General features: G+C 70.5%; 37 protein-coding genes (1 of these 37 running past the window's edge). 21 read left to right on the top strand and 16 right to left on the bottom strand.

All coding sequences use genetic code 11. From position 1 onward, the window contains the following. From ACGFX9_RS31660 to ACGFX9_RS31645, 4 genes are all read left to right on the top strand, one after another. Nucleotides 1-2375: the 3' portion of a polynucleotide kinase-phosphatase gene (locus ACGFX9_RS31660; protein ID WP_393480642.1), read on the top strand. 241 nt of this gene lie to the left of the window's left edge; 2375 of the gene's 2616 nt are visible here — the last part of the coding sequence; its start codon lies off the left edge, out of view; its stop codon occupies nucleotides 2373-2375. Between the two features lie 61 nt (nucleotides 2376-2436). Continuing rightward, the gene (locus ACGFX9_RS31655; RefSeq protein WP_393480637.1) at nucleotides 2437-3663 is read left to right on the top strand and encodes an arginine deiminase; all 1227 of its coding nucleotides are present in this window, start codon (nucleotides 2437-2439) and stop codon (nucleotides 3661-3663) included. A gap of 83 nt (nucleotides 3664-3746) precedes the next feature. Then, the gene (gene argF, locus ACGFX9_RS31650) at nucleotides 3747-4745 is read left to right on the top strand and encodes an ornithine carbamoyltransferase (protein WP_393480632.1); all 999 of its coding nucleotides are present in this window, start codon (nucleotides 3747-3749) and stop codon (nucleotides 4743-4745) included. Between the two features lie 103 nt (nucleotides 4746-4848). Continuing rightward, nucleotides 4849-6294 (top strand): amino acid permease, encoded by a 1446-nt coding sequence (locus ACGFX9_RS31645; RefSeq protein ID WP_393480630.1) that lies wholly within the window; start codon nucleotides 4849-4851, stop codon nucleotides 6292-6294. On the opposite strand, the gene ACGFX9_RS31640 is transcribed toward ACGFX9_RS31645, so the two are convergent. Then, the gene (locus ACGFX9_RS31640) at nucleotides 6275-6706 is read right to left on the bottom strand and encodes an ATP-binding protein (protein WP_393481318.1); all 432 of its coding nucleotides are present in this window, start codon (nucleotides 6704-6706) and stop codon (nucleotides 6275-6277) included. The two genes, ACGFX9_RS31645 and ACGFX9_RS31640, sit on opposite strands and share 20 nt — an antisense overlap. A 195-nt stretch (nucleotides 6707-6901) precedes the next feature. Between ACGFX9_RS31640 and ACGFX9_RS31635 the strand changes: the two genes are divergently transcribed. Then, a complete protein-coding gene (locus ACGFX9_RS31635) occupies nucleotides 6902-7729 on the top strand; it encodes an enoyl-CoA hydratase family protein (RefSeq protein WP_393480627.1) in 828 nt (275 codons plus the stop codon). A 2-nt stretch (nucleotides 7730-7731) separates the two neighbouring features. Further along, nucleotides 7732-10035, top strand: a complete 2304-nt coding sequence (locus tag ACGFX9_RS31630; protein WP_393481311.1) for a bifunctional salicylyl-CoA 5-hydroxylase/oxidoreductase — start codon at nucleotides 7732-7734, stop codon at nucleotides 10033-10035. On the opposite strand, the gene ACGFX9_RS31625 is transcribed toward ACGFX9_RS31630, so the two are convergent. Both ACGFX9_RS31625 and ACGFX9_RS31620 read right to left on the bottom strand, forming a co-directional pair. Next, nucleotides 10019-10846: a PaaX family transcriptional regulator C-terminal domain-containing protein gene (locus ACGFX9_RS31625; RefSeq protein ID WP_393480624.1), complete on the bottom strand. Its 828-nt coding sequence runs from the start codon at nucleotides 10844-10846 to the stop codon at nucleotides 10019-10021. The genes ACGFX9_RS31630 and ACGFX9_RS31625 overlap by 17 nt on opposite strands. A gap of 4 nt (nucleotides 10847-10850) precedes the next feature. Continuing rightward, entirely contained in the window at nucleotides 10851-12491 is a 1641-nt protein-coding gene (locus tag ACGFX9_RS31620) for an AMP-binding protein (protein ID WP_393480620.1), read from the bottom strand. A 103-nt stretch (nucleotides 12492-12594) separates the two neighbouring features. Here ACGFX9_RS31620 and ACGFX9_RS31615 point away from each other — a divergent pair, with 103 nt between their 5' ends. From ACGFX9_RS31615 to ACGFX9_RS31605, 3 genes are read left to right on the top strand one after another with little or no spacing between them, the layout of a single operon-like run. After that, nucleotides 12595-13833 (top strand): acyl-CoA dehydrogenase family protein, encoded by a 1239-nt coding sequence (locus tag ACGFX9_RS31615; RefSeq protein WP_393480614.1) that lies wholly within the window; start codon nucleotides 12595-12597, stop codon nucleotides 13831-13833. Continuing rightward, complete coding sequence (locus ACGFX9_RS31610; protein ID WP_393480610.1) at nucleotides 13830-14228, top strand: RidA family protein; 399 nt, start codon at nucleotides 13830-13832, stop codon at nucleotides 14226-14228. The genes ACGFX9_RS31615 and ACGFX9_RS31610 overlap by 4 nt, the downstream gene beginning before the upstream one ends. 46 nt (nucleotides 14229-14274) lie before the next feature. Then, nucleotides 14275-15111 (top strand): alpha/beta fold hydrolase, encoded by an 837-nt coding sequence (locus ACGFX9_RS31605; protein WP_393480606.1) that lies wholly within the window; start codon nucleotides 14275-14277, stop codon nucleotides 15109-15111. Nucleotides 15112-15159: 48 nt separating this feature from the next. Here ACGFX9_RS31605 and ACGFX9_RS31600 read toward each other — a convergent pair whose 3' ends face one another. Beyond that, complete coding sequence (locus tag ACGFX9_RS31600; RefSeq protein ID WP_393480601.1) at nucleotides 15160-16689, bottom strand: helix-turn-helix domain-containing protein; 1530 nt, start codon at nucleotides 16687-16689, stop codon at nucleotides 15160-15162. 141 nt (nucleotides 16690-16830) lie between these two features. Further along, nucleotides 16831-18720 (bottom strand): amidohydrolase, encoded by a 1890-nt coding sequence (locus ACGFX9_RS31595; RefSeq protein WP_393480597.1) that lies wholly within the window; start codon nucleotides 18718-18720, stop codon nucleotides 16831-16833. Between the two features lie 195 nt (nucleotides 18721-18915). Between ACGFX9_RS31595 and ACGFX9_RS31590 the strand changes: the two genes are divergently transcribed. Beyond that, the gene (locus ACGFX9_RS31590) at nucleotides 18916-19911 is read left to right on the top strand and encodes a LacI family DNA-binding transcriptional regulator (protein WP_393480593.1); all 996 of its coding nucleotides are present in this window, start codon (nucleotides 18916-18918) and stop codon (nucleotides 19909-19911) included. On the opposite strand, the gene ACGFX9_RS31585 is transcribed toward ACGFX9_RS31590, so the two are convergent. After that, on the bottom strand, nucleotides 19878-21002 hold the full coding sequence (locus tag ACGFX9_RS31585) for an alkene reductase (protein ID WP_393480588.1): 1125 nt from the start codon (nucleotides 21000-21002) through the stop codon (nucleotides 19878-19880). The two genes, ACGFX9_RS31590 and ACGFX9_RS31585, sit on opposite strands and share 34 nt — an antisense overlap. A gap of 87 nt (nucleotides 21003-21089) precedes the next feature. Here ACGFX9_RS31585 and ACGFX9_RS31580 point away from each other — a divergent pair, with 87 nt between their 5' ends. From ACGFX9_RS31580 to ACGFX9_RS31560, 5 genes are all read left to right on the top strand, one after another. Beyond that, nucleotides 21090-21983 carry a sigma-70 family RNA polymerase sigma factor gene (locus tag ACGFX9_RS31580; RefSeq protein WP_393480583.1) on the top strand — a complete coding sequence of 298 codons (894 nt, stop codon included), beginning with the start codon at nucleotides 21090-21092 and terminating at the stop codon, nucleotides 21981-21983. Nucleotides 21984-22139: 156 nt separating this feature from the next. Continuing rightward, on the top strand, nucleotides 22140-24854 hold the full coding sequence (acnA, locus tag ACGFX9_RS31575; RefSeq protein WP_393480578.1) for an aconitate hydratase AcnA: 2715 nt from the start codon (nucleotides 22140-22142) through the stop codon (nucleotides 24852-24854). A gap of 114 nt (nucleotides 24855-24968) precedes the next feature. After that, nucleotides 24969-28163 carry an NACHT domain-containing protein gene (locus tag ACGFX9_RS31570; RefSeq protein ID WP_393480573.1) on the top strand — a complete coding sequence of 1065 codons (3195 nt, stop codon included), beginning with the start codon at nucleotides 24969-24971 and terminating at the stop codon, nucleotides 28161-28163. A gap of 188 nt (nucleotides 28164-28351) precedes the next feature. Further along, complete coding sequence (locus tag ACGFX9_RS31565; RefSeq protein WP_393480568.1) at nucleotides 28352-30541, top strand: ATP-binding protein; 2190 nt, start codon at nucleotides 28352-28354, stop codon at nucleotides 30539-30541. After that, on the top strand, nucleotides 30538-32112 hold the full coding sequence (locus ACGFX9_RS31560) for an ABC transporter substrate-binding protein (protein ID WP_393480563.1): 1575 nt from the start codon (nucleotides 30538-30540) through the stop codon (nucleotides 32110-32112). Before ACGFX9_RS31565 ends, ACGFX9_RS31560 begins: the two co-directional genes overlap by 4 nt. A gap of 26 nt (nucleotides 32113-32138) precedes the next feature. Here the strand turns inward: ACGFX9_RS31560 and ACGFX9_RS31555 are convergent, their stop codons facing one another. Then, nucleotides 32139-32528: a VOC family protein gene (locus ACGFX9_RS31555; protein WP_393480558.1), complete on the bottom strand. Its 390-nt coding sequence runs from the start codon at nucleotides 32526-32528 to the stop codon at nucleotides 32139-32141. A 144-nt stretch (nucleotides 32529-32672) separates the two neighbouring features. Next, complete coding sequence (locus ACGFX9_RS31550; RefSeq protein WP_393480555.1) at nucleotides 32673-33020, bottom strand: hypothetical protein; 348 nt, start codon at nucleotides 33018-33020, stop codon at nucleotides 32673-32675. Nucleotides 33021-33166: 146 nt separating this feature from the next. Here ACGFX9_RS31550 and ACGFX9_RS31545 point away from each other — a divergent pair, with 146 nt between their 5' ends. Further along, nucleotides 33167-36043 (top strand): BTAD domain-containing putative transcriptional regulator, encoded by a 2877-nt coding sequence (locus ACGFX9_RS31545; RefSeq protein ID WP_393480552.1) that lies wholly within the window; start codon nucleotides 33167-33169, stop codon nucleotides 36041-36043. Nucleotide 36044: 1 nt separating this feature from the next. Here the strand turns inward: ACGFX9_RS31545 and ACGFX9_RS31540 are convergent, their stop codons facing one another. Further along, nucleotides 36045-36239 (bottom strand): DUF397 domain-containing protein, encoded by a 195-nt coding sequence (locus ACGFX9_RS31540; protein ID WP_393480549.1) that lies wholly within the window; start codon nucleotides 36237-36239, stop codon nucleotides 36045-36047. Between the two features lie 77 nt (nucleotides 36240-36316). On the opposite strand from ACGFX9_RS31540, the gene ACGFX9_RS31535 reads away from it, so the two are divergent. Continuing rightward, complete coding sequence (locus ACGFX9_RS31535) at nucleotides 36317-36481, top strand: ATP-binding protein (RefSeq protein ID WP_393480544.1); 165 nt, start codon at nucleotides 36317-36319, stop codon at nucleotides 36479-36481. 85 nt (nucleotides 36482-36566) lie between these two features. On the opposite strand, the gene ACGFX9_RS31530 is transcribed toward ACGFX9_RS31535, so the two are convergent. Then, nucleotides 36567-40418 carry a GH92 family glycosyl hydrolase gene (locus tag ACGFX9_RS31530; RefSeq protein WP_393480539.1) on the bottom strand — a complete coding sequence of 1284 codons (3852 nt, stop codon included), beginning with the start codon at nucleotides 40416-40418 and terminating at the stop codon, nucleotides 36567-36569. Between the two features lie 248 nt (nucleotides 40419-40666). Between ACGFX9_RS31530 and ACGFX9_RS31525 the strand changes: the two genes are divergently transcribed. Further along, nucleotides 40667-41914, top strand: coding sequence for a cytochrome P450 (locus ACGFX9_RS31525; protein ID WP_393480535.1), 1248 nt, complete (start codon nucleotides 40667-40669; stop codon nucleotides 41912-41914). Nucleotides 41915-41976: 62 nt separating this feature from the next. Here ACGFX9_RS31525 and ACGFX9_RS31520 read toward each other — a convergent pair whose 3' ends face one another. Together ACGFX9_RS31520 and ACGFX9_RS31515 are read right to left on the bottom strand one after the other, a co-directional pair. Next, nucleotides 41977-42369, bottom strand: a complete 393-nt coding sequence (locus ACGFX9_RS31520; protein WP_393480530.1) for a nuclear transport factor 2 family protein — start codon at nucleotides 42367-42369, stop codon at nucleotides 41977-41979. A 123-nt stretch (nucleotides 42370-42492) separates the two neighbouring features. Then, on the bottom strand, nucleotides 42493-45627 hold the full coding sequence (locus tag ACGFX9_RS31515; protein ID WP_393480525.1) for a BTAD domain-containing putative transcriptional regulator: 3135 nt from the start codon (nucleotides 45625-45627) through the stop codon (nucleotides 42493-42495). A gap of 329 nt (nucleotides 45628-45956) precedes the next feature. Between ACGFX9_RS31515 and ACGFX9_RS31510 the strand changes: the two genes are divergently transcribed. Both ACGFX9_RS31510 and ACGFX9_RS31505 read left to right on the top strand, forming a co-directional pair. Continuing rightward, on the top strand, nucleotides 45957-48122 hold the full coding sequence (locus tag ACGFX9_RS31510) for an MMPL family transporter (RefSeq protein WP_393480520.1): 2166 nt from the start codon (nucleotides 45957-45959) through the stop codon (nucleotides 48120-48122). A 102-nt stretch (nucleotides 48123-48224) separates the two neighbouring features. Next, the gene (locus tag ACGFX9_RS31505) at nucleotides 48225-48443 is read left to right on the top strand and encodes a heavy-metal-associated domain-containing protein (protein ID WP_393480515.1); all 219 of its coding nucleotides are present in this window, start codon (nucleotides 48225-48227) and stop codon (nucleotides 48441-48443) included. Nucleotides 48444-48518: 75 nt separating this feature from the next. Here ACGFX9_RS31505 and ACGFX9_RS31500 read toward each other — a convergent pair whose 3' ends face one another. The 4 genes from ACGFX9_RS31500 to ACGFX9_RS31485 all read right to left on the bottom strand — a co-directional run bounded on the left by ACGFX9_RS31500 (nucleotide 48519) and on the right by ACGFX9_RS31485 (nucleotide 55376). Then, nucleotides 48519-52499 carry an amino acid adenylation domain-containing protein gene (locus ACGFX9_RS31500; RefSeq protein WP_393481304.1) on the bottom strand — a complete coding sequence of 1327 codons (3981 nt, stop codon included), beginning with the start codon at nucleotides 52497-52499 and terminating at the stop codon, nucleotides 48519-48521. Between the two features lie 34 nt (nucleotides 52500-52533). Beyond that, a complete protein-coding gene (locus ACGFX9_RS31495) occupies nucleotides 52534-54081 on the bottom strand; it encodes a GMC family oxidoreductase (protein ID WP_393480510.1) in 1548 nt (515 codons plus the stop codon). Between the two features lie 96 nt (nucleotides 54082-54177). After that, complete coding sequence (locus ACGFX9_RS31490) at nucleotides 54178-54888, bottom strand: YcnI family protein (protein ID WP_393480507.1); 711 nt, start codon at nucleotides 54886-54888, stop codon at nucleotides 54178-54180. Between the two features lie 113 nt (nucleotides 54889-55001). Then, the gene (locus ACGFX9_RS31485; protein WP_393480504.1) at nucleotides 55002-55376 is read right to left on the bottom strand and encodes a nuclear transport factor 2 family protein; all 375 of its coding nucleotides are present in this window, start codon (nucleotides 55374-55376) and stop codon (nucleotides 55002-55004) included. A 226-nt stretch (nucleotides 55377-55602) separates the two neighbouring features. Here ACGFX9_RS31485 and ACGFX9_RS31480 point away from each other — a divergent pair. Then, a partial coding sequence (locus ACGFX9_RS31480) for a type I polyketide synthase (protein ID WP_393480501.1) occupies nucleotides 55603-57671 on the top strand: 2069 nt, incomplete at its 3' end.

Genomic DNA, 57671 nt, shown 5'->3' with positions numbered 1-57671 from the left:
ACTACATCGCGGGCAAGCGCCTCGCGGCGGGCCGCCGCACCGTCGTCGACGCGACCAACGTGCAGAGCGACAGCCGGAAGCAGCTGATCGAGCTCGCCAGGCAGTACGACGTGCTGCCCATCGCCATCGTCCTCGACGTACCCGAGGAGGTGTGCGCCCAGCGCAACGCCTCGCGCGCCGACCGGGCGGACATGCCGCGCCGCGTCATCCAGCGCCATCAGCGTGAACTGCGGCGCTCACTGCGGCATTTGGAGCGCGAGGGTTTCAGGAAGGTCCACGTTCTCAGGGGCGTGGAGGAGGTCGACGGCGCCACCATCGTCACGGAGAAGCGCTACAACGACCTCTCCCACCTCACAGGCCCCTTCGACATCATCGGCGACATCCACGGCTGCGCTTCCGAGCTGGAGACCCTGCTCGGCAAGCTCGGCTACGTGGACGGCGCGCACCCCGAAGGGCGTACGGCCGTCTTCGTCGGTGACCTCGTCGACCGCGGTCCCGACACCCCGGGCGTGCTGCGCCGCGTGATGGCGATGGTCGGCGGCGGCAACGCCCTGTGCGTACCGGGCAACCACGAGAACAAGCTCGGCCGCCACCTCAAGGGCCGAAAGGTCCAGCCCACCCACGGACTCGCGGAGACGATCGCGCAGTTGGAGGGAGAGAGCGACGAATTCCGCGCGAGGGTGCGGGAGTTCGTCGACGGTCTCGTCTCGCACTACGTCCTCGACGCGGGCAAGCTCGTCGTCTGCCACGCGGGCCTTCCCGAGAAGTACCACGGGCGCACGTCGGGCCGGGTGCGCTCGCACGCCCTCTACGGCGACACCACCGGCGAGACCGACGAGTTCGGCCTGCCCGTGCGCTACCCCTGGGCGGAGGACTACCGCGGCAGCGCCGCCGTGGTCTACGGCCACACCCCCGTGCCCACGGCGACCTGGCTGAACAACACCATCTGCCTTGACACCGGAGCCGTGTTCGGCGGCAGGCTCACCGCGCTGCGCTGGCCGGAGCGTGAGCTCGTCGACGTACCGGCGGAGCAGGTCTGGTACGAGCCGACGAAGCCGCTGCGCACGGAGGCGCCCGGCGGTCACGACGGGCGGCCGCTCGACCTGAACGACGTGCACGGCCGCCGCGCCGTGGAGACCCTTCCCCTGGCTCTCAACTCCGTTCGAGCAGGGGAGACCCCAACCGCGGGCCGCGTCGCCGTGCGGGAGGAGAACGCGGCGGCGGCCCTTGAGGTGATGAGCCGTTTCGCCGTCGACCCGCGACTGCTTCCCTACCTCCCGCCGACGATGGCGCCCACCGCCACCTCGCAGCGCGAGGGCTACTTGGAACACCCGGCCGAGGCCTTCGCCTCGTACGCCCAGGACGGTGTCGCACGGGTCGTGTGCGAGGAGAAGCACATGGGCTCGCGCGCCGTGGCCCTGGTGTGCCGCGACGCGGACGTGGCCCGCGAGCGCTTCGGCGTGGACGGCCCGACCGGCTCGCTCTGCACCCGCACAGGCCGCCCCTTCTTCAGCGACACGGAGGTCACCGAAGAGATACTCGGCCGGGTGCGCTCCGCCCTCACCGAGGCGAACCTGTGGCAGGAGCTCGACACCGACTGGCTGCTCCTCGACGCGGAGTTGATGCCCTGGTCGCTGAAGGCGTCCGGCCTGCTCCGCACGCAGTACGCAGCCGTGGGCGCCGCCTCCGGAGCGGTCTTCCCCGGCGCGATCGCCGCCCTGGAAGCGGCGAAGGAGCGTGGCGTGGACACCGGGGAACTCCTGGCCAGGCAGCGCGAACGAGCCGTGGACGCGGCCCTGTTCACGGACGCCTACCGCCGCTACTGCTGGCCGACCGACGGCCTGGAGGGCGTGCGCCTCGCGCCGTTCCAGATCCTGGCCGTCCAGGGCCGCAGCCTCGCCGCGCTCCCGCACGACGAGCAGCTCGCCCTGATCGACCGCATGGTGGAGCACGACGGCACGGGCCTGCTGCAGACCACCCGGCGGCTCTACGTCGACACCGGCGACGAGGCGTCGGTCCAGGCGGGCATCGACTGGTGGCTGGAGATGACCAACCGCGGCGGTGAGGGCATGGTCGTCAAGCCGGTCGAGGCGCTGGTCCGCGACGGGAAGGGCCGGATCGTGCAGCCCGGCATCAAGTGCCGCGGACGCGAGTACCTCCGGATCATCTACGGCCCGGAGTACACCCGGCCCGAACACCTGGACAAGCTCCGCGGCCGCTTCCTCGGGCACAAGCGCTCGCTCGCGATCCGTGAGTACGCGCTCGGCCTTGAGTCCCTGGACCGCCTCGCGGCCGGTGAGCCGCTGTGGCGAGTGCACGAGGCGGTGTTCGCGGTCCTCGCCCTGGAGTCGGAGCCGGTGGACCCGCGGCTCTAGCTCCGCACTGGGTGCCGCATTGCACGGGCGTCGGCCGTCCGGCCGGGGAAAGATGGACCCCATGGGATTCCATGTCGACTCCGAGGCCGGGCGGCTGCGCCGCGTGATCCTGCACCGCCCTGATCTGGAGCTCAAGCGGCTCACCCCGAGCAACAAGGACGCGTTGCTCTTCGACGACGTCTTGTGGGTCCGCAGGGCCCGCCAGGAACACGACGGATTCGCCGACGTGCTGCGCGACCGGGGGGTGGCGGTGCACCTCTTCGGCGACCTCCTGACCGAGGCCCTGGACGTGCCGGCCGCCCGTCTCCTCGTCCTCGACCGGGTCTTCGACGAGAAGGAGTACGGGCCGCTGGCGACGGGCCATCTGCGGGCCGCCTTCGAGACGATGCCGTCCGCCGAACTCGCCGAGGCGCTGATAGGCGGGATGACGAAGCGGGAGTTCCTGGAGCGCCACCCCGAGCCGACGTCCGTGCGCTTCCACTGCATGGACCTGGACGACTTCCTGCTCGGCCCGCTGCCCAACCACCTCTTCACGCGCGACACCTCCGCCTGGATCTACGACGGCGTCTCCATCAACGCGATGCGCTGGCCCGCACGGCAGCGCGAGACCGTGCACTTCGAGGCGATCTACCAGCACCACCCGCTGTTCGCGGCCCAGGACTTCCGCGTCTGGTCCCAGGGGCAGGCTGACTATCCCTCGACCATCGAGGGCGGCGACGTCCTGGTCATCGGCAGGGGCGCCGTCCTCATCGGCATGAGCGAGCGCACCACGCCGCAGGCCGTCGAGATGCTCGCGCACAAGCTGTTCGCGGCGGGCTCGGCGCAGACGATCGTGGCCCTGGACATGCCGAAGAGGCGCGCGTTCATGCATCTCGACACGGTGATGACGATGATCGACGGCGACACCTTCACGCAGTACGCGGGCCTTGGCATGCTCCGCTCGTACACCATCGAACCAGGCGTGGACGGGCGGGAGTTGAAGGTCACCGACCATCCGCCCGAGCACATGCACCGGGCGATCGCCGCGGCCCTCGGACTGAGCGGGATCAGGGTCCTCACGGCCACCCAGGACGTGCACGCGGCCGAGCGGGAGCAGTGGGACGACGGCTGCAACGTACTCGCGGTCGAGCCGGGCGTCGTCGTCGCCTACGAACGGAACTCGACGACGAACACGCATCTGCGCAAGGAGGGCATCGAGGTGATCGAGATCCGGGGGAGCGAGCTGGGGCGGGGCCGGGGCGGTCCGCGGTGCATGAGCTGTCCGGTGCAGCGGGACGCCGTCGACTGAGCCGCCCAAGCCGTACCTGTATAGAAATGTGGAGCATCGTATAGACTTCCAGTGTCCCCTTACGTGTACCCCTGGAGCGCCCCATGGCCATCGACCTCACCGGCCGCCATTTCCTCAAGGAGCTGGACTTCACCGCCGAGGAGTTCCGCGGCCTGATCGATCTTGCCGCTGAGCTGAAGGCGGCCAAGAAGGCGGGCACCGAGACGCAGCGGCTGCGCGGCAGGAACATCGCGCTGATCTTCGAGAAGTCCTCCACCCGTACGCGCTGCTCCTTCGAGGTCGCGGCCGCGGACCAGGGCGCTTCCACGACGTACATCGATCCGGCCGGATCGCACATCGGCAGCAAGGAGTCCCCCAAGGACACCGCCCGGGTGCTCGGCCGGATGTTCGACGCCATCGAGTTCCGCGGCGACGCCCAGGCGACGGTCGAGGAGCTGGGCGCTCACGCGGGCGTGCCGGTCTACAACGGCCTGACCGACGACTGGCACCCCACCCAGATGCTCGCCGACGTGCTCACGATGACCGAGCACAGCGCGAAGCCGCTCGGTGAGATCACTTTCGCCTATCTCGGTGACGCCCGTTTCAACATGGGCAACTCCTACCTCGTCACCGCCGCGCTGCTCGGCATGGACGTACGCATCGTCGCCCCGAAGGCCTACTGGCCCGCCGAGGCCATCGTCGCCCAGGCACGCGGGCTCGCCGAGACCAGCGGCGCCCGGATCACGCTCAGCGAGGACATCGCCGAGGGCGTCGCCGGTGCCGACTTCGTCGTGACCGACGTCTGGGTCTCCATGGGCGAGCCCAAGGAGGTCTGGGACGAGCGCATAACCGCGCTCGCGCCGTACGCCGTGACGATGGACGTGCTGCGGGCGACGGGCAACGCGGACGTGAAGTTCCTGCACTGCCTCCCCGCCTTCCACGACCTGGGCACCAAGGTCGGCCGCGAGATTTACGAGCGCCACGGTCTAAGCTCTCTCGAGGTCACCGACGAGGTCTTCGAGTCGGCGCACTCCGTCGTCTTCGACGAGGCCGAGAACCGCCTGCACACGATCAAGGCGATCCTCGTCGCCACCCTGGCCTGACAGAACTCACGTCGGCGGGGCCGGGGAACACCTTCCCCCGGCCCCGCTTTTTTGCGGCATACCCCCGCCGCGACCCCGCACCACCTGAAATGAGAACCACCGCATGCGCCCGACCGGTCCGGCAGGACTCCGCATCAAGTCCCCCGAACTCCTCGTCGCCGAATCGGGCGCCGACCTCGAAGGCCATGGCCTCAAGCGCACCATGGGCCTGTTCCAACTGATCTGCTTCGGCGTCGGCGCGATCGTCGGCACGGGCATCTTCGTCGGCCTCTCCGACAGCGTCGCCGAGGCCGGCCCCGCGGTCGCCGTCTCGTACTTCCTGGCCGCCGTCACCTGCATCTTCACCGCCTTCTCGTTCGCCGAGCTGGGTGGCGCGATCCCGGTCTCCGGCAGCTCGTACTCCTTCGCGTACGCCTCGCTCGGCGAGCGCACCGCGTTCCTCGTCGGCTGGTGCCTGCTCCTGGAGTACGGCGTCTCCGTCTCGGCCGTGGCGGTCGGCTGGAGCCAGTACCTGAACGAGCTGCTCGAAAGTGTCACCGGCCGGCACCTGCCCGACGCGCTCTCCGCGGGACCCGGCGAGGGCGGTGTCGTGAACCTGCCCGCCGTGGTCGTGATCCTGCTGGCCGCGGTGCTGCTCGTACGCGGTATCCGGGAGAGCGCGCGGGCGACGGCCGCGATGGCCGTGCTCAAGATCGGGATCCTGCTGTTCTTCCTGGCGGTCGCGTTCACCGCGTTCAAGGCCGGCCACCTCACCCCCTTCGCGGGCGCCGGTGTCTCCGGCATCACCGCGGGTGCCTCGCTCGCCTTCTTCTCCTTCATCGGCTTCGACGCGATCACCACGGCGGGCGAAGAGGTCAAGAACCCCCGCCGGAACATCCCGATCGCCATCCTGGTCTGCATCGGCGTCGTCACCCTGCTGTACGTCGCCGTCGCCCTCGGGGCGATCGGCGCACTCGGCGCCGACGCGGTCGCCGACAAGCCCGCCGCGCTCTCGCTGGTCGTCAACCAGGTCACGGATTCGACGGTCGGCGGCGGGATCATCGCCCTCGGTGCGGTCGTGGCCATCGCGTCCGTCGTACTCGCCGTGATGTACGGGCAGACCCGCATCCTGATGTCGATGTCCCGCGACGGGCTCATCCCGCGCGTCTTCGAGCGCGTCTCGCCCAAGACCTCGACGCCGGCCGCGGGCACCTGGATCGTCGCTGCGGTCTTCGCCGTCCCCGCCGCCTTCTCGTCGCTCGACGTGGTGGTCAACCTGACGACGATCGGCACTCTGGCGATCATGGTCGTGGTGAACATCGCGGTCCTCGCGCTGCGCCGCTCGGCGCCGGAGCTGAAGCGCACCTTCCGGGTGCCGCTCTACCCGGTGAGCCCCATCCTGGGCGTGGGCTTCTGCCTCTATCTGATCTGGGGCACGGGCTGGACGACGTGGGTGCAGTTCGCCGTGTTCCTCGTCGTGGGCACCTTGGTGTACGCCCTGTACGGGCGCGGGCACTCGCGGCTCGGCAAGGCCGCGGAGACCGATTCCGCTACGCCGCGGGGAGCGTGAACCAGACCGCCTTGCCGGAGCCGGTCGGGCGGTGGCCACAGGACGAGCTGAGGGTGCGGATCAGGAGCAGGCCGCGCCCGTGCTCCTGCCAGGGGTCCGGCTCCTCCATCGGCGCCGGACCGGTGAGATTGCCGGGCGGCAGCGGGTTCGAGTCGTGGACCTCCACCTGGCAGCCGGTGGGCAGCAGCTCGATCACCAGCTCTATGGGGTCGCACCCCGAGGTGTGCTCCACCGCGTTGGCCACCAGCTCCGCCGTAAGCAGCTCGGCGGTGTCGCTGTCGGCGGGCGACTCGATCTCCGCGAGCGCGGTACGCACCAGCGCACGGGCGATCGGTACGGCGGCCGTGGTGTGCGGCAGCGCGATACGCCACGAGGCGGGAGCTGGGGGTTCGTGCAAGGCGGGTCCGTTCAGGGCAGCAGGAGGAGGTCCTGCTTTCAACCGTACGAATCTTAAGCGCTATGTCGACAGGGTCGACGGTCGGGTATGTCCGGGACGTCCGGCCCGGGGACGGCTGCAATATCGCGCGCTCGTGACGACAGTCACGGATGGGTGATAACTTCGAGGAGCAGACCGCCGCCGCCCCGACCGAGGAGGCCGCACGTCGTCATGAGTCCCTTCACCGGCTCCGCCCCCCGCACCCCCGACTGGCAGCACCTCCGTTTCGAGGTGGACGACGGGGTCGCCACGGTCACCCTGGCCCGCCCCGACAAGCTGAACGCGCTCACCTTCGGCGCCTACGCCGACCTGCGCGATCTCCTGGCCGAGCTGTCCCGCGACAAGTCCGTGCGTGCCCTGGTCCTCGGTGGAGAGGGGCGCGGCTTCTGCTCGGGCGGTGACGTCGACGAGATCATCGGCGCGACCCTCGGCATGGACACCGCGCAGCTGCTCGACTTCAACCGCATGACGGGCCAGGTCGTGCGCGCCATCCGCGAGTGCCCCTTCCCGGTGATCACCGCCGTGCACGGAGTGGCCGCGGGTGCCGGCGCGGTGCTCGCCCTCGCCTCGGACTTCCGGGTGGCGGATCCCTCGGCGCGGTTCTCCTTCCTCTTCACGCGGGTCGGCCTGTCCGGCGGCGACATGGGGGCCGCGTATCTGCTGCCTCGCGTCGTCGGCCTCGGCCATGCCACCCGGATCCTGATGCTGGGCGATCCGGTGCGCGCGCCCGAAGCCGAACGGATCGGCCTGATCAGTGAGTTGACCGACGAGGGCAAGGCGCCCGAGGCCGCACAATCCCTGGCCCGCCGCCTCGCCGAAGGACCCGCCCTCGCGTACGCGCAGACCAAGGCGCTGCTGACCTCGGAACTCGACATGCCGCTCGCCGCCTCCGTGGAGCTGGACGCGGCGACGCAGGCCCTCCTGATGACCGGCGAGGACTACAAGGAATTCCACGCGGCGTTCACGGAGAAGCGCCCGCCCAAGTGGCAGGGGCGCTGACGATGACGGCCCCCGGGCACGGCACGGCGCACCGCATCGCCGTCATCGGCGGCGGCCCCGGCGGGCTCTACGCCGCGGCCCTCCTCAAGCGGCTCGACCCGGAGCGCGAGATCACCGTCTGGGAGCGCAACGCCCCCGATGACACCTTCGGCTTCGGCGTGGTCCTCTCGGACGAGACGCTCGGCGGCATCGAGCACGCCGACCCCGTCGTCTACGCCGCGCTGCAGGCGGAGTTCGTGCGCTGGGACGACATCGACATCGTGCACCGGGGCACCCGCCACACCTCCGGCGGCCACGGGTTCGCGGCGCTCGGGCGGCGCAGGCTCCTCGGTATCCTGCACGAGCGGTGCCGGGAGCTCGGCGTCGACCTCCGCTTCCGCTCCGATGCGCCGCCCGCCGCCGAGCTGTCGGCGGCGTACGACCTGGTGATCGCGGCGGACGGCGTGCACAGCCTCACCCGCGCCGCGTACGCGGATGCCTTCGGGCCGAGCGTCGAGGAGCACCGCTGCCGCTACATCTGGCTCGCGGCCGACTTCGCCTTCGACGCCTTCCGTTTCGAGATCGCCGAGACCGAGTACGGCGTGATGCAGCTGCACGGCTATCCGTTCTCCACGGCGGGAACGGGCGAGTCCACCGTCATCGTCGAGATGCGCGAAGAGGTGTGGGAGGCGGCCGGGTTCGCGGAGCTCGACGAGGCGGGGTCGACCGAACGCTGCGCCAAGATCTTCGCCGACGCGCTCGGCGGCCGGGCTCTGCGCGGCAACAAGTCCGCCTGGATCAACTTCCGCACGGTCGTCAACAAGCGCTGGTCGCACGGCAATACGGTCCTCCTGGGCGACGCGGCCCATACCGCCCACTTCTCCATCGGCTCCGGCACCAAGCTCGCCGTCGAGGACGCGCTCGCACTGGCCGCCTGCCTGGAGGAGCAGCCGGACACCGCGCAAGCTCTCATCGCGTACGAGACGGAGCGCCGCCCGGTCGTCGAGTCCACGCAGCGCGCGGCCCGCGCAAGCCTGGAGTGGTTCGAACGGCTGCCGGACTATCTGGGCCAGCCCTCGCGCCAGTTCGCGTTCAACCTGCTCACCCGCAGCCGCCGCGTCACCCACGACAACCTCCGTCTGCGCGACGCCCACTTCACCGAATCCGTCGAGCGCGAATTCGGCTGCCCCCAGGGCACACCGCCGATGTTCACGCCCTTCCGGCTGCGCGGTCTCACCCTGCGCAACCGCGTGGTCGTGTCCCCCATGGACATGTACTCCGCGCGGGACGGCGTCCCCGGTGACTTCCACCTCGTCCACCTGGGCGCACGGGCACTCGGCGGCGCCGGCCTGGTCATGACGGAGATGGTGTGCGTCAGCGAGCGGGGCCGCATCACGCCGGGCTGCGCCGGGCTCTACACCGACGGTCAGGCCGAAGCCTGGCGCCGGATCACCGACTTCGCGCACACGCAGGCGCCGGGCACCGCGATCGGCGTCCAGCTCGGGCACTCGGGCCGCAAGGGCTCGACGAAGCTGATGTGGGAGGGCATCGACGAACCCCTCGACGAGGGCAACTGGCCGCTGGTGGCGCCGTCGTCGCTCCCGTACAAGGCCAACAGCCGGCGCCCGCACGAGCTGGGCCGGGCCGGACTCGACGCGATCCGCGAGGAGTTCACCACCGCGGCCCTGCGAGCCGAGCGCGCGGGCTTCGACCTCCTCGAACTGCACTGCGCCCACGGCTACTTGCTGTCCGGTTTCCTCTCGCCGCTGACCAACCACCGGACCGACGCCTACGGCGGGACGCTGGAGAACCGGCTGCGCTTCCCCCTGGAAGTCTTCGACGCGATACGGGAGTTGTGGCCGGACGGCAAACCCATGACGGTCCGTATCTCGGCCACCGACTGGGCCGACGGCGGCACCACGGCGGACGACGCCGTCGCGATCGCCCGCGCCTTCGCCGCGCACGGGGCCGACGCCATCGACGTGTCGACGGGCCAGGTCGTCTCCGACGAGCGCCCCGCGTACGGCCGCTCCTACCAGACGCCGTTCGCCGACCGCATCCGCAACGAGACCGGCATCCCCGTCCTCACGGTCGGCGCGATCTCCTCCTGGGACGACGTCAACTCGCTGATCCTGGCCGGACGTACGGACCTGTGCGCGCTCGCGCGCCCGCATCTGTACGACCCGCACTGGACGCTGCACGCGGCGGCCGAGCAGGGCTACGAGGGACCGGGCGTCAGCTGGCCCCCGCAGTACGGCGCGGGCAGCCGCCGCCCGCAGACCGGCCGCACGGACGCACCCAAACCCCGGCTCACGCTGGGGGGTTGACCGGCGGCTCCGCGAACCGCGCCCCCGCGTCCCGCAGCCGCCCGTCGAGCGCCGAGAACACCTCGGCGGACCGGTCACCGGGCCACCCGTCAGGGAGGAGTTCCCCGGGCAGCCCCGGATCGGCGTACGGCAGCCTGCGCCAGGAGTCCAGGGCGAGGAGATAGTCCCGGTACGCCTCGTCCGACGGGGTGTCCGTGCGCCCTTGCCAGGACCGGAGCACCGGCTCGTGCCGGTCGAGGAACGCCTCGTGCTGCTTGGCGATCGCGGACAGGTCCCACCACCGGCCCACCGCCTCCGCCGTCGCCGCGAAACCCAGGTGCTCGCCCCGGAACAGGTCGACGTACGAGGCGAGTTGGAGGCGCTCCAGGGTGTGCCGGGTCTCTTCGTAGAGGTGCGCCGGGGCGATCCACACCCCCGGAGCTGCCGTACCGAAGCCGAGCCCGGCGAGCCGGGAGCGCAGCACGTGCCGCTTCTGGCGTTCCGACTCCGGTACGGAGAAGACGGCGAGCACCCAGCCGCCGCCGCGCCGCCCGGCCGGGGGAGCCGCGTAGATGCGCCGGTCGCCGTCGTCCAGGAGCTGCCGCGCGTCCGGCGACAGGGCGTAACCCGCCGCGCCCGCCGCCGTCCGCGCGGGGACAAGCAGCCCGCGCCGCTTGAGCCGGGACACGGACGAGCGCACGGCCGGGGCGTCCACGCCGAGCGGGGCGAGGAGCCTGACCAGCTCGGCGACGGGCACCGGGCCGGGGGCCGCGCGCCCGTAGGCGCCGTAGAAGGTGACGATCAGGGACCGTGGAGTGTGCTGCTCGGACACGTGATCACTCTACGGGCCCCGGCTCCCGCAGCCGGAACCGTTGCAGCTTGCCTGTCGCGGTGCGCGGCAGCGCGTCCAGGTAGATGATCTCGCGCGGGCACTTGTACGGGACCAGCTCGCCCTTCACGAACTCGCGCAGCCGTTCGGGGTCCCGCTGCGTGCCCGCGCGCGGGACGACGTAGGCGACGACCGTCTGACCGCGCAGCTCGTCGGCCCGCCCCACCACGGCCGTCTCCAGGACGTCGGGGTGGCGCAGGAGCGCCTCCTCGACCTCCGGGCCCGCGATGTTGTACCCGGCCGAGATGATCATGTCGTCGGCGCGGGCCACGTAGCTGAAGTAGCCGTCCGCGTCACGGACGTAGGTGTCGCCGGTGATGTTCCAGCCGTGGCGTACGTACTGGAGCTGCCGTTCGTCGCCCAGATACCGGCAGCCGACAGGACCACGTACAGCGAGCAGTCCCGGCTCCCCGTCCGGCACCGGAGCCCCCGAACCGTCGACCACGCGCGCGTGCCAGCCGGGGACGGGGCGGCCCGTGGTGCCGGGCCGGATCGCCTCGTCCGCCGCGGAGATGAAGATGTGCAGGAGTTCGGTCGCGCCGATGCCGTTGATGACGCGGATCCCGGTGCGCTCGTGCCAGGCCCGCCAGGTGGCGGCGGGCAGGTTCTCGCCCGCGGAGACGCACCGGCGCAGCGTGGAGACGTCAGGGGCGCCCGGCTTGCGCAGCTCGTCCAGCATCGTGCGGTAGGCGGTCGGCGCCGTGAAGAGCACCGTCACACCGTGCTCGGCGATCGCGGGCAACAGCTGCTTGGGACCCGCCTGTTCGAGCAGCAGGGATGAGGCTCCGGCCCGCAGCGGGAAGATGACGAGGCCGCCGAGCCCGAAGGTGAAACCGAGCGGGGGGCTGCCGGCGAACACGTCGTCGGGGGTCGGCCTCAGGATGTGGCGGGCGAAGGTGTCGGCGATGGCGAGCACGTCACGGTGGAAGTGCATGCAGCCCTTGGGGCGCCCGGTGGTGCCGGAGGTGAAGGCGATGAGGGCGACGTCGTCGGCGGCGGTGTCCACGGCCTCGTACACGTCCGGCCGGGTAGCGGCGCGCGCGAGCAGGTCGTCCTCGCCGTCCCCGCCGAAGGTGGTGACGCTCAGCCCCGGAATCCCGGCCTTGACCAGGTCGTCCACCACGCGGTCGTCGCACAGCGCGTGGCTGACCTCCGCTATCTCGCACATCGTGGCCAGCTCGTGCGAGCGCTGCTGGGCCAGCACGGTGACCGCGACCGCGCCCGCCTTCATCACCGCCAGCCAGCAGGCCGCGAGCCAGGGCGTGGTGGGCCCGCGCAGCAGGACGCGCTGGCCTGGCAGGACATCGAGTTCGCCGGTCAGGACGTGCGCGATGTGATTGACGTGCCGCTGCAGCTCGCCGTACGTCCACACCTCCCCGGAGCCCGCGCGGAACGCGGGCCGCTCGGTGCCGAGCCGCTCGACCGTCCGGTCGAGGAGTTCGGCACCGCAGTTGAGGCGGTCGGCGTAGTGCAGTTCGGGCCGGTCGTGGACGAACGCGGGCCACTGCTCCGGCGGCGGGAGATGATCCCGGGCGAAGGTGTCGACGTGAGCCGATGGGTGGAGTCGCAGTGCACTCTTGGCGTCCACAGCGGGTCGCCCCCTTGCCGTTCGGGCTTGTGGTGAGCTCGCGCAACGAGCGTATCGTGATGGTGACGACAGTCAACGGTGCGCGATAAAGGAGGGGCCCGGCATGACGGCATTCTCTCTCAACCCCGAACAAATCGCCTGGTGTGCGGAGCTACGCGACCTCGCCGATGTGCGGCTGCGCCCGCTGGCGGAAAAGGGTGAGCCGGGCCGCGTGAACCGCCCTCTCGTGGAGGCCCTGGGGGAACTGTGCCTGCTCGAACCCCTCTTCGCGGGGGAGGGATCCGCCTCCAGGGGACCCTCCTCCAGGGCTCCGCGCCCCGCCTCCGGCGCCCTGGGCCTCTGCCTCCTGCGTGAGTCCCTCGCCTACGCCTGCACGGAGGCCGAGACCGCGCTCGCCCTCCAGGGCCTCGGGGCGCACCCCGTCGCCGCGTACGGCTCCGTGCGGCAGCGCGAGCAGTGGCTCGGCCCCGCCCGCGCGGGGCGCGCCGTCGCCGCCTTCGCGCTCTCCGAGCCCGGGGCGGGCTCGGACGCCGCCGCGCTTGCTCTGGAGGCCGCTTCGGACGGCCCCTCCTCCTGGCGGCTCACCGGCGAGAAGTGCTGGATCTCGAACGCCCCCGAAGCCGACTTCTACACCGTCTTCGCCCGCACGACCCCCCGCGCGGGGGCCCGAGGCGTCACCGCCTTCCTCGTCCCGGCCGACCGCGCGGGCCTCGTCGGAACCCCCCTGGACATGCTCTCCCCGCACCCGATCGGCGCCCTCGCCTTCGACGACGTACGCGTCACCGGCGACGACGTGCTCGGCGAGGTCGACCGCGGCTTCCGCGTCGCGATGACCACCCTCAACCGTTTCCGCCCCAGCGTCGGCGCCTTCGCGGTCGGCATGGCGAGCGCGGCCCTGGACGCGACGCTCGCGCACACCGCCGAACGGGACGCGTTCGGCGGCAAGTTGAAGGACCTCCAGGCGGTGGCGCACCAGGTCGCGGAGATGGCGACGCGGACCGAGGCGGCGCGGCTCATGGTCTACGCGGCAGCCGCCGCGTACGACCGCGGCGAACCGGACATCGCCCAACGGGCCGCCATGGCAAAGCTGTTGGCGACCGAGAACGCGCAGTACGTCGTCGACGCGGCGGTCCAGTTGCACGGGGCGCGGGCGTTGCAGCGGGGCCATGTCCTTGAGCACCTCTACCGCGAGGTCCGGGCGCCGCGCATCTACGAGGGGGCGAGCGAGGTCCAACGGACCATCATCGCCAAGGAGTTGTACGCGGCGCACACCGCGGCGCAGTCCGGAGCCCAGCCCGGAGCAGAGGCACGGCCCGCCACCCCTGAGGAGCCCACCGCATGAGCATCGAACGCCTCAACCCCGTCGAACTCTCCCCGCCCACCGGCTTCTCGCACGCCGTCACCGCGACCGGCGGCCGTCTCGTCTTCCTCGCGGGGCAGACCGCCCTTGACGCGGACGGGAAGGTCACCGGCACCACGCTGCCCGAGCAGTTCGAGAAGGCCCTGACCAACCTCCTCACCGCCCTGCGTCACGCGGGCGGCACCCCCGCGGACCTGGCCCGCGTCACGATCTACGCCACGGACGTCGCCGACTACCGCCGACAGGCGCCCCAACTGGGCAGGATCTGGAAGGAGTTGGCGGGGCGCGACTACCCGGCCATGGCGGTGATCGGGGCGGTCCGGCTCTGGGACGAGGAGTGCCTGGTGGAGCTGGACGGGGTGGCGGTACTCGACTGAGGCACATAGCGTCATGCCGACGATCAGGCGAGGGGACGGGGCGGACATGGCACGGATCGATCTCGGCGTGGGACCCATCGAGTACGAGGACACGGGAGGCACGGGCACCCCGGTCGTCCTCCTGCACGGCCTCGTCCAGGACGGCAGCGTATGGCGCGACGTCGTCGAGCTGCTGGGCGAGGAGTTCCGCTGCCTGGTGCCGACCCTCCCGTACGGCTGCCACCGCATACCGCTGAAGCCGGGCGCCGAGGTGACGCCGACGGGCATGGCGCGCCTGATCGGCGAGTTCGCCGACGCGCTGAAGCTGGGCGACGACGCGGTGTTCGTCGAGAACGACGCCGGACGGCTCCAGCAGCTCGCGGCCGAGCGGCCCGACCGCGTCGGCCGGATGGTCATCGCGGGCTGCGAGGCCTTCGACAACTACCCGCCGCGCGCGGGCGGCAAGATGCTGGACGCCGCCGCGCGCGTCCCCGGAGGCATCGCCTTCCTGGTCCGCACCCTCTCCGTACGCGCCCTGCGCCGCGTCCCGGGCACGGGTTACGCGGTGATGGCGCACCGCCCCGTCCCGCACGACCTCATCGACCGCTGGCTCAAGCCCCTGCGCACCGACCCGGCGGCGAGGGGCGTCCTGGTCCGCTATCTGCGCTCCGCACACAAGTCGGAGATGATGGAAGCGGCGGACGCCCTGCGCACGTACGACCGCCCGGCCCTGGTCGTCTGGGGCAGGCAGGACGCGATGATGCCCCCCGCCCACGGCCGCCGACTGGCCGAACTGCTCCCCAAGGGCCGCCTGGTGGAGCTGGACGAATGCCGCACCCTGATCCCGCTGGACCGCCCCGATGGCCTGGCGGCGGCGATCCGCGAGTTCGTGGCGGCCACCTAGGCGGGTGGGCCCCGGGTGGGAGGGGAAGCCCCCCACCCGGAGCCGCTCTCAGATGTCCCGGAACGTCTCGATCTGGGCGCCCACGGAGTTGAGCCGCTCCGCCAGCTCCTCGTACCCACGGTTGATCACGTACACATTGCGCAGCACTGACGTGCCCTCCGCTGCCATCATCCCGAGCAGCACGACCACGGCGGGACGCAGCGCGGGCGGGCACATCATCTCCGCGGCGCGCCAGCGGGTCGGGCCCTCCACGAGGACCCGGTGCGGGTCGAGGAGCTGGAGGCGCCCGCCGAGGCGGTTCAGGTCGGTCAGATAGATCGCGCGGTTGTCGTAGACCCAGTCGTGGATGAGGGTCTTGCCCTGCGCCGCCGCCGCGATGGCCGCGAAGAAGGGGACGTTGTCGATGTTGAGGCCGGGGAACGGCATCGGGTGGATCTTGTCGATCGGCGCCTCCAGCTTGGAGGGCCGGACGGTGAGGTCGATGAGCCTCGTACGGCCGTTGTCGGCGAAGTACTCCTCCGTGCGGTCGTGGTCGAGCCCCATCTCGTCCAGGACCGCGAGCTCGATCTCGAGGAACTCGATCGGGACGCGCTTGACCGTCAGCTCGGACTCCGTGACGACGGCCGCGGCGAGCAGGCTCATCGCCTCGACCGGGTCCTCGGACGGCGAGTAGTCGACGTCGACGTCGATGCTCGGGACGCCGTGCACGGTAAGGGTCGTCGTACCAATGCCGTCGACCCTTACACCGAGCGCCTCAAGGAAGAAGCACAGGTCCTGGACCATGTAGTTCGACGAGGCGTTGCGGATGACGGTCGTGCACGCGCTGCGCGCCGCGGCAAGCAGCGCGTTCTCCGTCACGGTGTCGCCGCGCTCGGTCAGCACGATCGGGCGGTCCGGTACGACATCACGCGCGACCTCGGCGTGGTAGAGCCCCTCGGTCGCGGCGACGTCGAGCCCGAAGCGGCGCAGCGCGATCATGTGCGGTTCGATCGTGCGGGTGCCGAGGTCGCAACCGCCCGCGTAGGGCAGCTTGAAGCGGTCCATGCGGTGCAGCAGCGGGCCCAGGAACATGATGATCGAGCGGGTCCGGATGGCGGCCTCCGCGTCGATCGCCTCCATGTCGATCTTGGCGGGCGGCACGATCTCCAGGTCGACGCCGTCGTTGATCCAACGGGTGCGGACGCCGATGGAGTTGAGCACTTCGAGGAGGCGGTAGACCTCCTCGATGCGCGCCACACGGCGCAGCACCGTGCGTCCCTTGTTGAGCAGGGACGCGCAGAGCAGCGCCACGCAGGCGTTCTTGCTCGTCTTGACGTCGATGGAGCCGGACAGCCGGCGCCCGCCGACCACACGCAGATGCATCGGCCCGGCATACCCGAGGGAGACGATTTCGCTGTCCAGCGCTTCGCCGATACGGGCGATCATCTCAAGGCTGATGTTCTGGTTGCCGCGCTCGATGCGGTTCACGGCGCTCTGGCTCGTGCTGAGCGCCTCGGCGAGCTGCGTCTGTGTCCAGCCCCGGTGCTGGCGGGCGTCACGGATGAGCTTGCCGATACGTACGAGGTAGTCGTCTGCCATGATGCGCAGGCTATCTCAGATATGAGATGAAGCGCGCGTCGGGGTAGGCCATACGGGAACTGGCCGATTCCACACGGGAAACGACCGATTCCATACGGAAGTTCCCGTACGTCGTTTCCGTACGCCGACTGCCGTGCCCGCTCAGCCGCACCCGCACGAGGCGTGCCGGCTGCCGTGCACCGCGGCCTGCGCGGTGGGCCTGGGCCCTGCCGCCGCGCGCGTCACCCGGGCCGCGGCGGCGCGCCCGGCCGACGAGTCGGCGTCATGCACCACTGTGCCCCCGGTCAACGTCAGACGCACTTCGGAAGAGCTGATATCGGCCACCGGACACCGCGTCACATCGCGGTCGAGGAGCACCAGATCGGCCGACTTTCCCTGTTCGACGGTTCCGGTGAGATGGTCCATACGGAGCTGACGCGCCGTGCCGAGGGTGTGCACGAGCAGGGCGGACGTACGGCTCAGCCCTTCCTGCTCGCGATACAGATCGCCCTCGCCCTCCGCCCCGAACCGGTCGACGGCGGTCCGCACCTGGTTCCACACCTGAAGCGGATCGACCGGCCAGTCCGAGCCACCGGCGAGCCGCGCCCCGTGCCGTTCGAGGCTGCGCGCCGGGTACTGCAAGCGGTGGCGCCCGGCACCGATGTAGGGCAGCAGGGCGTCCATCGTCCAGGTGTTGCGGGTGGCCCACTGGAGCTGCATGCAGGGGACGACGCCGAGCTCGGCGAAGCGCGGCAGGTCGGCCGGGTCGACGAGCTGGAGATGGGCGGTGGTGTTGCGCAGGCCGCGCAGGCCCGTCGTACGCAGTGCGTACGCGTAGCCGTCGAGGGAGGTGCGGACGGCGCGGTCGCCGATGGCGTGCGCGTGCATCTGCCAGCCGTCCTGGTTGAAGGCGGCGGTGAGCCGGCCGTAGTCGGCGCCGGACACATACAGCTCGCCGCGGTGGCCGGTCGGCTTCCCGTCCTTGTCCAGATAGGGCTTGAGCAGCGCGGCGGTCTGGGCCGGGTACTCGATGACTCCGTCGAGGAAGACCTTGACGGTGCCGAAACGCAGTCCTCGTACGCCGCCGAAGTCGTCCCGAAGCCCCCGCGCGTAGGCCACTGCCGCCGCGGGGTCCTTGGCCAGGTCCGAGTCGATCCGCAGGGCGGGCACGATCCGCTGCGGCAGCGCGCCGCGTTCGGCGAGCGCCTGATAGACGCTCAACTCGCCCTTGCCGACGACCGCTTCCATGAAGGTGGTGATCCCGGAGGCGGCCGCCTCGGCGAAGGTCTTCGCGGCGGCGGCGATGAGCTGCTCGCGGTCCGGCTCGGGGATGTGCCGGGTCACCAGGGGCTGCGCGTCGTCCTTGAGTACGCCGCTCGGTTTGCCGTCCGCGTCCTTGACTATCTTCCCGCCGACCGGGTCCGGGGTGCTCGCGGTGATCCCCGCGACGTCGAGGGCCCGCTGATTGACCCAGATGTTGTGCCCGTCACCGCCGACCAGGGCGACGGGCCGCCGGGTCGACAGGGCGTCGAGCATCGAGTGGTGCGGCACGGTCCCGTGGGGCAGGAGGCCCACCGGATTCCAGTCCTCCACCACCAGCCACCCGTCGGGCTCCTGGCCGCCGGAGTCGTCGAGGAACCCGGTGAGGGTCTTCCTCAGCTCCTCCACCGTGTGCTCGGCGCCCGCGAGGGACGGCTTCAACGACCGGTCGGCGGCGCCCATCGGGTGGGCGTGCCCGTCATGGATGCCGCTCATGAGTGTCCCGCCCCGGGCGTTCACCACCTCGGTGTCCCGCCCGATGAACCGCCTGAGCGCGGCATCCCGCCCGACGGCGAGAATCCTCCCGTCCCGGCCCACGGCAACGGCCTGCGCCCGCTCCTGCTCCCGAGTGCCACTGAAGACACGGGCGTTGTGCACGACGAGAGCGGCGGAGCGGCGCGGCGCCGCGGCGGCGGACCCTCCGGCGGCGGTAACGAGCCCTGCGGCTCCGGCGGCGGCGAGGAGACCCCGCCGGGAGAGACGGGAGAGAGGGGAGGGGTGCGGAGAGAACATGGGCGCTCCTGGGTGCGGCCGACCCCCGGGCGCCGACGATGTGTCGCGGGTGGTCGGATGGGCGGGCGGGAGAGATTCGCCGCGAAGCGGGCGGCACAAAGACTCGCCGAGTAACCCGTTAACCAGAAGCGACCGCTCGCAACGGAATTCGTGGCCCCCTGCCCCTGGGCCGGGGGATTCCGTAGGATCCCCCGCGTGCCAGGGCCCACCCTCACCGACATAGCCCGCGCGGCCGAGGTGTCGACCGCGACGGTCTCGCACGCCCTCAACGGCACCGGCAGGATCGGCGACGCCACCCGCCGCAGGGTCCGGGAGACCGCGACGCGACTCGGCTACGGCACGCCGGGACCGCCGCGCAGCCGGACGCTCGGCATCGCCGTCACCACGTTCCCCACCGCCTGGAACTACACGGAGGTCGCCTACTTCTCGCGCGCCGTCACGGCGGCCACTTCGGCGGCCCACGCGCGCGGCTACGCCCTCACCACGCTGCCCGCCGACCGCGCGGGGGACGACTCGTGGCACCGCCTCACCGTCGACGGCATGCTGATCATGGACAGCCCGCGAGGGGACCCGATGGTCCACGCGCTGCGCGCCCGCGGCATCCCGCTCGTCTTCGACGGCGTCCCCGGCGACCCGCGCCCCGGCGACCACTGGGTCGACAACGACCACGAGGCGACCACCCGCGAGGTCCTCGACCACCTCGCCGCTTCCGGCGCCCGCCGCATCGCCCTGCAGTCCGGCAGCGGCGACGAGCACTACGCGCGCGCGGTGACGGCGGCGTACGCCGGATGGTGCGCGGAGCGCGGCGTCGATCCGCTGGTCGTGCCCTTCGACGTGACGGACGGCCAGGGGCGGGCGTTCGACGCGCTGTTGCGGGGCCCGGACCGCGCCGACGCCGTCTACGCGGCGTACGACCCGGGCGGCCGTCAGCTGCTGGCCGCCGCGGCCAGGCTCGGTCTGGGTGTCCCGGACGAGTTGCGTGTGGTGTGCGCGAGCGAGGACCCCGGATACGCGACGACACGGCCGCCCGTGACCACGGTGACTCTCGACCCGGAGCGGACGGCGCGCGCCGCTGTCGGCCTCCTCGTCGACCTGATCGAGGGCGGCGGCAGGACGGCGCCGGGCCCGGTCGTCGTACCGGCGGGCCTCCTTGTGCGCTACTCCTCGCGTGCCCAGCCCGCGGCCGGATAGTCGACGTATCCCGCCGCACCGCCCTGGTAGTACAGGGCGGGATCACCGGCCGCGAGCTCGCGCCCCAGGGCGAACCGGCTGACCAGGTCGGGGTTGGCGACGAAGTGCGTGGCGAAGGAGACGGCGTCGGCGAACCCCGCGTCGACGAGGGCGTTCGCGGACTCCCGGTCGAAGCCGTTGTTCGCGATCAGCGGTCCATCGAACCGCTGCCGGAAGCGCGCGACCGCTCCGAAGTCGGGGGTGTCGCCCGGCCGGGCGAGGTCGGGGCCGCGCAGATGGAGATAGGCCAGGGGCCGGTCGTTCAGCACCGTCACGAGCTCGTCGTGGTCGGCGAGCAGTTCCTCGTCGACGACGAAGCGTTCGGTCGCGGCCATGTACGGCGAGAGGCGCACGCCCACCCGCCGTCCGTCCCACTCGGCGGTGACCGCGTCGACGACCTCGACAAGCAGGCGCCGCCGTCCCGCACGGCCACCGCCGTAGGCGTCGCCGCGGTGGTTGAGGCGGGGGTTGAGGAACTGGGCGAACAGGAACGCGCCGAGGGCGCCGATCTCGACCCCGTCGAACCCGGCGCGCCGCGCGTTGGCAGCCGCCGTGCGGAAGTCGGCGACGGTCGCCTCGATGTCGCCCGCGGTCATCGCGCGCGGCGTGAGAGTCTCCTTGAACCCGCCGGGGGTGAAGGTCCTCGCGCGGGGATCGATCGCCGAGGGCCCCGCCGGCAGCTCGCCACCGAGGTGCTCGGGGTGCGAGGCGGCGCCGGTGTGCCAGAGCTGCTGCACGATGCGGCCGCCGAGAGCGTGGACGACATCGGTGACCCGCCGCCACCCGGCGACCTGCGCCTGGCTGTAGACGCCGGGGACGTTGACGAACCCGATGGCCCGTTCGCTGACCCAGGTCCCTTCGGTGATGATGAGCCCGGCACAGGCCCGCTGCCCGTAGTAGGCGGCGTGCAGTTCGGTGGGGACGAGGCCGGGGTTGTCGGCGCGGGCACGGGTGAGCGGGGCCATCACCACGCGGTTGGGCAGCCGCATCTCGCCCAGGCCGGTGCCGTGCAGGAGCGGCTGGTCGAGGGCGGTGGACAGGGTGGCGGTCATGGCGGTTCTCCTTCGTGGCGTTATGGTCACGGCGGCTCGGCCGCGGGGGACACGAAGGTGACGGCGTACGACGGTGAGAGGTGACCGATGGACGGGCAAGAGGTGCTCGCGGACCGCTTCGAGGCGCACCGGGGCCATCTGCGCGGTGTCGCCTACCGCATGCTCGGCTCGCTCAGTGACGCCGACGACGCCGTCCAGGAGGCCTGGCTGCGTCTCAGCCGCACGGACGCCGACGAGATCGAGAACCTCACCGGCTGGCTCCGCACGGTCGTCTCCCGCCTCTGCCTCGACATGCTGCGCTCGGCCGCGAACCGCCACGAGCAGCCCGCGGGCGAGCACCTTCCCGACCTGATCCCGCAGCCCGGCGAAGGCGCGGGCCCGGAGGACGAGGTCCTCCTCGCCGACTCGGTGGGCCGCGCCCTGCTCGTGGTCCTCGACACGCTGGGCCCCGCCGAGCGTGTCGCCTTTGTGCTGCACGACCTGTTCGCCGTGCCGTTCGACCAGATCGCGCCCGTCGTGGAGCGCACCACGGTCGCCACGAAGAAGCTCGCGAGCCGCGCCCGCCACAAGGTCCAGGGCCCGCCCGAGGCTCTCGCCGCCCCTGAGCTCGCGCAGGACCGGCAGGTCGTCGAGGCCTTCCTCGCGGCCGCCCGCAGCGGTGACCTCGAAGCGCTGCTCACGGTCCTCGCCCCCGATGTCGTACGCACGGCCGACCTCTCCGCGGTGATCCGCGGCGCACGGGCCGTGGCGGAGGAGACGGTGCTCCTGAAGCGCAACGCCCGCTTCGCGGAGCCCGCGCTCATCAACGGCGCGGTGGGCGTCGTCGTGGCCCCGTACGGGCGGCTGCTCCTCGCCCTTCTGATCAGGGTCGAGAGCGAGAAGGTCGCCGCGTACGAGGTGGTCGCGGATCCGGAGCGGCTGCGCGCGCTGGAGGTGTCCGTGCTTCCGTCGGCGGGCGCGCCTCGTCGCGACCCCGGGTGATGTACTAGAGTTATCTCGACATCGAGATATCTGCCGAGGCGCACCGCAAGCCGCCACTCGGTAAGGGTTACCTAACTAAGCCTTACCTTAGCGGATCGACAGGAAGTCGTGGCGGCAGGATGTGATGGAACGCGCACATATATGAAGGAGACTGTCGTGTCGGCGAACAGCTTCGACGCCCGCAGCACGCTGCGCGTGGGCGACGAGTCGTACGAGATCTTCAAGCTGGACAAGGTCGAGGGCTCCGCGCGCCTCCCTTACAGCCTGAAGGTGCTGCTTGAGAACCTGCTCCGCACCGAGGACGGCGCGAACATCACCGCCGACCACATCCGCGCGCTCGGTGGCTGGGACTCCCAGGCGCAGCCGGCGCAGGAGATCCAGTTCACGCCGGCGCGCGTGATCATGCAGGACTTCACCGGCGTGCCCTGCGTCGTGGACCTCGCCACGATGCGTGAGGCCGTCAAGGAGCTCGGCGGTGACGCGGACAAGATCAACCCGCTGGCCCCGGCCGAGCTGGTCATCGACCACTCCGTGATCGCCGACAAGTTCGGCACGGCGGAGGCCTTCGGCCAGAACGTCGAGCTGGAGTACGGCCGCAACAAGGAGCGCTACCAGTTCCTGCGCTGGGGCCAGACCGCCTTCGACGAGTTCAAGGTCGTCCCCCCGGGCACCGGCATCGTCCACCAGGTGAACATCGAGAAGCTGGCCCGTACGGTCATGGTCCGGGGTGGCCAGGCCTACCCCGACACCCTGGTCGGCACCGACTCGCACACCACCATGGTCAACGGCCTCGGCGTGCTCGGCTGGGGCGTCGGCGGCATCGAGGCCGAGGCCGCGATGCTGGGCCAGCCGGTCTCCATGCTCATCCCGCGCGTCGTCGGCTTCAAGCTGACCGGTGAGCTGCCCGCGGGCACCACCGCCACCGACCTCGTCCTCACGATCACCGAGATGCTGCGCAAGCACGGCGTCGTCGGCAAGTTCGTCGAGTTCTACGGAGAGGGCGTCGCCGCCACCTCCCTGGCCAACCGCGCCACCATCGGCAACATGTCGCCGGAGTTCGGCTCCACCGCCGCGATCTTCCCGATCGACGACGAGACGCTGAAGTACCTCCGTCTGACCGGCCGTGACGCCCAGCAGGTCGCGCTCGTCGAGGCGTACGCCAAGGAGCAGGGCCTCTGGCTCGACCCGGCAGCCGAGCCCGACTTCTCCGAGAAGCTGGAGCTCGACCTCTCCACGGTCGTCCCCTCCATCGCGGGCCCGAAGCGTCCGCAGGACCGCATCGTCCTCGCCAACGCCGCGCAGCAGTTCGCGCTCGACGTACGTAACTACGTCGAGGACGACGACGAGGCGGGCAAGGAGTCCTTCCCGGCCTCCGACGCCCCGGCCAGCGCCAACGGAGTCCCGTCGCGTCCGACCACCGTCACCGCCCCCGACGGTTCGACCTACGAGATCGACCACGGCGCCGTCACCGTCGCCGCGATCACCTCCTGCACCAACACCTCGAACCCGTACGTGATGGTCGCCGCCGCGCTCGTCGCGAAGAAGGCCGTCGAGAAGGGCCTGACCCGCAAGCCGTGGGTCAAGACCACCCTCGCGCCCGGCTCCAAGGTCGTCACCGACTACTTCGACAAGGCGGGGCTCACCCCCTACCTCGACAAGGTCGGCTTCAACCTCGTCGGCTACGGCTGCACCACCTGCATCGGCAACTCGGGCCCGCTGCCCGAGGAGGTCTCGAAGGCCGTCAACGACCACGACCTGGCCGTGACGTCCGTCCTCTCCGGTAACCGGAACTTCGAGGGCCGCATCAACCCCGACGTCAAGATGAACTACCTGGCGTCCCCGCCGCTGGTCGTCGCGTACGCCCTCGCCGGTTCGATGAAGGTCGACATCACCAAGGACGCGCTCGGTGTGGACCAGGAGGGCAAGCCCGTCTTCCTCGCCGACATCTGGCCGACCGAGGCCGAGGTGAACGACGTCGTCGCCAACTCCATCGGCGAGGACATGTTCAACAAGTCCTACCAGGACGTCTTCGCGGGCGACGCCCAGTGGCAGGCGCTCTCGATCCCGACCGGCAACACCTTCGAGTGGGACCCGCAGTCGACCTACGTGCGCAAGCCCCCTTACTTCGAGGGCATGACGATGGAGACCTCCCCGGTCTCCGACATCACGGGCGCCCGCGTCCTCGCCAAGCTGGGCGACTCGGTCACCACCGACCACATCTCCCCGGCCGGTGCGATCAAGGCCGACACCCCGGCCGGCAAGTACCTCACGGAGCACGGCGTCGAGCGCCGTGACTTCAACTCCTACGGCTCGCGCCGTGGTAACCACGAGGTCATGATCCGCGGCACGTTCGCCAACATCCGCCTGCGCAACCAGATCGCGCCGGGCACCGAGGGCGGCTTCACCCGCGACTTCACCCAGGCTGACGCGCCGGTGTCGTTCATCTACGACGCCTCGCGCAACTACATCGAGCAGGGCACCCCGCTCGCGATCCTCGCGGGCAAGGAGTACGGCTCGGGCTCGTCCCGTGACTGGGCCGCCAAGGGCACCGCGCTGCTCGGCGTGAAGGCCGTCATCGCCGAGTCGTACGAGCGCATCCACCGCTCGAACCTCATCGGCATGGGCGTCCTGCCGCTGCAGTACCCGGAGGGCCAGTCCGCCGAGAACCTCGGTCTGACCGGCGAGGAGACCTTCTCCTTCACCGGCGTGACCGAGCTCAACGAGGGCCGCACCCCGGCCACCGTGAAGGTCACCACCGACACGGGCGTCGAGTTCGACGCGGTCGTCCGCATCGACACTCCCGGTGAGGCGGACTACTACCGCAACGGCGGCATCATGCAGTACGTACTGCGCTCGCTCATCCGGAAGTAGACACGCCGCAAGTAGGCGTCAGCGCGCCACAGTTGGGCCCGTACCCCCCAGGCAGGGGGGTGCGGGCCCTACGCTTTGCGTGCCAGGGTTCGCAGAGCGGCGACGGGGGTGGCAGTGGACGCCGGAGCAGTGGGCATCAAGGTCGCGTCCGTGGTGGTGGTGCCGTTGCTGAAGCGGCTGCTCCTGCCGCCGCCCAAGGCGCCCGGAGCGGAGTACACCGAACGGCCCGTGCGCATCAAGGGGTTGCTGTCCTTCGCCGGGGACCACCCCACGCTCAGCAAGGACGACATGCACCGGCTCGCCCGGGAGCTGGTGCGCCGCGCGGTGCGGTCGGCGGGCCCCCACCAGCGGCCGATCGCGGACGACGAACACGACGCCGTCGGACAGGCGTTGACCCGTACACTCTTCGCGCTCGGCGAGCTCGACATGGACGACGTACAGGTCTTCGTGCTCGGCCCGGAGAAGCTGGCCAAGGAGCTGTCCCGGCAGGCCGGGCCCGATACACGCAGGCTGCTCACCCGCGACGCGGCGCTCTTCCATGACGTACTCCTGCAGACGGCCTGTGTGCATCTCGTACGGTTCTTCACCCAGCGCCCCGGCTTCGCCGCCCGCGCCCAGCTGGAGGAGTTCCGCGAACTGCGCGAGCAGCGCGACCAGTTGGACGTCATCCTGCGCCGCGTCTCGGGGGACGACTGGCTGGCGGCGGACGCCCGCTTCGAGGAGAACTACGCGCGCTACGTCGTCGAGCGCCACGGCCGCCTCACCATCTACGGCGTCGACCTGCGCGACCCCGGCGGCCAGGAGTGGCCCCTGGACAGCGCCTATCTGAGCCTGCGGGCCGTCGCCACGGCCGCCGTCGAGGACGAACCGGAGGCGGCTCGCGAAGGCAGCGCCGCGGAGGTCGAACAGAGCGTGGAGACCGTGCTCACCAGCCACGGACGCGTCCTGCTCCAGGGCGTCGCCGGTACGGGCAAGACGACGCTCGTGCAGTGGCTGGCCCTGACCACCGCACGGCAGGATTCGGTGCCCGGCCATCTGCCGCAGCTCCTTGGCCGCGTCCCCTTCGTCCTGCCGCTGCGCACCCTCGCCCGCGAGGGCACCGAACTGCCGCTGCCCGACGACTTCCTGCGCCGGGTGGGATGCCCGCTGGCCGGCACCGAACCGGACGGCTGGGCGGCGCGCCTGCTGCAGAACGGGCGCGGCGTGCTGCTCGTCGACGGCCTCGACGAGATCCCCAAGGCCGACCGTGCCCGCGCCCGGGACTGGCTGAGGCGGCTACTCGCCGCCTTCCCCGGCAATCTATGGCTCGTCACCACCCGCCCCTCCGCGCTCGCCCCCGGCTGGCTGGAGCGCGAGGGCTTCCACGAATTCACCCTGAACGCGCTGCGCCCCGACGACCTGCGTCGTTTCATCCAGCGGTGGCACACGGCGTCGGCGGCGCCCGAAGGTCTCGACGACAACCTCATCCAGTCCCTGCGCGCCAGCGCGGAGTTGAGCAGGGTCGCGACCAACCCGCTGATGTGCAGCCTGATCTGCGCCCTGCACGCCGAGCGGCGCGGCGCTCTGCCCCAAGGCCGCGCCGCGCTCTACAAGGCGGCCCTGTCCATGCTCCTTGAGCGGCGTGACACGGAGCGCGGGGTGCCGGGCCCCAAGCTCGGCGAGGAAGCCGCCTCCGAACCCCTCAAGCGCCTCGCGTACTGGCTGATCCGCAACGAGCGCACCCAGATCGAGCGCGCGGACGCCGTGGAGATGGTGCGCAGGCTCCAGCCCCAGGTGCCGAGCCTCCAGGAGCTGGGAGGGCCGGAAGAGGCCCTGCAGTACCTCCTTGAACGTACGGGACTGCTGCGTGAACCCGCGCTGGGCGCCGTGGACTTCATCCATCGCACCTTTCAGGATTATCTCGGGGCCAAGGCGGTGCTCGAAGAGCGGGACTTCGGCATTCTGGTGAAGAACGCACATGTCGACCAGTGGGAGGACGTGGTGCAGATGGCCGTCGCCCAGAGTGATCACAAAGGACGTGCCGATCTGCTCCTGCGGCTCAGCGACCGCGGCAACCGCGAGAAGGACCCGACGGTCCAGGCCAGGCTGCGACTGCTCGCCCTCGCCTCGCTGGAGCAGGCCACGCGCCTCGACCCCGATGTGCGCCTGACCATCGAGACCGAGGCGGCCCGGATGCTCCCGCCGCGCAGTCTGCGCCAGGCAAGGGTCCTCGCACGCACCGGGCCGCTGCTGCTCGGCCTGCTGCCCAGGGCACGGGACCTGGAGGGCGACGAGGAACTGGCGACCGTGCACGCGATCTGCCAGATCGGCGGCGACGCCGCCATCCCGCGCCTGAGGGAGTTCCTCGACACCCGTCAGCCCGTGGTGCGGGCTCAACTCCTCGGCCACTGGGACCGGTTCGACACCCATGTGTACGCCGATGAGATCATCCGGCCGCTCGTCACCGCTGATCCCTCGCAGCCGGTCACCGTACGCTCGCGCACCGAGCTGGACGCCCTCGCGGACATGCCCGGCTGTGAACGCGTGGGAATTCACGGGGACTTCGCGCCCGAGGCCGTACGGGCGGCGCTCGACCCGCGGCGCCTGCGTGAGCTCCGGCTGCGCGGCGCCCTCCAGCTCGACGACCTCGGTCTGCTCGGCGGCTTCCCCGCCCTGGAGAGCCTCACCCTCCAGGGCTGCCGCAACCTCAGGGACCCGGCGCCGCTCACCCGGCTGCCCCGCCTGCACACCCTCGTACTGGAAGACCTCCCGCAGTTCGAGCCGCTGGCGAAGCTCGCGGACTGCCCGAGCCTCGGCGCCCTGCACCTGGGCCCGCAGGTGCCCTGGCGAGGTCTCGCCGATCTGTCCCGCCTCAAGGAACTGCGCGTTCTAGCGCTGCCGTTGGGCACGGTCGAGCTTTCGGAGATCAACAACTTCCGGGCGCTCGCGGAGCTGCGCCTGCACGACGCGGGCGAGCGGCTGCTGCCGGACCGGTGGGGCACCCTGCTCGCCGGCCTGACCGAGCTGCGCACGCTGACCGTCTCCCCTGAGCAGCTGAGTACGCTGCTCTTCGACCCCAAGGGGCAGGTCTCGCAGGTCACACACCTCTATGTGTATGCCAAGCCGGGTGCGCCCGTGTCGCTGCGGCGCATCGCCCGGCGGCTGCCGGGTCTGAAGGAGATCCACCTCACCCAGGGCACCGACATCGATCTCTCGCCCCTGAAGGGGCTTTCCGGGCTGCGGCGGGTGAGGCTCGCGTACCCGGGAGAGATCCGTGGCGTGTCGGAACTTCCCGACTTGGTCGACCTTGAGATCTACCCACAGCCCTGAAGAGAGTAGACCCACGTTCTGACGTGCACCGGGTCTCCCTCGATTCCGCTGGCGGGAGGCCGGATGCACGGGTAAGTTCCACTGTTCTGGAGGGAGTTGTTGCCGTAGTCAGCGGCTGGTGTCCGGGGGAGCGCTGCGACTCGCCCTGATCGCGGCCGAAGACCCCAGCGGAAGCAGGATGTCGTCGGATGGGCAAGCCGCAAGCGCCACTGCTGTACGGTCGCGACCCTTTGGTGGGCTCACTCATCCCCTCGCTCACCGGCCTGGCGTACGACGAACGTGCGCGCAGGAAGAGGGAGTTCGGCGACGATGTGCCCGTGGTCCTGCTCACCGGGCAGCACGGGCTCGGGCGCAGCGCGGTCCTCGACGGGCTCGCACGGAAGTACCACAAGCGGCTGCCGCTCGCCCATGTGCGCGCCGTGCCGCCGGGGACGTCCGCCGCCGGACCCGTCGTCCCCGCACTGCCCGGGAGCGTGCCCGCGGCGCCCGCCGCCGACTTCGTGCAGGTCCTTGAACGGATCGTGTGCGCGCTCGCGCCCGAGCTCGGCCTGTTCCCCGTTCTGCTGCCGGGTCTCTTCGCGGTCTCCGGCTGGTTCCTGGGCGACGTGGACGTGCGGGATGCCGTGTGTGCGCGCCACGCCCGGCTGCTGACCGCCTGCGGCCTTATGGCCGGGGGCGAGCGGGACGTGGCGCGTCAGTGGTCGGAGCGCGTCGAGGCGTCCATCGCCGAGGCCGCGGGAGCGGCGGCCGCCGGAGCCGCACCGGAGGACGACGACGGCTCGCAGCCCGTCACCGCCGCCATCCTGCGGGAGCTGCAGTCCCTGCGCGGCCTCACTCCGGCCCGGAACTGGTACGGGCAGCGGCACACCACGCCGGACGGTGCCACCACGAAACCGGACGCCCTGCTGGAGCTCGGGCGGCGCTTCCACCGGGGCGGCGACTATCAGCACGCCGTCGAGAACATCCTCATGGCCGCGTTCCTGGAGGAAGTGGCCGCCGCCTACGGCCTGCTGCGGCACCTGAACCGTGAGCCGTGGCCGCTGATCCTGCTCGACGAGGCGCACACCCCGGCGGGGCACCGCTTCCTGAACCTGCTTCTCGAACACCGCGCCACCGCGCCGCGGCCCCACCGCGACCGGATCGCCGTCGTCGCCACGCGGCTCGGGGACGTACCGCAGGAGGAGGCACCGCAGGCGGTCCGGCGCGAGCTCGCCGACCTGCTGCCCGCCGCCGGTGGCACGCGGCGCAAGAACGCCGCCGCCATCTGGCAGCGCACCGGGCACGACCCATCGGCGGGGCTGCTCGTCGTGCCGCTCACCCCGTTGGGCAGGGACGACGTCCTTTCGATGCTCGACCGGGCGTCCTCGCGGCTGCTCCATCCCCACCTGGCGTCGGCCCTCCACTCACTGACCGGGGGACACCCGGCGGCCAGTACCGTGCTGTGCGAAGCCGTGGTGCACGCGGCGCGCCAGAACCGCATGGTGGCCCCCAGGGACCTCCTCGATCTGCCCACCGCGCAGGGGCGCCCGGTCACCCAGGTGCTCCTTGAGGATCTGCTGCCGGACCGGCGCCAGCGTGACCGGCTCGTCGTGCTGTGCCTGGCGCGGGACAACGCCGCGGCGGAGGCGCTCGCCGAGAATCTGCGCCTCGACGGTCCTGAGCAGCTGCCCGCGAACGCGGCGGCCCAGTATCTGGTGGAGCGGCACTGGCAGCAACTCATCTTCACCGACGCCCCGTTGGTGGAGAGCAGACTGCTCCAGGCGCTCCTCGTCCACGAGGCACGCCGCACCTCCCCGCCGCCGGACGACCCGTACAGCTGGCACCAGATCCACCGCTACCTCCATCTGCACCACGTGCAGCGCGCCGACACCGAGGAGGCGGACGCGCTGCGGCACAGCCTGGCCACCGGCAACGCGGCCCAGGTGGTGGAGATGCTGGCGGACGAGTTCGGTGCGGAGGAGGCGGAACAGAGCGTCGAGCACTGGCTGCTCTGTCTGCGGCACTGCGCCACCGCCCCGACCCCGCCGGCGGGGGGCGCGGGTTCGGCCCCGAACTCCGAGTACAGCGAAGGAAATTGGGTCGACCACCGGGTGGAGATCGCGCTGGGGGAGCACGCCGCCCGCTACACCCACCTCGACGAGGCGGGCCGCTGCATCAACCGGCTCCTGCACGCCCTGTGGTATCTGTCCGAGCCGTATGCCGACGCGGCGATCGACCCGGACGCCGAAACCCTGTGCCAGGCGGTCGGTGACGAGCTCGGGTTCCTCTCCCGCCGTCACCGTACCTGGTACGCAGCCCTCGGCAGGGCCGCCCGCGACTGGCCGGTGGCCGCCCGCAAGCGGCAGGTCCTGCCCGTCCCCGCCAGTGAGGGGTCATGATGTTCAACCACCCGCCCAAGGAGTGGGGCCCTCTCGAATGGCTCGTGACCGCGGTGGTGGCCCTCGCGCTCGCCCTCTCCGTCATCACCTGGAACAACTCGCGCCCCGGCCCGTGCGGTGACGGCCTGGAGGAAATAGCGGGGGAGTGCATCGGGGTCACCGACCAGGCCTTCGACGCGGACAAGGAGACCGAGGGCCTCATCAAGGCCGTGGCCGACGAGAACGCCCGCGTCGAGCAGGACTGGGAGAACCCGCCGGACGGCAAGTCCCACACCCCCTACGTACGCATCGCCCTGATGATGCCCTTCACGTCGGACGCCTCCAGCGCGATGACCGGCGACATGATCCGGCGCGCCCTCGCGGGCGCCCACGCGGCACAGCTGCAGGCGAACAGCGCCAGCGGGCCGCACTACCAACTGCTCTTCGCCCCCGACGGCAAACACCTCGACAAGTGGGAGCCCGTCGTCGACCGTCTCGCCGAGATGACGCGGGACACCGACGCCCCGTTGGTCGGAGTCACCGGCATCCCGAGCAGTACGACGGAGACGCGCGAGGCGGTCACGGAGCTCACCAAGCGCCGCATTCCCACGGTCGGCCCGGTCATCACGGCCGCCTCCATGAACTTCCGGTACTTCTTCAAGACGTCACCCAACAACGAACAGTTCGTCAAGGCCCTGTCCCACTACGTCGACCGCTATCCGCAGGAGAAGAAGGGCCTGCTGCTCTGGGACAGCCGTGAGGGAGACGTGTACTCGAAGAATCTGCGCGAGATCTTCGACCGGCACTTCGGCAAGACGTACGACCTGAAGAACCACAACTCCCACTACATCGGTTCGTCCGGCGAGGACCAGGGAGTCCCGCAGCGTTTCGCCGACGCCGTCGCGAGGATCTGCCGGGACAAGGCGGACACCGTCTTCTTCGCGGGACGCGACCAGGACCTGCCCGCATTCATCAACCGCCTTGCCAATGAGGGCGGTTGCACCCGCAGCGGCAAGCTGCGGATTCTCAAGGTCGGTATCGGCCTGGAGCCGACGCTCACCTCCGCCGACATCGAACGCAGTCTGCGCAGGGCCAACGCCACGATCGTCGACGCTTCGGCCTACGACCCCGGCTGGTCGAAGGACCCGGGCGGCGCGCCCTCGGGGTTCTCCCCGTTCCAGGCGCGCTTCGACACGATCGACAACGAGCACGACCTGGGGCCCAAGGCCTTGGCGGACGGGTACGCGGCCATGTACTACGACGGCTTCGCCCTCCTCGTGTCCGCCGTCGACCGGACGTACAGCGAGATCAGCGAGGACGGCAAGAAGACCCCCGCGAACCGCCTTCCCTCCACCAAGGACGTGTACAGCACGCTCACTATCTCGACCATCAGCGGCGGGACGTGCACCGGCTGCCTCGTAGGCGCCGGCGGCACCTACGGCTTCACCGGCCCCGGCGAGAACGATCAGTGGGCGGTCTGCAAGCCCGTACCGATCATCGAGTTCCCTCCGGTGTCCCGCTCGGACGAGAAGGAGAAGCTGCCGCTGTACAGGACGTACCGGGGGGACAAGGCGAAGGCCTGCCCGACGTGAGCGCCGGGCAGGCGACTACGCGGGGACTACGCGGGGAAGCCGCCGTACGGCACGGTGATGAGCTCCATGGCGTGCCGCGACGGATCCAGGAAGTACATGCCGCGACCGCCGTCGTTGGTGTTGATCTCACCGGGCTGCTTCTGATGCGGATCGGCCCAGTGCTCGACGCCGAGCGCCTTGATCTTCTCGTACGCCGCGTCGAACTCCGTCTCGGAGACCAGGAACGCGTAGTGCTGCGGGGTGATCTTGTCCGCGGGGACGGTGGCGAAGTCCAGGGTGACTCCGTTGCTCAGGGCCACCGCGATGAACGGGCCCCATTCCGAGGCGATTTCGAGGCCCAGAAGGTCCGAGAAGAACTCGGCGGACTCCCGGTTGTCCCGGGCGTGGATGATCGTGTGGTTCAGTTCGACCGACAAGGAATGCCTCCAGAAGGCATCTCCCGACACCTCCATGCCTCACCCGGCCGGTGACCGACACGCGATGTCGCCGTGGATCTTAGACACGGCGACATCGCGCTGTCGAGGTGTTTCCCGGGGCGATGGTGGCCCGTTACCGGAGGATCACCCTTCTTCCCAGCGCACGCTGCCGACACCTGAGCCGGCGAGGCAGCGGGCGCTCGACACGTCGGACTCACCCGGCTTCAGGGTCTTCCAGTCTCCGTAGGCGTCCGGCCAGCCCCCGCAGACCACCACGACGCGGAAGGCCGTCACGGCATCCGTGTTGTTCGTGCAGTGCGCGTGGCCCCAGTAGCCGTCAGTGTCCGTGCTGCAGCTGAGGGCCTTGACGGCCGCGGCCGGTTCCTGCGGCGCCGCCGCCGCGCTCTGCGTGACGGCGAGCACCGCCAGCGTCGCGGCCACCATGCCCGCGAGCTTGGGGGTGAGCCCGGAAATACGGCGAGTCTTGTTCATACGTGGATCTCCTGTTGAGGCTGCGTCGCGCCGCACCGGATGTGCACCGCTTTCCGCACTGCGGTGATGCTTTCGAGCGGCCCTCTCATGCCGCTCACGCGCTACTCACTCGACACTCACCTCTGGTGATGGGATCATGACGCAGTGTGACTGGAGTGAGGATCGCGGAGTTCGAGTACAGGCTTCTGGGACCGCTTGAAGTGCTGCTCGACGGCGCGCCCGTGGCGATGCGGGCAGCCAAACAGCGGGCCCTTCTGGCGTCGCTCCTGGTGGACGCGAACAAGGTCGTCTCCACCGACACCCTGATCGACAGACTGTGGGAGGAGCCCCCGGACGGCGCCCGCAACGCCCTGCAGAACTACGTCCTGCGGCTGCGCCGCACCCTGGGCGGTCCGTCCGGCGGACCGATCCGCACCTGCGCGGACGGCTATCTCATCGACGTGCCCGAAGAGGCCCTGGACCTGCACCGGTTCGACGCCCTGGTCACCCGGGCCCGGTCCGCCGCGGCGGCGCGGGCGACGGAGCGGGCTTCGGCGCTCCTCGGCGAGGCGCTGGCACTGTGGCGGGGGGAGCCGTTCTCGGACGTTCCGTCGGAGCGGCTGCGCCTTGAGGTCGCGCCCGCGCTGAACGAACGGCGCCTGGGCGCCCTTGAGTTCCGCACCGACGTCGATTTCCAGCTCGGACGGCACGCGGACGTGCTGCCGCGGCTGCGTGAACTCACCGCCGCCCACCCGCTGCAGGAGCGCTTCTGGGCGCAGCGCATGCTGGCCCTCTACCGCTCGGGCCGACAGGGCGAAGCCCTGGACTGCTACCGGACCGTCAGCGCGCTGCTGCTCGACGAGCTGGGCGTCGACCCGGGTGCGGAGCTGTGGCAACTGCACCAGCGGTTGCTCACCGCGGACCCATCGCTGACCGCGCCGGCGTCACCGAACGGCCCACGGACCGAGGGGAATCTGCCCGCCGAGACGACGACGTTCATCGGCCGCGAGAGCATGCTCCGCACCACACGGAAGCTGCTGGACAGCGCACGGCTCGTCACGCTCACCGGCCCTGGCGGAGTCGGCAAGACACGCCTCGCCCTGCGCTCGGCAGCCGAGGCCGCCTGGGCGTTCCCGCACGGGGCATGGCTCGCCGACCTCGCGCCCCTCACCGAGCCGCAGCTCCTGGACCGTGCGGTCGCCGAGGCGTTCGGCATCCCCGACCAGTCCTCACGGGACGGCACGGCGGTGCTCGTCGAGCACCTGCGGGAGCGGCGGCTGCTGCTGGTCCTCGACAACTGCGAGCACGTCGCCGAGGCGGCGGGACACCTCGTCAGTACGCTGCTGCGCTCGGCGCCGGGACTGCGGGTCCTCGCCACGAGCCGCCAGGGACTGGGGGTCCCGGGTGAGTATCTGCAGCCCGTACCGCCGCTGGCCGTCCCCCAGGACCGGGGCGCGGCACCGGCGCTGACGCGCTGTGAGGCGGTGCGGCTGCTCGCCGACCGTGCCGCGGCCTGCGCCCCGCACTTCCGGATCACCGCACGCAACCAGGAAGCGGTGGGCCGCCTGTGCCGTCGCCTCGACGGCATTCCCCTGGCGATCGAACTGGCCGCGGTGCGCCTCGGCACGCTCTCCGCCGAGGAGATCCTGGAGCGCCTGGACGACCGGTTCCGGCTGCTCTCCGGCAGCGGGGCGCGCACCGGACCCCGGCACCAGCGCACCCTGCGCGGCGTCGTCGACTGGAGCCACGACCTGTGCGACGAACGCGAAAGGAGCTTGTGGGCCGGGGTGTCGGTGTTCGCAGGCGGATTCGACCTCGCGGCGGCCGAGGCGGTGTGTCCGGGCGAGGACACCACCCGCGAGGACATCGTGGACGTCCTCGCGGCCCTGGCGCACAAGTCGCTGCTCACCGTCGACACCACCGGCCCCCGAGCGAGGTATCGCATGCTGGAGACCCTGCGCCAGTACGGGCAGGACAGGCTCCGCGAGCGCGGCGGGGACATCTCGCTGCGCGGGCGCCACTGCGCGTACTACGCGGACATGACCGCGAGGGCGGCGGCGCGGTGGTGCGGGCCCGACGAGGTCGCCTGGCTGGCCCGGCTGCGCCTGGAGTCGCCGAACCTACGGGCGGCCCTGGACTTCTGCGTCACGGGAAAGGGCGACGCGACGGCAGGCCTCGCCATCGCCGCCAGCCTCACCCGTACGCGGTACTGGTTCTTCAGCAGCTCGCTGGGCGAGGGCAGGCACTGGCTGACCCGCGCCCTCGACCTCGCCCCGCAGGCCCCCGCCCCGCTGCGGATCGGCTGTCTGACGCTCGCCGCCTGGATCGGCCTGTGCCAGGGGGACCAGCCGGCCGCCGAGCAGTTCCTCGCCGATGCCGTGCGGCTCGGCGAGGGCAGCGCGGACGACGAGGCACTGGGTGTGCTCGCCTACATGGACGGCGTCTTCGCCTTGCTCATCCACAAGGACGTACGGGCCATCCCGCTCCTGGCGCGGGCCAGGGAGGGGTTCCGGGCCGGTGGCCAAGTGGGCGACGCCCATATGGCGACGATGCTCTGGGCCATGGCGACGGCCTTCCTCGGCGAGCGGGAGCCCGCCTTGGCGGCAGGGCGGGAGTACGTGACCGAGGCCGAGGCCCATGGCGCGGGCTGGGCACACTCCTGGGCGCTGTGGGGCATGGGGCTCGCGGAGCTCCGGCACGGCGACCCGCACCGGGCGGCAGGGCTGTTCCGTGACTCCCTGCGCAAGCAGTGGGCCATCGGCGACCGCTGGGGGACCGTGTGGGGCGTGGAGGCCATGGCCTGGGCCGTGTCCGCCACCGGGGACCACGGCCGCGCCGCCAGGCTGATGGGGGCGGCGGCTCGGCTCCTGCGGACGACGGGCGTCGCGCTGACGGGCCTGCGGCCGCTCCACGACGCCCACATCGAGGTCGAGCACCACGTGCGCCGCGCTCTGGGCGAGCGGGCCTACGCGGCGGCCTTCGCGGAAGGGGAGGGAACGCGTGACCCCATGCGGCTGGTGCTGGGCGGGACCGCGGTGCGCTGAGTCAGCGCCGTGCGGCCCGGGAGAGGGACAGGAAGGCGGTCCAGGCGTCCGGGGCCACGGTGAAGTGGGGGCCGTCCGGGTTTTTGGAGTCGCGGATGTGGATGGCGGTGGGGTGGGCGGCGACTTCTAGGCAGGCGCCGCCTTCGCCACTGCTGTAGCTGGACTTGAACCACTCAAGCGCGTTGCTGCCGCTCATTGTTCTCCCAGCAGTCGGTCCAACAGGTCCCGCCCGCGCCTTCACGCGCGCCGCGCTCGGACGTACTCCGCGTCGAAGTGCACGACAGTGGCGGCGGATGGCCCCGGCTCGGCGTCGGCGAGGACGGTGACGCGGAGTCGGGGCGTGGCCTGCTGATCGTGGTGGCCCTTGCCGACAAGTGGGGGGTGGCGGAACGCGACCCCGGCAAGGTGGTGTGGTGCGAATTTGCCGCGCGCCTGTGAGCCAGTTGCAAAAGAGTTCCGCCGATACGCCGTAATCACGGCGTATCGGCGGAACTTCTCTGCAACTCCCTCGCGACGGGGGGGGTCAGCTCAGGAGCTCGACCTCCGCCAGCGTCGCCGAGCCGTCCAGCACGAGGCGGTAGTGCTCGTAGCCGGCCGGGTCGGCGATCGTGAACGCCCGCGTCTGCTTGTCCCAGGCGAAGGACTCGTCGGAACGCTTGTCGAGGTCCGTCCACTTCTCGCCGTCGGCGGAGCCCTGGAGGACCCAGCTGTGCGGCGCCTTCGCCTTGTCGGACGACGACGTCAGCGTGTACTGCACCGCCTTGGTCGAAGCGGCCACCGGCAGCTCAACCGACTCCGAAGTCGCCTCCGTGGCCGAGGTGTTGTCGAAGAGCGCGCCGTCACCCTTGATGGCGTCACCGCGCGGCGACGGCACCTTGTCGTCCTGCGTGACCGACGTCGGCTGGGCATCCTTGCCCGTGCCCCACGACGACGGCTCGGGGCCCATGTCGAACTCCAGGACGCCGCCGCGTGCGATCTCCTTGTGGGGGAGGGCCGTCGAGGTCCACTTCTTGCCGTTGACCCTCAGGCCCTGCACGTACACGTTCTTCGCGCTGTTCTTGGGCGCCTTGACGACCAGGTCGCGGCCGTTGTCCAGGTGCACGGTCATCTTGGTGAACTGCGGCGACCCGATGGCGTACTCGCCGCTGCCCATGACCAGCGGATAGAAGCCGAGCGAGGAGAAGAGGTACCAGGCCGACTGCTCGCCGTTGTCCTCGTCGCCGTGGTAGCCCTGGCCGATCTCGCTGCCGGTGTAGAGGCGGGAGAGGACCTCGCGGACCTTCTCCTGCGTCTTGGACGGCTCACCGGCCGCGTCGTACATGTAGGCGGCGTGGTGGGCGACCTGGTTGGAGTGCCCGTACATGCCCATGCGTACGTCGCGTGCCTCGGTCATCTCGTGGATGACGCCCCCGTAGGAGCCCGCGAACTCGGCGGATCCCGTCTCCGGAGTGGTGAAGTACGAGTCCAGCTTGTCCCCGAGGCCCTTGCGGCCGCCGTAGAGGTTGGCGAGGCCGCGCGAGTCCTGCGGGGCGGTGAAGGCGTAGCCCCAGGCGTTGGTCTCCGTGTAGTCGTGACCCCACACGCGCGGGTCGAACTTGTCGGAGGGGACGCGCCAGTCGCCCTTCTTGTCCTTGCCCTGGAAGAACCCGGCCTTGTCGTCGAAGAGCTTCACGTACTCCTGGGCGCGGTTGAGGAAGTAGGCGGACTCTTCCTTGTAGTGCTTCTTGCCCGTCTTCTTGAAGAGGGCGTCGCCCATGCGCGAGATGCCGTAGTCGTTGAGGTAGCCCTCAAGGCCCCAGGAGAGGCCCTCGTGGGTCTCGCTGGAGGTGTAGCCGAGGAAGGGCGACGTCTCCATGCCCTTGCGGCCGACGCCCGAACTCGGCGGCACCACCGTCGCGTTCTTCAGGGCGGCGTCGTACGCGTCCTCGGCGTCGAAGTCGACACCCTTGACGTACGCGTCGGCGAACGCGACGTCGGAGGAGGTTCCCGTCATCAGGTCCGCGTAGCCCGGCGAGGACCAGCGTGAGGTCCAGCCACCGTCCTTGTACTGCTGGACGAAGCCGTCGACCAGCTCACCCGCCTTCTTCGGCGTGAGGAGCGAGTAGGCGGGCCAGGTCGTGCGATACGTGTCCCAGAAGCCGTTGTTGACGTAGGGCTTTCCGTCGACGATCTTCGCGCCGGTGTGGGTGGGCGTGTCGGGGCCCGTCTGCGGCGAGAAGGGCGAGGCGTACTGGTACTTGGTGCCGCCGTCCGCCTGGGCGACCTTCTCGAAGCCCGAGTTGGGGTAGAGGTAGAGGCGGTACAGGCTGGAGTACAGCGAGGTCCGCTGGCCCTCGCTCGCGCCCTGGACCTCGACCTTGCCGAGTATGTCGTCCCAGCTCTTCTGGGCGCGGTTCTTCACGCGGTCGAAGGAGGTGCCGGACGGGATCTCGCTGTCCAGGTTGGCCTTGGCCTGGTCGAGGCTGATGAGCGAGGTCGCAAGGCGCAGGTTGACCGTGCGGTCCTTGCCCGGCTTGAAGCGGAGGTAGCCGGTGACGTCGCCGCCACCGCCGCCGTCGAGCTTGCCGCCCGCTGCGACGGGCGAGTCGAAGGTCCCGTACACGAAGAGGCGGCTGGCGCCGGCGGAGAGCCCGGACTTCACGTCCGAGAAGCCGCTGACGATGCCCTTCTCCTTGTCGAGGGTCAGGCCGCCCTTCTCCGAGACGTTGTCGAAGATGACGCTCGCGTCGTCACCGGGATAGGTGAACTTCATCATCGCCGCGTGATCGGTCGGCGCCATCTCGGCCTTCAGGCCGTTCTCGAAGGTCACGCCGTAGTAGTGCGGGCGTGCCGTCTCCTTCTCGTGCTTGAAGGGCAGCGCGCGCTTGGTGCGGGACGCGGACGGGGTGTCCTTGTCGACCGACGGCATCATCTGGAAGGTCTGCCGGTCGCCCATCCAGGGGCTCGGCTCATGGCTCGCGCTGAACGCCTGGATCGTCGGCAGGTTGTCCGCGTTGTTGCCGCGCGCGTAGTCATAGAGCCAGCTCAGGGAGCCCGCGTTGGTCACGGGCGTCCAGAAGTTGAAGCCGTGCGGGACGGCCGTCGCGGGGAAGGTGTTGCCGCGCGAGAAGCCCCCGCTCGAGTTGGTGCCGCGGGTGGTCTCCGCGTAGTCCGAAGGGTGGGCCTTCGGCCTCGCGGGAGCCTTCTCCTTCAGGGAGACGTCGTCCACCCAGCCGCGGAACTTCGCCGGGCCCTTGGGGGAGTCGTACGCGACGAGCACACGATCGACGGTCTTGCCGCCCGCGACCTGCCCGATGCGCGAGGCCACGTTGTTCCACTGGTTGACGTAGAGGCCCTTGGAGGCGCCCTGACCGCGCGGATCCAGCGGGAAGCCGTGCTGGTCCATGGCCTTGAGGTCACTCAAATAGGTGCCATCGGTGAAGGCCAGGTCCACGGACACGTTCGTGGCGTCGTAGTCGAGGTCGCCCTCGGCCATCGACGGGAAGATCCGGTAGGAGAGCTCGGTGTCACGCCGCACCGAGACGTTCACATCGAAGACCTTGTTGTACGAGTAGCCGCGGCCGTCCACCTTGTGGGTGCCCGCGTAGCGCAGCGCGTGCTTTCCGGTGAACCCGGCGCCCGACTTCGCGGTCGGGGAGCCGCTGGGGCCGCGGTCCACGAGAGAGAGCATGTCCTCGGGGACGGGCGTCTCGCTGCCGCCGACGGAGAGCTGGACGTCGGAGAGCTGGAGGGCGTCGGACGCGCCGTTGTTCGCGGTGACGTCGAGGCGGTAGTGCGCGTACGCGGTGCCGTTCTCGAACTCGTACTTCTTGGTCTGGTGACGCTTGTCGAACACCTCACCCTTGCGGGTGTCGAGCGTCTTCCAGTCCTCGCCGTCCGTGGAGCCCTGAAGGGTCCAGTCCTTGGGGTCGCGCTCGTCGTGGTCGTTGGCCGAGGTCAGCGCGTACGTCACGGCCTTCGCGGGCTCGTCGAGGTCGAACTCGGCCCAGCCGGTGGGCGCGAAGGTCAGCCACTTGCTGGTGGGCTCGCCGTCGACGAGGTTCTCCTTGACCTCACCGCCGCCCGAGTTCTCCCCGCTGGCCCGCACCTCGGTGACGTGGTCGTTCACACTCCCGGGGATGCCGGAACTGAACGCGCCGTTGACACCGGCGGTCCGCTTCTTGCCGTCGGCCCCCGTGTCCACGGTGTTGAGCCAGTCCGGCTGGGCGTCCCCCTCCTCGAACGAGGAGACGAACTCCCGGGAGGCCCGCGGCGGCTCCTCCGGCTTGGCGACGGCCGCGCCCTGCGCCGTCGCCACGAGAGTGAACGCCGCCGCCCCAAGGACCGCGGCCGAACGGTGGCGTCTAAACCGAGGTCTGCGTGATCTGTCGGGCATCCCCGAGCCCCTCCCTGCGTGTTGGACAACGTTGTCACATCGCTGCGCAAGGTCCAGTAGGGCCGCAAGTTGCCAGTGGTGTCAAGGCTGTTGGAGCGACGGCTGGACCCCCCAGAAGGAGCAATTCAGGAGAACGACCGGAGCTCCTCTCGTACTTACGATGCCGACGTACCCTGGGCGGCCGTGCCATCACGATGGCTGCAGCGGCAGGCCGACAGGCAACCGCTTCTGTCGTGAGGAGTCAGAGAATGAGCCCTGACACAGCCGTGTCCGCCGTGGTGGCACAGCAGCATCTGGAGGCCGAGCAACTGTACTTCCAGTTGCTGATGGCCCCGCCGGACGATCCCTTCCCGGACTACAACCGCCTGCGGGAGATGGCCCCCGCCCTGCTCACCAGCGACGGCAGCACGCTGGTGCTGACCAGGCATCAGGACGGTGACGCCGCCCTGCGCAACCGCAACTTCGGCAAAGGTGACGAATGGCTGCGGCTCCACGTCAAGGACATACCGGAGGCCGAGCTGCGGCCGGTCATGGAGCGCATGCAGCGCAGCATGATCCTGACCAATCCGCCGGACCACACCCGGCTGCGCCGTGTGGTCAGTTCGGCCTTCACGGCCCGGCACGTGGCCGCGCTGCGGCCCTCCATCGAACGCTGGAACAATGAGCTGATGGACCGTCTCGTCGCGGATCCCGGCGGCGACTTCATGACCACCTTCGCCATGCCGCTCCCGGTCCATGTCATCTCCGACCTGCTGGGCGTCCCGGAGGCCGACCGGCCGGTGATCGCCCCGGCCATTCACGACATGGGCCTGCTCATCGAGCCGGCGGCGACGTCCGACGAGATCGTGCAGGGCGCCAGGGCGGAGAACAAGCTCGCCGCGTACTTCTCCGAGCTGCTCGCCGAGAAGCGCAGGAACCCGGGCGACGACATGCTCAGCAGGCTCATCGCCTCCGAGGCCGACGAGGTGCTCGACGAGACGGAGGCCATAGCCACCGCGATCCTGCTCTTCGCGGGCGGGAACAAGCCGACGGCCAACATGCTCGGCAACGGCCTGTACGCGATGCTGCAGACCCCGGGCGCGCTGGAACGGCTGCGGGCGGACCGTGCGCTGATCCCTTCGGCGGTGGAGGAGATGCTGCGCTACGACGCGCCCGCCCATGTCGACATCATCAGTGTCCTGAAGCCGACGACCTTCCTCGGCGCCGACCTCACGGCGGGGCAGAACGTCATCATCATGCTGGGGGCGGCCAACCGCGATCCGGAGGTGTTCGCCGATCCCGACACCTTCGACGTGGGCCGTACCGACAACCCGCATCTGTCGTTCGCGGCGGGGCCGCACTACTGCCTCGGTGGTCCGCTCGCGCGCATCGAGGGCGAGGTCTTCCTGAACCGGCTGCTCGACCGGTTCAGCGGTGTGACCCTGGGGGAGCCCGAGCTCTGCCCGGGTCTGGGGCACCACGGTTTCGAGCGCCTGCCGATCACGCTGCACGCCTGAGGGCGGGGGCGGTCACTCGCCGCCCACGGGGCGGTGCGCGGCGAGTGACCGGACGCGAGGGATCAGGCCTCGTGCGTCCGGGTCAGCTGGTGGATGCGGCGTACCCGCTTCCCGTCGTCGGCGAGTTCGGCGAACACGTAGAAGTCCACGTCCATCGCGCCGCCCGCCCGCGTCACCGCGTGGAAGGTGAGCCGGGCCGCCACCGACGCTCCGTTGTGCACGGCCTCGTGCACCTCGTAGTGCGCCTTCTCGAAGGTCTGCTTGGCGGTGGGGGCGTGCTCGGCGAGTTGCTCCCGGTTCATCTCGGTGCCGTCGGCGATCTGTACGAAGTCCGGCGTGTAAAAGCGGTCAATGCTTTTCTGCGGGTCTTCGCTTCCGAAAACAACCTCCTTCACATACGAATTGAAGAATTCGGAGACCAGGGACTCGGGAGTGCGCTCGCTGTCGACTGTCATGCCGTTCCTTCCGGTCTTGCCCGTCGATGAGTGAATACCCTCCCCAGGTATACACCTCAAGTCTTGGGCAGGCAAAGGGAGTTGGCTGATCCAGCCATTCGGTGAAGTGGTGGGAAAGCCCGGTCAGGCGGGGCTGAAGCCCATGAGCGGAAGCAGACCGGTCCGGTCGAGCTGGGACTCGATCAGAGAGACGGCGTCGTCGCGCTCCAGCGAGCGTCCGTCCTCGTAGGCCGCCGCGTGGGCGGTGTCGCCGAGCTCCGCGGTCAGTGCTTCGGTGAGCCGTGAGACATCGGTGTTGGCGGCATCCGGGGCTCCGCGCAGTACGTGGGCGGCGCCCAGTACGGTCGCCGCCGCCCCTGCGTCCCCGCAGCGGTGCAGAAATTGCGCCACCGCGACACCGACCATGGCCACCAGGAGCATGTCGGCCGCCGTGTGCGCCGCCGCGAGTGCCTTGCGCAGCATGTGCCGAGCGGCCGTCAGGTCACCCTGCGTCAGGGAGATCTGGGCGCTGCCGGTCCAGTAGAGGACGCCGAACGCGGAGTCGTCGAAGGTGTCGGGGGCGGCGACGTCCCTGGCCAGCGCGTACTGCTGCGCGGCTTCGGTCAGTTCGCCGTCGAGTCGGGCCATGTCACCCAGGTTGAGCCTGGCCAGGCGCACATGGCGCGCTGCGGAGGGGCCGGCCACGACGCTCTGCAGCACCTCCCGGGCGGTGTCCGTGTGCCCGGCCTGCCGGTGGGACACGGCGAGCCAGATCCGCTGCGAGTCGTCGCCGCCCAGTTCGCGGGCCGGCACCATCGCCTCCGTCAGCGCGGCCACGGATTCGTCGAACTCGCCCTGCGACATCAGCGCGATCCCCAGATGGGTCAGCGAGGTGGCGAGGCCCCAGCGCTCACCGATGAGCCTGAACTCGCGGGCGCCGGCCCGCAGCGCACGGCACCCCTCCCGCGGATCGCCGCTGTTGAGGGTGAGCATGGAGCGAGTCAGCCAGAGCATCGCCCGGGTCCACGGGTCGGGGGCGGGCGGCAGCGCGTCGATCGCCCGCAGGCCGCCCTCGGAGTCGCCGCTGATCCATGCGAGCAGCGGCGCCAGCAGGGGCAGCGCCGGGTAGGGGCCGGAGGCGGCCTGTGCGGCGAGGCCGTCCCGTGCGTCGAGGCCGTCCCGTGCGTTCGTCGAGTCACCCGAGAAGATGGAGTTCAGTAAGTACCCGGCGGTGGCGACGGCGCGTATCTCCGGGGCGACGTCACCCGGCACGGCCAGCGCGGACTGCATTTGCCGGGACGCCTGTGCGTGCTCGCCGCGCTGGAGCCAGAAGTACCAGAGCGCGGCCCCCAGACGTACGGCGGTGTCGGCGTCCTGGGACTCGCAGGCGAAGTGGAGCGCGGCCACGAGGTTGTCGCGCTCCGTGGCGAGCGTCCGCGCCCAGCGCACCTGACCCGCGCCGCTGCGCAGATGGGGCTCCGCGGACTCGGCGAGCCGCAGGAAGTAGCGCGCGTGGGCACGCCGGGTCCGGTCCACCGAACCGGCTTCGGCCAGCCGCTCCAGACCGTACGCGCGCAGCGTCTCCAGCATCCTGAAGCGGACCTCAGGGCCGTCCACGGCCTGGAGCACCGACTTCTCGACGAGCGAGGCCAGCGTGTCCAGGGTGCGGTCACCGAGTCCGCCCAGGCTCTCCGCGGCCTCCAGCGAGACCGTGTCCGGGAACACCGCGAGCGACTCCGCGATGTGGCGCTCCTCGTCGTCGAGCAGGTCCCAGCCCCAGGCGACCACCGCGCGCAGCGTGCGGTGCGCGGGCCGTGCCGTACGGCTGCCGCCGGTGAGCACCCGGAAACGGTCGTCCAGACGGGCCGCCAACTGCTCGACGGAGAGCGAGCGAAGGCGGGCCGCCGCCAGCTCGATGGCCAGCGGAAGTCCATCGAGCCTGCAGCAGATCTCGGCGACTGTTCCGGCGTTCTCCGCGGTGACCGTGAAGCCGGGGCGGACCCGCGCGGCGCGGTCGGTGAACAGCCGCACCGCCGGGCGGTCGACCACCTCCCGCGAGGGCGCACCGGGCTCCGGGAGGCCGAGGGGCGGCACCGGGAAGAGCGCTTCGCCCAGGATGCCCAGCGGCTCCCGGCTGGTGGCCAGGATGGTCAACTGCGGGCAGTGGGCGAGCAGTTCGTCGGCCAGATGGGCCACGGCGCCGACCACGTGCTCGCAGTTGTCCAGTACGAGCATGGTGCGCACCGCGGACAGCGCCTCGACGAGCTGCCCGGTCACGGCGCCCGGACCGCCCGCGGCCTCGGACAGGCCGACGGCGCGGATGCCGAGGGCGGCGAGCACGGCGGGGGGCACGTCCTCGTCGCTGGTCACCGCCGCCAGCTCGACCAGCCATACGCCACCGGGTGTGCCGTCGACCAGATCACCGGCGACGGCTTTGGCGAGCCGGGTCTTGCCCGTACCGCCCGTGCCGACGAGGGTGATCAGCCTGCTGTCGGAGAGCTGCGTGAAGAGCCCCTCGCGCTCCTGCTCGCGGCCGACGAAGCTGGTCAGTTCCGCGCGCAGGTTGTCCCGCCGGCTGCCCAGGAGCTGCTGCACCGAGCCCTGTTGCCCGCGCAGGACCTCCAGATGGGTTTCCTGCAGCTCCCTCGAGGGGTCGGTGCCGAGCTGGTCGGCGAGCCAGGTCCTGAACTGTTCGTAGGCGCCGAGGGCTTCGGCCGATCTGCCATCCGCGTGCAGAGCGCGCACCAGCAGCGACCGCAGCCGCTCGCGGTGCGGGTGCTGGGCGGCGAGGGACTCCAAATCGGCGATGAGAGCGGGCAGTTCGGCGCCGGTCTGGACGCGCGCCGCCGCGCGGTCCTCCAGCGCGGTCAGCCGCAGCGCTTCCAGACGCGCGACGGTTCCGGTCATGAACGGCGAGGAGGACATGTTCGCGAGCGGTTCCCCGCGCCACAGGCCGAGCGCCTCGTCGAGCACACGGACCGCGTCCTGCGGCTCACCCTCCTGGAGAGCGCGGCCCCCCGTACGGGCGAGCTTCTCGAACAGCAGTGAGTCGACCGCCTCCGGCGGGATGTCCAGGCAGTAGCCGTTGGCGGACGACTCCAGCGGTGTTCCCGCGGGCAGCGCCCTGCGCAGCCGGCTGACCAACGACTGCACCGCGTGGGCACTGTTGACCGGAAGATCGTCCGGCCACAGCGCCGCGGCGAGCGAGCCCACCGAGACCGGCCGTCCCGCCTCCAGGGCCAGCCTGATGAGGAGCGTACGGAGCCGGGCCCCGCTCACCGTGACGGGCTTCCCCCCGGATCGGACCTCAAGTGGTCCCAGACAGCCAACATCCATGGGCCCATGGTGTCATCCGCGGCCCACGTGTGAGCTGGGAATGAAGCTTCCGTGCGAGCCATATGACAGCGGTCTGGGAGCGCCGGAGGGCAGCCTGAGGCGTGTTGGCAGCAGAGCCGACATCTGGAGGGGGCGGGGCCGCGGGTTGCTTGACAATCCCCCCGGGCTTCCCGACGCCTGTCGCCCCCTCCCCTCATCCTCAACCCTCGGTTTCGAGAGAGCACTGGAGAGCTATGACTGCCTTGGCACGATGGTGTTGCGCACACCGGGTCGTGGTCCTTCTGCTGTGGCTCGTGGCGTTGTTCGGCTCGGCGACCGTGGGCGCGACAGCGGGAGGGGCGTACTCCAACGCGTTCGACGTCCCCGGGACCGAGTCGGCGCGTGCGATGGAGCGCATGGAGAAGGCCTTCCCCGACCAGGCCGGTGACACCGACCGCGTGGTGTGGGAAGTGGAGAAGGGCACTGTCCGTGACGCCGCGGTACGCGCGCGCGTGAGCGGCATGCTCGACGACATCTCCAAGATGCCCGAAGTCGGCAGCGTGATGAGCCCTTACACCGAGCAGGCCGCCGGGGGCATCAGCAAGGACGGAAAGGTCGCCTACGCGGACGTCACGTTCACCAAGCAGGCGTTCGACCTGGACAAGGACAAGACCAAGGACGTCGTCGACCGGGCCGAGAAGGCCCGCACCGACGGTCTGCGCGTGGAACTCGGCGGCCAGGCCATCGAGTACGCGCAGCAGCCCGCGGAGGGCTTCGCGGAGCTGATCGGGGTCCTGGCCGCTGGTGTGGTCCTGCTGATCGCCTTCCGTTCGTTCATCGCGATGCTGCTGCCCATCCTGAACGCGCTGTTCGGCGTGGCCACCGGCGGTTCGCTGCTGGGGCTGCTCGCCCACGGGATGAGCCTGCCCGACTCGGCGCCGGTCATCGGTTCGCTGGTCGGTCTCGGTGTCGGCATCGACTACGCGCTCTTCGTGGTGAGCCGGCACCGCAAGAACCTCAAGGCGGGCATGGGCGTCGACGAGTCGGTCGAACGGGCCCTGAACACCTCGGGCCGTGCCGTGCTGTTCGCGGGCGGCACCGTGTGCATCGCCCTCCTGGCGATCTTCACGCTCGGCATGCGGTTCCTGAACGGCATCGCCGTGGCCACCGTGATCACGGTGCTGTTCACCATGCTCAGCTCGGTCACCCTGCTGCCCGCTCTGCTCGCCCTGTTCAAGATGAAGGTGCTGAGCCGCAGCGAGCGACGGGCGCTGGCAGCCGCGGGGCCCGTGTCCGCGGAGGACCCCGCCGCCCTGTCGGTGCGCTGGTCCGTCTTCGTCGGCCGCCGCCCGAGGGTCGTCGCCGTGGTCGCCGTCGTGGTGATGGCGGTGCTCGCCCTTCCCACGTTCTCGCTGCGTCTGGGCGCGAGCGATCAGGGCAACCAGCCCGAGTCGCAGACCACGCGCAAGGCGTACGACATGCTCGCCGACGGCTTCGGACCGGGCTTCAACGGCCCGTTGCAGCTGGTGGCCGATGTGCCGGGCGGCGAGCGCGACGTACGCGCCCTCGACGGCCTGGTCGAGGATGTGCGGGACACCAAGGGTGTCGTGAACGTCGCCGAGGTGCCCGTACCGGAGGCGTCCACGACGCGGGTCTACCAGGTGGTGCCCTCGTACGCGCCCCAGGACGAGGCGACCGACGACCTGATCGACGAACTGCGCGACACCACGGTGCCGGCGGCCGAGCGCGACAGCAGCCTCCAGGTGCACATCGGCGGCAACACGGCGGTGCAGAAGGACTTCGCGTCGGAGATCACGGAACGCCTGCCCCTGTTCATCACGGTCATCGCGTTGCTGGGCGCCGTACTGCTCATGATCGCCTTCCGCAGCATCGTCGTACCGCTGATGGCCGCCGTGATGAACCTGCTGGCCGCGGGCGCCGCGTTCGGCATCATCGTGGCGATCTTCCAGTGGGGCTGGGGCCTGGACGCGCTCGGCCTCGGCAAGGAGGGTCCGATCACCTCCTACATCCCGGCGTTCATGCTGCCGCTCCTGTTCGGCCTCTCCATGGACTATCAGGTGTTCCTGGTCAGCCGGATGCATGAGGAGTGGGTGCGGACCAAGGACAACGGTCGTGCGATCCGGGTGGGCCTGTCGGACACCAGCCGGGTCATCAACTGTGCGGCGCTGATCATGGTCTGTGTGTTCGCCTCGTTCGTGCTCAGCGGGGACCAGGCCGCGGTCATGACGGGCGTCGCGCTCGCCGGTGCCGTCGCCGTCGACGCCTTCGTGCTCCGGATGCTGCTCGTGCCCGCGCTGATGCACGTGATGGGCAAGGCCAACTGGTGGCTGCCCGGATGGCTGGACAAGACCCTGCCGCGCGTCGCGCTGGAAGCGCCGGCCGAAGTGGAGCCAAGTGGTGCCGTGCAGCGCGAGAAGGACCTCGTCGGCGACCGCTGATTCCGCGGGTGCGAGTGAGCCGCCTGCGGTAAACTGGATACCCCGGGATGGTATGCGCGGCGGGATGTGCCGTGCTGGAGAGATCTACGACAGGAGTAGCTCATGGAGGGTGTCACCGCGAACTACACCGTCGAGGGCATGGTCTGCCAGCACTGTGCCAGCAGTGTCACGGAGGCCATCACCAGTCTCGACGGAGTGCGTGACGTGACCGTCGAGGTCCAGTCCGGACAGGTCCGCGTGGACTCGGATCAGGCGCTCGACGAGGCCCAGCTGGCCAAGGTGCTCGACGACATCGGCTACGAGTTCGCACGCTCGGCCTGACAGCGCGGACGCACGGCACGGAAGGGCGCCACCCCCTCGGGGTGGCGCCCTTCCGCTTTCGATGGTGGGCGGTGGTCACCCGTGGGATGTCATGCCCGCCAGCCACCTTGTGACGTGCCGGGCGATCTCCTCCTGGCGGTGGGGCAGGCCGATGCCCGCGTGGTCGGTGGCCACCGGCATCACCTCGATGCCCGGGCAGGCCGCCCGCCAGGCGGGAACCGTGTCCGGCTGGGGCTCCTCGACCGCGTCGAACAGCAGCACCGGCTGAGCGTGCGGGGCGGGGTGCCAGGCCGCGGTCAGCCTGGTCTCGTGCAACTGGACACGCAGCAGCCGCTCATAGCCGGCCACATCGACCTCGGCAGGCAGCAGACCATGGGCCACGCAGGCGTCGCGGGCCACCTGGGCGAGCGTGTCCGGGCGGGCATCCCGCACCGCGGCCACCGCCGCCTCGGGTGGCGGGCCGAGCGCCAGCGTGACGAGGAACGCCAGGTGCCGGCCCACCTCCGTCTGGGCCACCCGGAGGTCGGTGAACCGGCTGTCCATCATGAAGACGTACGACTCGTGCCCCAACTCGCGGAGCCGACAGGCCACTTCGTACGCGATGAAGCCGCCCATCGACCAACCGCCCAGCACATAGGGCCCCTCCGGGCGGCGCTGCAGCAGCTCCTGCGCGTACGCCTGCGCCATGGTCGCGAGGTCGGGGGCGAACGCCTCATCCGATGTGTCGACGTGCGGCCGGCTCTGGAACGCGTGCACCGGCCCCGGCCACGCTCTCGCCAGCGGGATGTACGGAGCGACCGAACCGCCCATCACGTGGAAGAGCACCAGCTCCTGGCCGGTGCCATCGGCGAGGCGCACCCCGCACGAGGGGCTGCGCCCGGTGTCCGCGTCCTCGTCGAGACAGGCCGCGAACTCCCGCACCGTAGGCGCTTCGAAGACCCGCCCGAGCGGGAGGTCGACGCCGAGCTCGGCCCGCACCCGGTTGACCATCCGCAGGGCGAGCAGTGAATTGCCGCCCAGCGAGAAGAAGTTGCTGTCCGGCCCGACCGACTCGACCTCCAGCAGCTCCGTCCACAGTTCGGCCAGCTGCTTGAGGCGCGGATCGTCGTCGGCCGCCGGACCTTCCGTGGCCGGCGCGGGCTCAGTGGCGGGCAGCAACTGCAGGGCCCGCGCGGCGTCGACCTTTCCGTTGGGCGTCAGCGGGAGCTGGTCCACGAGGTGCGTCCGGCCCGGAATCATGTAGTGCGGCAGATGCCGGCGCAGATGTGCCACGAGCGCCGCGCTGTCGAGGCCTTCGCCCTGCTCACCCGGCTCGGGGACGGCGAGGGCGACCAGCCGCCGCTGCCCGCCGGGGGAGTTGTCGACGCACACCACGCATTCGCGTACCGCCGGATACGAGCGCAGCGCCGCTTCCACCGAACCCGGCTCCACGCGGTAGCCGAGTATCTTCACCTGGCGGTCCTCACGGCCCATGAACTCGATGGTCCCGTCGGGCCAGTAGCGTCCCAGGTCACCCGTCCGGTAGAGCCGTTCCCCGGTGCGCGGGTGGGTGATGAAACGCTCGGCGGTGCGCTCCTCATCCTGCCAGTAGCCACGGGCAAGACCGACGCCGCCGATGTGGATCTGTCCGATCGCCCAGGGCTGACGGATGTCAAGACGGTGGTCGAGCACCCGCATCGTCTGGTTCTTCAGGGGCTTTCCGTACGGGATGCTGCGCCAGTCGGGGTCCACCTCGTCCACCTCGTGGATGTTGGACCAGATGGACGCCTCGGTGGCGCCGCCCATGGCGATGGTGCGCACGTCGCTCCACAGCTGCCGCATCCGGCCCGGCAGCGCGGTGGGGACCCAGTCGCCGCTCAGCAGAAAGGCGCGGATCGCGGCCGGGGTCAACTCCGGGCGCTCCTCCGCCACTTCGACGATCATCTCGGCGAGCGCGGGCACCGAGTTCCACACGGTGACGCCGTGGCGCTGTGCGGCCGCCGCCCAGGCGATCGGATCGGGCAGCGGCGCCGGGGCCGGTACGACCAGGGCGGCGCCGGCCGCGAGGGTCCCGAAGACGTCCCACACGGACAGGTCGAAGGCCAGCGAGGAGATGCCGAACACCCGGTCGTCCGGGCCGAGCCCGAGCCGCTCGTTGATGTCCATGACGGTGTTCAGGGCGGCGCGGTGCTCGATCATCACGCCCTTGGGGCGGCCGGTGGAACCGGAGGTGTAGATGATGTAGGCGAGGTCGTCGGGAGCCGCCGCCACGTCGGGCAGCGGACGCGCCGACGGCTCGGCCCCGTCCACGTGGAGCACCGGAAGGGGGCGCGGCGCCGGAGCGAGGTCGGGCTCCGCGTGCGACTGGGCGAGGACCACCCGTGCCGCGCACTCCTTGAGGAGGTCGTGCATCGGCCCCGTGGGCATCCGCGCGTCGATCGGTACGTAGGCGGCGCCGGCCCGCAGCACGCCGAGCGCCGCGGCCATCTGTTCCCAGCCCTTGACCATGACGACCGGCACGATGTCCCCGCGCCGCACTCCCTGGTCAAGCAGCCAGTGTGCGACAGCGCGGGAACGGGACTCCAACTCGCCGTAACTCACGGTGCGTTCGTCGGTGATCAGCGCCGGGGCGGCGGGGTGCTCGGCCGCCTGCCGCAGGAAGCGTTCCTCAAGGCGGCCATCGGGCAGCCCGGCCGCCGTGTCGTTGACCGCCGCGATCAGCGCCCGGTGGGCGGCCGGCACCGGGTCGGGCCGCTTCTCCGCCCCGTCCGGCCGGGACAGGACGTCGAGGAGATGCTGGTAGGTGGCGACGAGCAGCTCGGGCAGGCCGTGCGGGAAGGCGTCGTCGATGAAGTCGATGTTCGAGGCGAGGCCGCCGTCCGGCAGGTCGCGGACCTGGTTGTCGAGGAGCACCTGCGGGGTGTGCTGGACGCGCTCCACGGGACGGAACGCGGGCCTGCGCCTCTCGGGCGGGGTGTCCCATCCGGGCCCCTGATTACTGGTGAACACATAGGGGAACGAGGCGCGCTGGGTCCAGCCGCTGCGGGCCGCGAGCTCGCGGCTGATCCGCACCCCCGTCACGTCGCTGTGCGCCATGTCCTTCCACAACCGCCGCTGCAGGGTCCTGGCCCGGTCCCAGAAGTCCGTGTCACCGCGGTGATCCACTTCGAGGGGGAGTGTCGCGGTGCGCTGCCCCACCGCGGGCGGGCCACTGTGACGGGCCACCAGGTTGAGGTGCACCACGTTCAGACAGAAGTGCGGCGCCGAGGCCCAGGAGGCCAGCGCCTCGGAGAGCACGTGCATCAGGGCGGTCGCGGGTAGCACCTTGTGCTTACGGAAGTTGACGCAGAACTGCTTCCACTGCTCTTTGCTGAGGTAGGCGGTGCGGGCGGTGAACATCACCGACTCGATACCGGCGGGCTGCTTCACCAGGGGCAGCTGGGGCGCCTCGGGGAGAGTGTCGAGCCGCTCCCCCCAGTACGTCAGCTGCTTCTGGAAGTCCTCGCTCTGCTCGTGCGCGAGGAGATCAAGCCGCCATTCACGGAACGTCCGCTCCACCGGCGGCAGTTGGAGATCCGGATCGTGATACAGCTCCAGCCACTCCGTCACGGTGGTGTTGAGGCTCGGCGCGTCGACGAGGATGAGGCTGTACCGGAAGTGCACCCGCGCCCTGTGCCGGCGCAGCCTGCTCACCACCACCTCGAACAGCGGCCAGCCGGTGGGGTCCAGGCCCTCGCCGGTCATCCGCTCCCGCGTCCTGCGCACTCCCTCTTCCTGGGCCCGCGGATCGAGCCCGGTGAGGTCCACCTCCGCCACCGGCACGCGCGGCACCGAGCCCGGTTCGAGGACGCGCCCGTACCCCGACTCCTGCATGACGGTACGCAGCGTCTCGTGCCGCTCGACCACCAGGTTCAGGGCGTGTTCGGCCCGGGCGGTGTCGAAGCCCGCGGAGTCCAGCTCGATGTAGTACTGCTGGATGCCGCCGAGCTCCATCAGGCGGCTCTTGCCCACGATGTACGCCGACTGGATGTCCGTCAGCGGAAACTGATCCGCGCGGTCCTGGCCGGTTAGGTCCATCTCACTCACAGTGCACTCCCGGGTTCTCCCGTGGTCAGTCCGTCGAAGCCGCCATGCGCTCGGCGAGCATGATGCAGCTCAGGTTGGTCGGGGCACGCAGCGGAACGGGCATCACCGAGGCGTCCACCACCCGCAGCCGGTCGGTCCCGTACACCCGGCAGCGCTGGTCCACGACCGCGGCACCGCTCGTCGAGGGGCCCATCCGGGCCGTTCCGGAGGGGTGCCACATGGGAGTGGCGAACCGGCTGACCGCCCGCCGCAACCGGATGTCGTCCTCCGTCATGCGCCGCGTCCACAGCAGCATCTCCCGTACGTGGCATGAGAGTTGATCCGTGTCGAGCAGGGACCGGAGCAGCCGCATGCCCGCCATCAGGCGGGTCACGTCCGTCGGGTCGGTGGCGAGGCCCAGGGTGATGGTCGGCCGGTCGTCGGGCATGGGGCCCGAAGCGTGCACCGATCCCCGGGAGGCCGGGGCGAGCAGCATGGTGGAGAGCGCCACAAGGGTGTCGGCGTCGGTGATCCTCGCGATGTCGGGGACGGTGTGCGCCGCCACATTGCCGACGAGGAAGAGCGCCAGGTCGGGACCGCCGTCGTAAGGCCCGATGTGGGGCAGGCCGCTCGCGACCCGGGCCAGGACCTGGTGAAGCGGTGCCGTGGGCCGGCAGGAGCCCGGCTGCGGGACACCCCAGATCACCAGCGCCGCGTGGTCGGCCAGATCCGCGCCCACGCCGGGCAGCTCCGCGACCACGGGCAGGCCGAGCCGGGCGATCCGCTCCGGATCACCGATGCCCGAACGCTCCAGGATGAGCGGCGTGTTGATGCCGCCCGCGCAGAGCGTGACACGGTCGGCGCGCACGCGTGTGCGGTGGCCGTCACGCACCACTTCGACGCCGATGGCCCGGTCGCCGTCGAACAGCACACGGGAGGCCGTCGCCCCGGTCCATATGTCGAGGTTGGGCCGGGCGTGGGCGGGCTCCAGATAGGCGTCGGCCGTGGAGACGCGGCAGCCACGGCGCTCGTTGCTCGGCAGCCGGCTCGCGCCGACGTCCGAGACGTTGATGTCTTCGACCAGGGGGATGCCGCGTTCCCGGCAGGCCTCCAGAAAGCCCGTCGCCATGGGGTCGAGGACGTCCGATGCCGACCTGCGGACCGGCACGGGGCCGTCGCTGCCGTGTTCCTCGCCCGTGAAGTCGGCGTCGGTCTCCAGTTTGCGGAAGTACGGCAAGACAGCCGGCCAGGCCCACTCCGGGTTCCCCGCGGCGGCCCAGGCGTCGAAGTCGCCGGGTAGGGAACGCAGGGCGATCGCGCCGTTCACGGCCGAGGAGCCACCGAGCAACTTGCCTACGCCGTAGGGAAAGTGCCGCCCCTCGGCCTTGCTCCCCCGGTATGCGGTGTAATCCCAGTTGTGGCCGAAGAGCACGGAGGTGCCCAGCGGCGCGGAGGCCGCGGGTTCGGTGAGCCGCTCGCTCCCGGCCTCCAGGAGGAGCACCCTGCGGTCGGGATTCTCGGTGAGACGGGCGGCGAGCACCGCGCCGGCGGATCCGGCGCCGACCACCACCTCGTGCCAAGCGGCTTCCGGCACGTCGTCAACTCCTCCGGGCTGCGAGAACGGAACCGGTCCGCCGGCCGGGAACGGCCGGGGACCACTGTTGCTCCGGGTGAGGGGGCCGTGGATCGATCAGGCGTTCGCGTCGGAACGCTGTGTACGGCGCCGGAACCAGAGCAGGCCACCACCGGCGCCGAGGACGCCGGCGGCAGCGGCGCCGGTGGCGGCCGAGGAGCCGATGCTGTCCGTGGTCTCGTTCTCGCCCGCGGTGGTGTGCTTGCCCACCGTGGCGGTCGCGGCCTGGGTGGTGGCGGTGGAGGTGCCCTTGGGGACGACCTTCAGGCTCGGTGCGGGGTGCTCGGGCTCTTCGCCGCCCGGCTCGGGGATCTGCTCCCAGCGCACGACCTTGCCGTTGCTGTAGGTCTGTATCGCGGTGAAGTAGACGACATCGGTGTCGGGGATCTGGCCGGCCGCGAGCTTGAACTCGTTGAACTCGCCCGGCTTGATGCCGCCGGCTGTCGCCGTCCAGGTCACGGACGTGACGCCCGCGCCCGGGGTCGCGCCGCTGCCCTTCGTGGTGGCCTTCCAGCCCGGGTTGGCCTTGTGGAGGGCGACGGGCAGCTTCTGCGCGGTGTCGGTCGGCAGGTTGATCTGCAACTTGACGGTCGACGCGTCGTTTTCCTCGGTGGGCACGCGGAACGTCAGGGTCGGAAAACTGCCGACGGCGACCGTGGCGTCCGGGCCGCGGACGGAGACGTGAGCCGACGCGGGAATGGTGCCGGCAAACGTGATCGCCGCCGACCCGAGCAGGGCCGCAGTGATCCTGGGGAACGCTCTGTGCATGATCGTCCTTCCGTTACCGAATGAGACCGCAAGGTCCAGGCATCCGGATTCTTTCGGAAGTACCAACCGTCAAGCATCTCCCAAGTTGCCACGTCAGGAAGGGTGACTGAGGGCTACTCGGCGGGCAGCGTGCGAGTGATCTGGTTGACCCGCTGGAAGCGGCCGTCCGGAGTGAGGTCGGCGAACATGAAGATCTCGGTGTCGATGACCTGGCCGGTCTTCGTCGTCGCGCGAATCGTGTACCGGGCCGAGATGTGGTCTCCGTCGCGCAGCGCCTGCTGCACCTTGAACACGGCGCCGGTGAACTGCTTGCGCACCGGGCGGATGTGCTTGATGAGACGCGCGCGGTCGATGCTGATGCCGTCGCTGACCTCTACGAAATCAGGTGCGTAGTAACGGTCGATGACCGATCCGGTTTCGTCCTCGCTGAAGAGCGCCTCGTCATTGAAAGAGGAGAGCATGTCCTCAAGGAGTTTCTCGGTACTCATGTCTGAAACAGAGGTCACGGTGCTTCCCAATCCTGCTCGGAGAGTACTCCGGGGGGGTACCTGAACTTGATGTGAGTAAACCAGGGGCAGCGGGCCCCTGCAACCCGAACTCTGTTGTCGCGCCACGGGATTCACATAAGCAATCTCGGAGATGCCCGGCGCTCACGGCTGCCCAAGGATGAGTGACTGGGACGAAACTCGACAGAGGGGCTGGACTGTGGGCGTTTTGGGTGACCGGAACGGGACGGGGGCCTCGGACGCGGGACAGGATTCGACGGCTCCCATCGCCGTCGTGGGGATGGCGTGCAGGCTGCCGGGGGCGGAGAACCCCGAGGCATACTGGGCATTGTTGCGTGACGGGGTGGACGCGGTAGGTGAGGTACCGGCGGACCGCTGGAATCTTCCGGAGCGGGACCGGGAGCGCGAGCGGGACCGGGAACGCGATCGGGATGAGGCCGCTCGGCCGACGCAGCCGGGCACCCGGCGCGGCGGGTTCCTGCCCCACGTCGACCGGTTCGACGCGGACTTCTTCAACATCTCGCCGCGCGAGGCGGCGGCGATGGACCCGCAGCAGCGGCTCATGCTGGAACTGAGCTGGGAGGTCCTGGAGGACGCGGGCATCGTGCCGGACACGCTGCACGGCAGTGACACCGGCGTCTTCACGGGCGTGATGTGGGACGACTACGCGACGCTGGCGCGCAGGCATGACCCGGACGCGCAGACCCGGCACTCCGTGACCGGCTCACATCGCAGCGTGATAGCCAACCGGGTCTCCTTCGCCCTCGGGCTGCGGGGCCCCAGCCTGGCCGTGGACTCCGGGCAGTCGTCGTCGCTGGTCGCCGTGCACATGGCCTGCGAGAGCCTGCGGTCCGGTGCCTGCACGCTTGCTCTGGCGGGCGGCGTCAACCTGAACCTCGCCGCCGAGAGCACGATCGGCACATCGAAGTTCGGAGCTCTCTCACCGGACGGCCGCTGCTACACCTTCGATGCCCGGGCCAACGGCTTCGTACGAGGGGAGGGCGGCGGTGTGGTCCTCCTGAAGCCGCTCGAACTGGCCGTGGCCGCAGGGGACTTCATCTACTGCGTCATCCGTGGCAGCGCGGTGAACAACGACGGCGCCACGGACATGCTGACCCGCCCCAGCGCCGCCGCGCAGGCGGAGGTGGTCCGCACGGCACAGCGGCTGAGCGGGACCGGCCCCCACGAGGTGGCCTATGTCGAACTGCACGGCACGGGAACGCGGGTGGGGGATCCGGTGGAGGCGGCGGCCCTCGGCGAGGTCTTCGGGACCTGTCGCACACCGGACAACCCCGTGCGGGTCGGCTCGGCGAAGACGAACGTCGGCCATCTGGAGGGCGCCGCGGGCATCACGGGCCTCCTCAAGACGGCCCTGAGCCTCACACACGCCCAGCTTCCCCCGAGCCTCAACTTCGAACACCCCAACCCCTCCATACCGCTCCCGGACCTGGGGCTACGGGTGCAGACCACGCTGACCGAGTGGCCGGGCACGGGCCCCCGTGTGGCGGGCGTCAGCTCCTTCGGCATGGGCGGCACGAACTGTCACATGGTCTTGGCGGCTGCTCCTTCCTCGGAGGTGCCGTTGGAGTCGGGCTCGGATTCAGGTTCGGGTTCGGGTGGTGGTGGGTTGGTGTCGTTGGTGTTGTCGGCGAAGTCCGGGGTGGCGTTGGCCGCGCAGGGGGGCCGGTTGTGTGAGCATCTGACGCGTCATCCCGGGTTGTCTTTGGAGCGGGTGGCCGATGCGCTGGCCACCACTCGTACACTCTTCGATCGTCGGGCCGTGATCACCGTCAATGACCGTGAGGAAGCCCTTACGGCTCTGGCGGCGCTGGCCCAGGGTGTGCCCCATCGTGATCTGGTCACCGGGCCCGAACAGCCCACCACACAGACCGTGTTCCTCTTCCCCGGCCAGGGCTGTCAGTACCCGGGTATGGGGCGTGCCTTGTATGACACCCACCCGGTCTTCCGTGACGCCCTGGATGAGGTCTGCCGTGCCCTGGACCAGCACCTGGAACATCCCCTGCGCGACATCATCTTCTCCCACCCCGGCACCCCCCAGGCCACCCTCCTGGACCGCACCGACTACACCCAGCCCGCCCTCTTCGCCCTGGGCACCGCCCTCTTCCACCAGCTCACCCACCACAACATCACCCCCGACCTCCTCATCGGACACTCCATCGGCGAAATCACCGCCGCCCACTGCGCCGGCATCCTCACCCTCACCGACGCCGCCCACCTCATCACCACCCGCGCCCGCCTCATGCACACCCTCCCCCC

Origin of the sequence: Streptomyces sp. NPDC048436 (assembly GCF_043200355.1) — a bacterium.
GTDB lineage: Bacteria > Actinomycetota > Actinomycetes > Streptomycetales > Streptomycetaceae > Streptomyces.
The sequence above is the reverse complement of the archived record's forward strand: the minus strand, read 5'-3'. Positions and strand labels throughout refer to the sequence as shown.

Excerpts from the sequence above, each read along its gene's own strand:
- ACGFX9_RS31655 (WP_393480637.1), top strand. The coding sequence starts at position 2,437 with ATGGGATTCCATGTCGACTCCGAGGCCGGGCGGCTGCGCCGCGTGATC.
- argF (WP_393480632.1), top strand. The coding sequence starts at position 3,747 with ATGGCCATCGACCTCACCGGCCGCCATTTCCTCAAGGAGCTGGACTTC.
- ACGFX9_RS31645 (WP_393480630.1), top strand. The coding sequence starts at position 4,849 with ATGCGCCCGACCGGTCCGGCAGGACTCCGCATCAAGTCCCCCGAACTC.
- ACGFX9_RS31635 (WP_393480627.1), top strand. The coding sequence starts at position 6,902 with ATGAGTCCCTTCACCGGCTCCGCCCCCCGCACCCCCGACTGGCAGCAC.
- ACGFX9_RS31630 (WP_393481311.1), top strand. The coding sequence starts at position 7,732 with ATGACGGCCCCCGGGCACGGCACGGCGCACCGCATCGCCGTCATCGGC.
- ACGFX9_RS31615 (WP_393480614.1), top strand. The coding sequence starts at position 12,595 with ATGACGGCATTCTCTCTCAACCCCGAACAAATCGCCTGGTGTGCGGAG.
- ACGFX9_RS31610 (WP_393480610.1), top strand. The coding sequence starts at position 13,830 with ATGAGCATCGAACGCCTCAACCCCGTCGAACTCTCCCCGCCCACCGGC.
- ACGFX9_RS31605 (WP_393480606.1), top strand. The coding sequence starts at position 14,275 with ATGGCACGGATCGATCTCGGCGTGGGACCCATCGAGTACGAGGACACG.
- ACGFX9_RS31600 (WP_393480601.1), bottom strand. The coding sequence starts at position 16,689 with ATGGCAGACGACTACCTCGTACGTATCGGCAAGCTCATCCGTGACGCC.
- ACGFX9_RS31595 (WP_393480597.1), bottom strand. The coding sequence starts at position 18,720 with ATGTTCTCTCCGCACCCCTCCCCTCTCTCCCGTCTCTCCCGGCGGGGT.
- ACGFX9_RS31585 (WP_393480588.1), bottom strand. The coding sequence starts at position 21,002 with ATGACCGCCACCCTGTCCACCGCCCTCGACCAGCCGCTCCTGCACGGC.
- ACGFX9_RS31580 (WP_393480583.1), top strand. The coding sequence starts at position 21,090 with ATGGACGGGCAAGAGGTGCTCGCGGACCGCTTCGAGGCGCACCGGGGC.
- ACGFX9_RS31565 (WP_393480568.1), top strand. The coding sequence starts at position 28,352 with ATGGGCAAGCCGCAAGCGCCACTGCTGTACGGTCGCGACCCTTTGGTG.
- ACGFX9_RS31560 (WP_393480563.1), top strand. The coding sequence starts at position 30,538 with ATGATGTTCAACCACCCGCCCAAGGAGTGGGGCCCTCTCGAATGGCTC.
- ACGFX9_RS31550 (WP_393480555.1), bottom strand. The coding sequence starts at position 33,020 with ATGAACAAGACTCGCCGTATTTCCGGGCTCACCCCCAAGCTCGCGGGC.
- ACGFX9_RS31540 (WP_393480549.1), bottom strand. The coding sequence starts at position 36,239 with ATGAGCGGCAGCAACGCGCTTGAGTGGTTCAAGTCCAGCTACAGCAGT.
- ACGFX9_RS31530 (WP_393480539.1), bottom strand. The coding sequence starts at position 40,418 with ATGCCCGACAGATCACGCAGACCTCGGTTTAGACGCCACCGTTCGGCC.
- ACGFX9_RS31525 (WP_393480535.1), top strand. The coding sequence starts at position 40,667 with ATGAGCCCTGACACAGCCGTGTCCGCCGTGGTGGCACAGCAGCATCTG.
- ACGFX9_RS31520 (WP_393480530.1), bottom strand. The coding sequence starts at position 42,369 with ATGACAGTCGACAGCGAGCGCACTCCCGAGTCCCTGGTCTCCGAATTC.
- ACGFX9_RS31505 (WP_393480515.1), top strand. The coding sequence starts at position 48,225 with ATGGAGGGTGTCACCGCGAACTACACCGTCGAGGGCATGGTCTGCCAG.
- ACGFX9_RS31500 (WP_393481304.1), bottom strand. The coding sequence starts at position 52,499 with ATGGACCTAACCGGCCAGGACCGCGCGGATCAGTTTCCGCTGACGGAC.
- ACGFX9_RS31490 (WP_393480507.1), bottom strand. The coding sequence starts at position 54,888 with ATGCACAGAGCGTTCCCCAGGATCACTGCGGCCCTGCTCGGGTCGGCG.
- ACGFX9_RS31485 (WP_393480504.1), bottom strand. The coding sequence starts at position 55,376 with ATGAGTACCGAGAAACTCCTTGAGGACATGCTCTCCTCTTTCAATGAC.